At 64.4% G+C, this 48293-nt stretch carries 42 protein-coding genes; 18 read left to right on the plus strand and 24 right to left on the minus strand.

The features are described 5' to 3' along the window. Positions 1–70: 70 nt before the first annotated feature. On the minus strand, positions 71–2440 hold the full coding sequence (ppsA, locus tag C167_RS0103555) for a phosphoenolpyruvate synthase (protein WP_017516883.1): 2370 nt from the start codon (positions 2438–2440) through the stop codon (positions 71–73). Between the two features lie 165 nt (positions 2441–2605). Between ppsA and C167_RS0103560 the strand changes: the two genes are divergently transcribed. The 6 genes from C167_RS0103560 (at position 2606) to C167_RS0103585 (ending at position 9461) form a co-directional block, all read left to right on the plus strand. Further along, the gene (locus C167_RS0103560) at positions 2606–3424 is read left to right on the plus strand and encodes a pyruvate, water dikinase regulatory protein (RefSeq protein WP_017516884.1); all 819 of its coding nucleotides are present in this window, start codon (positions 2606–2608) and stop codon (positions 3422–3424) included. Positions 3425–3578: 154 nt separating this feature from the next. Then, entirely contained in the window at positions 3579–5204 is a 1626-nt protein-coding gene (locus C167_RS0103565) for a DUF3300 domain-containing protein (protein ID WP_026078778.1), read from the plus strand. 10 nt (positions 5205–5214) lie between these two features. Next, on the plus strand, positions 5215–6108 hold the full coding sequence (locus tag C167_RS0103570) for a DUF2950 domain-containing protein (protein ID WP_017516886.1): 894 nt from the start codon (positions 5215–5217) through the stop codon (positions 6106–6108). 283 nt (positions 6109–6391) lie between these two features. Continuing rightward, positions 6392–6934, plus strand: a complete 543-nt coding sequence (locus tag C167_RS0103575; protein WP_017516887.1) for an ATP-dependent zinc protease — start codon at positions 6392–6394, stop codon at positions 6932–6934. Between the two features lie 4 nt (positions 6935–6938). Continuing rightward, a complete protein-coding gene (locus tag C167_RS0103580; RefSeq protein WP_017516888.1) occupies positions 6939–8471 on the plus strand; it encodes an inactive transglutaminase family protein in 1533 nt (510 codons plus the stop codon). 3 nt (positions 8472–8474) lie between these two features. Further along, positions 8475–9461 (plus strand): alpha-L-glutamate ligase-like protein, encoded by a 987-nt coding sequence (locus C167_RS0103585; RefSeq protein WP_017516889.1) that lies wholly within the window; start codon positions 8475–8477, stop codon positions 9459–9461. 214 nt (positions 9462–9675) lie between these two features. On the opposite strand, the gene C167_RS0103590 is transcribed toward C167_RS0103585, so the two are convergent. The 7 genes from C167_RS0103590 to C167_RS0103620 form a co-directional block, all read right to left on the minus strand. Next, on the minus strand, positions 9676–10857 hold the full coding sequence (locus C167_RS0103590; protein WP_017516890.1) for a MalM family protein: 1182 nt from the start codon (positions 10855–10857) through the stop codon (positions 9676–9678). 10 nt (positions 10858–10867) lie between these two features. Then, positions 10868–12466: an outer membrane protein transport protein gene (locus C167_RS0103595; RefSeq protein ID WP_026078779.1), complete on the minus strand. Its 1599-nt coding sequence runs from the start codon at positions 12464–12466 to the stop codon at positions 10868–10870. Positions 12467–12484: 18 nt separating this feature from the next. Next, positions 12485–13489 carry a transporter gene (locus C167_RS0103600; RefSeq protein ID WP_017516892.1) on the minus strand — a complete coding sequence of 335 codons (1005 nt, stop codon included), beginning with the start codon at positions 13487–13489 and terminating at the stop codon, positions 12485–12487. A 48-nt stretch (positions 13490–13537) separates the two neighbouring features. Further along, positions 13538–14299 (minus strand): C39 family peptidase, encoded by a 762-nt coding sequence (locus C167_RS0103605; RefSeq protein ID WP_017516893.1) that lies wholly within the window; start codon positions 14297–14299, stop codon positions 13538–13540. Between the two features lie 90 nt (positions 14300–14389). Continuing rightward, positions 14390–14845, minus strand: a complete 456-nt coding sequence (locus C167_RS0103610) for a DUF6160 family protein (protein ID WP_017516894.1) — start codon at positions 14843–14845, stop codon at positions 14390–14392. A 231-nt stretch (positions 14846–15076) separates the two neighbouring features. Then, positions 15077–17800: a helix-turn-helix transcriptional regulator gene (locus tag C167_RS0103615; protein ID WP_017516895.1), complete on the minus strand. Its 2724-nt coding sequence runs from the start codon at positions 17798–17800 to the stop codon at positions 15077–15079. A gap of 1 nt (position 17801) precedes the next feature. Next, positions 17802–20510 carry a helix-turn-helix transcriptional regulator gene (locus C167_RS0103620; RefSeq protein ID WP_026078780.1) on the minus strand — a complete coding sequence of 903 codons (2709 nt, stop codon included), beginning with the start codon at positions 20508–20510 and terminating at the stop codon, positions 17802–17804. A gap of 162 nt (positions 20511–20672) precedes the next feature. Here C167_RS0103620 and pabB point away from each other — a divergent pair, with 162 nt between their 5' ends. Beyond that, on the plus strand, positions 20673–22016 hold the full coding sequence (gene pabB / locus C167_RS0103625; RefSeq protein WP_026078781.1) for an aminodeoxychorismate synthase component I: 1344 nt from the start codon (positions 20673–20675) through the stop codon (positions 22014–22016). Between the two features lie 108 nt (positions 22017–22124). On the opposite strand, the gene thrH is transcribed toward pabB, so the two are convergent. Beyond that, positions 22125–22742 carry a bifunctional phosphoserine phosphatase/homoserine phosphotransferase ThrH gene (gene thrH, locus C167_RS35370; RefSeq protein ID WP_017516898.1) on the minus strand — a complete coding sequence of 206 codons (618 nt, stop codon included), beginning with the start codon at positions 22740–22742 and terminating at the stop codon, positions 22125–22127. Between the two features lie 189 nt (positions 22743–22931). Between thrH and C167_RS35375 the strand changes: the two genes are divergently transcribed. From C167_RS35375 to C167_RS0103645, 3 genes are all read left to right on the plus strand, one after another. After that, on the plus strand, positions 22932–23666 hold the full coding sequence (locus tag C167_RS35375) for a phosphoadenylyl-sulfate reductase (RefSeq protein WP_017516899.1): 735 nt from the start codon (positions 22932–22934) through the stop codon (positions 23664–23666). 86 nt (positions 23667–23752) lie between these two features. Further along, positions 23753–24097, plus strand: a complete 345-nt coding sequence (locus C167_RS0103640; RefSeq protein ID WP_017516900.1) for a hypothetical protein — start codon at positions 23753–23755, stop codon at positions 24095–24097. A gap of 78 nt (positions 24098–24175) precedes the next feature. Continuing rightward, complete coding sequence (locus C167_RS0103645; protein ID WP_017516901.1) at positions 24176–25360, plus strand: MFS transporter; 1185 nt, start codon at positions 24176–24178, stop codon at positions 25358–25360. A gap of 208 nt (positions 25361–25568) precedes the next feature. On the opposite strand, the gene cysB is transcribed toward C167_RS0103645, so the two are convergent. The 5 genes from cysB to C167_RS0103670 all read right to left on the minus strand — a co-directional run bounded on the left by cysB (position 25569) and on the right by C167_RS0103670 (position 29555). Beyond that, on the minus strand, positions 25569–26543 hold the full coding sequence (gene cysB, locus C167_RS0103650) for an HTH-type transcriptional regulator CysB (protein WP_017516902.1): 975 nt from the start codon (positions 26541–26543) through the stop codon (positions 25569–25571). Between the two features lie 167 nt (positions 26544–26710). Next, positions 26711–27196, minus strand: coding sequence for a universal stress protein (locus tag C167_RS0103655; RefSeq protein WP_017516903.1), 486 nt, complete (start codon positions 27194–27196; stop codon positions 26711–26713). Between the two features lie 96 nt (positions 27197–27292). Continuing rightward, entirely contained in the window at positions 27293–28204 is a 912-nt protein-coding gene (locus tag C167_RS0103660) for a 5'-nucleotidase (RefSeq protein WP_017516904.1), read from the minus strand. A gap of 17 nt (positions 28205–28221) precedes the next feature. After that, the gene (locus C167_RS0103665) at positions 28222–29169 is read right to left on the minus strand and encodes a putative 2-dehydropantoate 2-reductase (protein ID WP_017516905.1); all 948 of its coding nucleotides are present in this window, start codon (positions 29167–29169) and stop codon (positions 28222–28224) included. After that, a complete protein-coding gene (locus C167_RS0103670; RefSeq protein WP_017516906.1) occupies positions 29169–29555 on the minus strand; it encodes a thioredoxin family protein in 387 nt (128 codons plus the stop codon). Before C167_RS0103670 ends, C167_RS0103665 begins: the two co-directional genes overlap by 1 nt. Between C167_RS0103670 and C167_RS0103675 the strand changes: the two genes are divergently transcribed. Further along, positions 29554–29973, plus strand: coding sequence for a PilZ domain-containing protein (locus C167_RS0103675; RefSeq protein WP_017516907.1), 420 nt, complete (start codon positions 29554–29556; stop codon positions 29971–29973). The two genes, C167_RS0103670 and C167_RS0103675, sit on opposite strands and share 2 nt — an antisense overlap. Before the next feature lie 180 nt (positions 29974–30153). Beyond that, complete coding sequence (locus C167_RS0103680) at positions 30154–31230, plus strand: 3-deoxy-7-phosphoheptulonate synthase (protein ID WP_017516908.1); 1077 nt, start codon at positions 30154–30156, stop codon at positions 31228–31230. A gap of 223 nt (positions 31231–31453) precedes the next feature. On the opposite strand, the gene C167_RS0103685 is transcribed toward C167_RS0103680, so the two are convergent. Together C167_RS0103685 and C167_RS0103690 are read right to left on the minus strand one after the other, a co-directional pair. Beyond that, positions 31454–31738, minus strand: a complete 285-nt coding sequence (locus C167_RS0103685) for a GNAT family N-acetyltransferase (protein WP_017516909.1) — start codon at positions 31736–31738, stop codon at positions 31454–31456. 22 nt (positions 31739–31760) lie between these two features. Then, a complete protein-coding gene (locus C167_RS0103690; protein ID WP_017516910.1) occupies positions 31761–33035 on the minus strand; it encodes a hypothetical protein in 1275 nt (424 codons plus the stop codon). A gap of 237 nt (positions 33036–33272) precedes the next feature. Between C167_RS0103690 and C167_RS0103695 the strand changes: the two genes are divergently transcribed. From C167_RS0103695 to C167_RS0103710, 4 genes are all read left to right on the plus strand, one after another. Continuing rightward, positions 33273–33962, plus strand: a complete 690-nt coding sequence (locus C167_RS0103695; RefSeq protein ID WP_017516911.1) for a crotonase/enoyl-CoA hydratase family protein — start codon at positions 33273–33275, stop codon at positions 33960–33962. Positions 33963–34118: 156 nt separating this feature from the next. Next, entirely contained in the window at positions 34119–34310 is a 192-nt protein-coding gene (locus C167_RS0103700) for a hypothetical protein (RefSeq protein WP_017516912.1), read from the plus strand. A gap of 312 nt (positions 34311–34622) precedes the next feature. Beyond that, the gene (locus C167_RS0103705; protein WP_017516913.1) at positions 34623–34844 is read left to right on the plus strand and encodes a hypothetical protein; all 222 of its coding nucleotides are present in this window, start codon (positions 34623–34625) and stop codon (positions 34842–34844) included. An 84-nt stretch (positions 34845–34928) separates the two neighbouring features. Beyond that, complete coding sequence (locus C167_RS0103710; protein ID WP_017516914.1) at positions 34929–35900, plus strand: magnesium and cobalt transport protein CorA; 972 nt, start codon at positions 34929–34931, stop codon at positions 35898–35900. Positions 35901–35982: 82 nt separating this feature from the next. Here C167_RS0103710 and C167_RS0103715 read toward each other — a convergent pair whose 3' ends face one another. The 4 genes from C167_RS0103715 to C167_RS0103730 form a co-directional block, all read right to left on the minus strand. Continuing rightward, positions 35983–36735: an amidotransferase gene (locus C167_RS0103715; RefSeq protein WP_017516915.1), complete on the minus strand. Its 753-nt coding sequence runs from the start codon at positions 36733–36735 to the stop codon at positions 35983–35985. A gap of 204 nt (positions 36736–36939) precedes the next feature. Then, on the minus strand, positions 36940–37494 hold the full coding sequence (locus C167_RS0103720; RefSeq protein WP_017516916.1) for a cysteine hydrolase family protein: 555 nt from the start codon (positions 37492–37494) through the stop codon (positions 36940–36942). Between the two features lie 168 nt (positions 37495–37662). After that, a complete protein-coding gene (locus C167_RS0103725; RefSeq protein ID WP_017516917.1) occupies positions 37663–39807 on the minus strand; it encodes a 3-hydroxyacyl-CoA dehydrogenase NAD-binding domain-containing protein in 2145 nt (714 codons plus the stop codon). A 17-nt stretch (positions 39808–39824) separates the two neighbouring features. Then, a complete protein-coding gene (locus tag C167_RS0103730; protein WP_017516918.1) occupies positions 39825–41030 on the minus strand; it encodes an acetyl-CoA C-acetyltransferase in 1206 nt (401 codons plus the stop codon). A 670-nt stretch (positions 41031–41700) separates the two neighbouring features. On the opposite strand from C167_RS0103730, the gene C167_RS0103735 reads away from it, so the two are divergent. Next, the gene (locus tag C167_RS0103735; protein ID WP_017516919.1) at positions 41701–42504 is read left to right on the plus strand and encodes a cytochrome c; all 804 of its coding nucleotides are present in this window, start codon (positions 41701–41703) and stop codon (positions 42502–42504) included. A 224-nt stretch (positions 42505–42728) separates the two neighbouring features. On the opposite strand, the gene C167_RS0103740 is transcribed toward C167_RS0103735, so the two are convergent. From C167_RS0103740 to C167_RS0103755, 4 genes are all read right to left on the minus strand, one after another. Next, on the minus strand, positions 42729–43463 hold the full coding sequence (locus tag C167_RS0103740; protein WP_017516920.1) for a proteasome-type protease: 735 nt from the start codon (positions 43461–43463) through the stop codon (positions 42729–42731). Between the two features lie 79 nt (positions 43464–43542). Continuing rightward, complete coding sequence (locus C167_RS0103745; RefSeq protein ID WP_017516921.1) at positions 43543–44352, minus strand: transglutaminase family protein; 810 nt, start codon at positions 44350–44352, stop codon at positions 43543–43545. Further along, positions 44349–45296, minus strand: a complete 948-nt coding sequence (locus C167_RS0103750) for an alpha-E domain-containing protein (protein ID WP_017516922.1) — start codon at positions 45294–45296, stop codon at positions 44349–44351. The genes C167_RS0103745 and C167_RS0103750 overlap by 4 nt, the downstream gene beginning before the upstream one ends. Before the next feature lie 4 nt (positions 45297–45300). Further along, a complete protein-coding gene (locus C167_RS0103755; RefSeq protein ID WP_017516923.1) occupies positions 45301–46713 on the minus strand; it encodes a circularly permuted type 2 ATP-grasp protein in 1413 nt (470 codons plus the stop codon). Between the two features lie 364 nt (positions 46714–47077). Between C167_RS0103755 and ydcS the strand changes: the two genes are divergently transcribed. After that, entirely contained in the window at positions 47078–48250 is a 1173-nt protein-coding gene (ydcS, locus tag C167_RS0103760) for a putative ABC transporter substrate-binding protein YdcS (RefSeq protein WP_037005972.1), read from the plus strand. Positions 48251–48293 lie beyond the last annotated feature (43 nt).

The following is a 48293-nucleotide window of genomic DNA, read 5'->3' on the forward strand; positions in this document are numbered from 1 at the left end:
GCCATGCCTGGCGCACCATAAAAAAGGGCGGGTGAAATCACCCGCCCTCTTCAGGATGGTAAAGGAGAGGTCAGGATTGGCCTTCGGCGAGGAAGAACCAGGTGTCGAGGACCGAGTCGGGGTTCAGCGACACACTCTCGATGCCCTGCTCCATCAGCCACTTGGCGAGGTCCGGGTGGTCCGACGGACCCTGGCCGCAGATGCCGATGTACTTGCCGGCGCGGTTGCATGCCTGGATGGCATTGGACAGCAGCTTCTTCACCGCCGGGTTACGCTCGTCGAACAGGTGCGCAACGATGCCCGAGTCACGGTCCAGACCGAGGGTCAGCTGGGTCAGGTCGTTGGAACCGATGGAGAAGCCATCGAAGAACTCGAGGAACTCATCGGCCAGCAGGGCGTTGGACGGCAGTTCGCACATCATGATGACGCGCAGGCCGTTCTCGCCACGCTTGAGACCATTGGTGGCCAGCAGGTCGACGACCTGGGAGGCTTCGCCCAGGGTACGGACGAATGGCACCATCAGCTCGACGTTGGTCAGGCCCATCTCGTTGCGGACCTTCTTCATCGCACGGCATTCGAGTTCGAAGCAGTCGCGGAAGGATTCGCTGATGTAGCGCGAGGCGCCACGGAAGCCGAGCATCGGGTTCTCTTCTTCCGGTTCGTAGAGCTTGCCGCCGATCAGGTTGGCGTATTCGTTGGACTTGAAGTCCGACAGACGCACGATGACCTTCTTCGGCCAGAACGCCGCGGCCAGGGTGCTGACGCCCTCGACCAGCTTCTCGACGTAGAAGCCCACCGGATCGTCGTAGCCGGCGATGCGCTTCTCGACGCTTTCCTTGATGTCCGCCGGCAGGCCGGCGAAATTCAGCAGCGCCTTGGGGTGCACGCCGATCATGCGGTTGATGATGAACTCCAGGCGGGCCAGGCCCACCCCTTCGTTCGGCAGTTGCGCGAAGTCGAAGGCGCGGTCGGGGTTGCCGACGTTCATCATGATCTTGAACGGCAGCTCGGGCATGGCGTCGACCGAGTTCTGGCGCACGTCGAAGCCCAGCTCGCCTTCGTAGATCAGGCCGGTGTCGCCCTCGGCGCAGGACACGGTCACGCGCTGGCCATCCTTGAGCGCCGCGGTGGCATTGCCACAGCCGACGACGGCCGGGATGCCCAGTTCACGGGCGATGATCGCGGCGTGGCAGGTACGGCCGCCGCGGTTGGTGACGATGGCGCTGGCGCGCTTCATCACCGGCTCCCAGTCCGGGTCGGTCATGTCGGAGACCAGCACGTCGCCCGGCTGGACCTTGTCCATCTCGGAAACGTCGTGGATCACCTTCACCGGGCCGGCACCGATGCGCTGGCCGATGGCGCGGCCTTCGACCAGTACCTTGCCTTTTTCCTTGAGCAGGTAGCGTTCCATCACGTTGGCGCTGGAACGGCTCTTCACGGTTTCCGGACGGGCCTGCACGATGTACAGCTTGCCGTCGTCACCGTCCTTGGCCCACTCGATGTCCATCGGACGCTCGTAGTGCTTCTCGATGATCAGGGCCTGCTTGGCCAGCTCGGTCACTTCAGCGTCGGTCAGGGCGAAGCGGGCGCGGTCGGCCTTGTCCACGTCGACCACCTTGACCGATTTGCCGGCCTTGGCTTCGTCGCCGTAGATCATCTTGATGGCCTTGCTGCCCAGGTTGCGACGCAGGATCGCCGGGCGGCCGGCTTCCAGGGTCGGCTTGTGGACGTAGAACTCGTCGGGGTTCACCGCGCCCTGCACCACGGTCTCGCCGAGGCCGTAGGCGCCGGTAATGAACACCACGTCACGGAAACCGGACTCGGTGTCCAGGGTGAACATCACACCGGCGGTGCCGGTTTCCGAGCGGACCATGCGCTGCACGCCGGCGGACAGGGCGACCAGCTTGTGGTCGAAGCCCTGGTGTACACGGTAGGCGATGGCACGGTCATTGAAGAGGGAAGCGAAGACTTCCTTGGCCGCGCGGATCACGTTGTCCACGCCGCGGATGTTCAGGAAGGTTTCCTGCTGGCCGGCGAAGGAGGCGTCCGGCAGGTCTTCGGCGGTGGCGGAGGAACGCACCGCCACGGCCATGTTGTCGTTGCCGCCGGCCATGTCGGCGAAGGCCTTGCGAATCTCGGCATCCAGACGCTCGGGGAACTCGGCGTCCATCACCCATTGGCGAATCTGCGCGCCGGTCTTGGCCAGGGCGTTGACGTCGTCAACGTCCAGGGCGTCGAGGGCCGCGTGGATGCGATCGTTCAGGCCGCTCTGCTCGAGGAAGTCACGGTAGGCCTGGGCGGTAGTGGCGAAGCCACCCGGTACGGAAACGCCGGCACCGGCGAGGTTGCTGATCATTTCGCCCAGGGATGCGTTCTTGCCCCCCACATGTTCGACATCGTGGACGCCGAGCTTATCGAGGGAAACTACGTACTCTACCAAGGTGATCTCTCCACTAAGTGTTGGAAAAGCTCATACAAGTCGGAGCGGCCCCACCCTTCTGGCCGGAGCCGGAAAAATGGGTGAGAATGCCCCGGCAAAGGGCCTTGCAAACGCGGGGCCTATCATAACCAGGATTCGCTCCTACCTATAAGGCCCGCAGCGCACATGAAACGAACTGCATTCTTCATTTCCGACGGCACCGGCATCACTGCCGAAACCCTCGGCCAGAGCCTTCTGGCGCAGTTCGAGAACATCAACTTTACCAAACTGACGCGACCTTACATCGATACCGAGGAAAAGGCGCGCGTCATGGTACAGCAAATCAACCGGGCTGCGGAGGCGGACGGGGCGAGACCGATCATCTTCGACACCATCGTCAATCGCGAGATCCGCTCCGTCCTGGCGCAATCCAACGGTTTCATGATTGACATCTTCTCGACGTTTTTGTCCCCACTGGAACAAGAATTATCCTCAGACTCGTCGTATTCCGTCGGAAAATCCCACAGCATCGGCCATAACCCGCACTACATGGAGCGGATCGATGCGGTGAACTTCGCCCTCGACAACGACGACGGCGCCCGCACCCACTACTACGACAAGGCCGACCTGATCCTGGTCGGCGTCTCGCGCTGCGGCAAAACGCCCACCTGCCTTTATATGGCCCTGCAATACGGCATCCGCGCGGCGAACTACCCGCTGACCGAAGAGGACATGGAGCGCCTGCAGTTGCCCAACGCGCTCAAGCCCTACAAGCACAAGCTGTTCGGCCTGACCATCGACCCGGACCGGCTCACCGCCATCCGCCACGAGCGCAAGCCCAACAGCCGCTACGCCAGCTTCGCCCAGTGCGAATTCGAAGTTCGCGAGGTCGAGAATCTGTTCCGACGCGAGAACATTGCCTACATCAACTCGACGCATTTCTCGGTGGAAGAAATCTCCGCCAAGATCCTCGTCGAGAAGGGCGTCGAACGCCGGCTGAAGTAACCGGCAGTCGCGGAAAGATTCCACAACCAACGGCCGGCATCACCGGCCGTTCGACTTTCTGCAACCTTTCATTCTGGCGCCTATCATTCCCTGAACCCGCGTCTTACCCGTGGCAGTTTTGACGGATCGGGCATTCCCGGCACAGGAGAGCGCCATGCGAGAATGTCAGTACCTGATTCTGGTTGCCTTGTTGGCCTTGACGGGTTGCGATTCGGGCGACAAGCCCGTCGCCAAGACCGCCACCGCCGCCACGCCACCCGCCAGCCCGCCCGCCGCGACAGCACCTCCTCCGCCTGCACCACCTGCGCCACCTGCCGCCCCTGCGCCAGCCGCGCCTGCTGCCGCGCCCTCGCAAGCCGTGTTCAGCGTCGAGGAGTTGGACCAGATGCTCGCGCCGCTGGCTTTGTACCCGGACTCCCTGCTCGCCCAGGTGCTGATGGCAACCACCTACCCCGGCAACGTAGCCGATGCGGTGGCCTGGTCGAAGGCCCACCCCAAGGCCGTGGGTGATGACGCGGTGAAACAGGTCGCCGACCAGCCATGGGATCCGAGCGTGCAATCGCTGGTCGCCTTCCCGCTGGTGCTGGCGACTCTGGGGCAGGACCCGGTCTGGGTGCAGCGCGTCGGCGACGCCTTCCTCGCCCAGCCCGAGGCGGTGATGGACTCCATCCAGCGCCTGCGTCGACAGGCCCAGGCCGCCGGCAACCTGCAGTCCAACGAGCAGCAGACGGTGACCATCAAGCCGGCCGCGCAGCCAGCCCCGGCGCAGTCTTCATCCGGCGCAGACACCGTGGTGGTGCAACAACCGGCACCGGCACAGACGATCATCATCGAGCCCGCCGATCCGCAGGTGGTCTACGTACCCAGCTACAACCCCACGCAGGTCTACGGCTCCTGGCCGTATCCCGCCAGCCCGCCGGTCTATTACCCGCCGCCGCCCGAATACCCCGTCGCCACGGCGCTGGCCACCGGCCTGGCGTTCGGCGCAGGCGTGGCCATCGTCGGTGAACTCTGGGGTGACTGCGACTGGGACGACCACGATATCGATGTCGATGTGGAGCATTACAACAACTTCAACAGCAACCGGAACGTGAACCGGAATGTGAATCGAGACTTCACCAGCAACGTCAACGGCAACCGGGCGAAGTGGCAGCATAACCCGACCTACCGCAACGGCGTGCCCTACCGCGACTCCGCCAGCCGCCAGCAGTACAACCGCCGGCTGGCCGGCAGCGAACAGCGCGAAGCCATGCGCGGGTTCGACTCGGCGCGCACCCAGGAGCGGGCGCGGGCGAGGGAAAGCCTGACCCAGCGCGGCATCGCTCCGCCGCCAGCGAACAACGCACAGGCACGGGAGCGCGCCCAGGCGGCGACCCGTGACCTGCGGGACAATCCGCAAGCCCAGCAGCGCCTGCAACAAGGCAACCGCGACAACGCCCAGGCCAGGGAACGGGCGCAGGGCGCCACCCGCGAGCTGAACCGCACGCAGGAAAACCGCCCGCGTGCCCAGACCCAGATGCAGAACCGCAGCAACCCGGTGCAGCAACGGCCGCGGACGCAGAACAACCAGCAGATCCGCGAACAGGCGCGCCTGCAGCATGCCCGCACCCAGGCGCCGCGCAACAACGCCTTCGCCGGCGCCAACAACCCGCGGCAATCCCGCGAGCTTGCCAACCGCGGCCAGGTCAGTCGCGCTGCTGCCAGCCGGCCGCAGGCGGCACGCGCCGGCCACACCGTGCAACGCCCCGCCCGCGTCCCGCGTGGCGGCGGACGCCGATAGGAGACGAGTCATGCCCATCGCCTCGCGCCTGCTGGCGCTCGCCCTCCTCGCCGCACTGCCAGCCAGCCTGCTGGCTCAGGACAGCTTCCCCACCCCCGACGCGGCCGCCGACGCCTTCATCGCCGCCCTGGGCACCGAAAAAGCCGACCCCGAACGCCTGGCCGCCCTGCTGGGCAAGGACTGGCAGAGCTATATACCCACCGCCGGCATCGACCGGAGTGAGGTCGACGCCTTCCTCGCCCACTACAAGGACAAGCACCAGATCGAGAAGGACAACGCCCACCTCGCCCATCTGGTCGTTGGCAATGACCCCTGGACCCTGCCTCTGCCGATCGTCCATGAGAAGAACGGCTGGGCTTTCAACGCCAAGGCCGGCGGCGAGGAAATCCGCATCCGCCGCATCGGCCGCAACGAGGAATCGACCCTGGAAGCCGTGCAGGCCTACCACGATGCGCAAATGGACTACGCCGAGGTGGACCGCAACGGCGACGGCGTACTCGAATACGCGCAGCAGTTCGTCAGCAGCGACGGCCACCATGACGGGCTGTACTGGCCGGAGGAAGACGGCGGCGAGGAAAGCCCGCTCGGCCCGCTGTTCGGCGACGATCTGCCGGGCGACGGCTGGCACGGCTACCACTACCGCATCCTCACCGCCCAGGGCCCCTCGGCGCCTGGTGGCGCCTACGACTACCTGATCGGTGGGCGGATGACGCGCGGCTTCGCCCTCGTCGCCTGGCCGGTGAAGTACGGCGACAGCGGCGTGATGAGCTTCATGATCAGCCACGATGGCGAGATCTTCTCCAAGAACCTCGGCCCGGAGAGCGACAGGATCGCCAAGAAGATGACTCGGTTCGACCCGGACAGCAGCTGGACCGAGGTCACTGCGGAAGAAGAAAAGCCCTGAGCGGCTGAACCTGTCCGGCCGCCCTGCGGTCGGACGGGGTCGGGGAAGCCCTCCGCTCTAACGGCTTCCGGCGGGCCGGAACGGGCTGTCATGAGCCTGAAACAAATACCCTGCCAACGAGCCAACCGACTGTCGCCAGCGAAAAACCACATGGTAGAATTCGCCGCGCTATTGCCTGGCGTCACCAGGCCACGCCGGCCGGCATGCCGGTCACGGCTGCACGGGGTGACGACCGGGGCGTTTCTTTATTCAAGGCTTTGCGGCCACTCACTCATCAAGGCCCATGAGACTCACGCCCACTGCCCTGCTCCTCTTCCTGAGCATCTTCCTGCTTCCCGGCATCAGCGCCGCTGCCGGCAAGACCGTCTATGGCCTGAACGAATACGCCCGGATCAACGACCTGGACATCGAGCTGGCCGCCAAGCTCGACACCGGCGCCAAGACCGCCTCGCTCAGCGCCCGCGACATCAAGCGCTTCAAGCGCGATGGCGAGACCTGGGTGCGCTTCTACCTGGCCACCGACACCGCCGACAGCCAGCCGATCGAGAAACCCCTGGCGCGCATCAGCAAGATCAAGCGTCGCCACGGCGACTACGACCCCGACGAAGGCAAGGCCTACACTGCGCGCCCGGTGATCGAGCTTCAGCTGTGCATGGGCAAGGCCCTGCGTACCATCGAAGTGAACCTTACCGACCGCAGCGCCTTCCAATACCCGCTTCTGATCGGCTCCGACGCGCTCAAGCGCTTCGGAGCCCTGGTCGACCCGAGCCTGAAATACGCTGCCGGCAAGCCCGGCTGCCAACCCGTAGCGAAACCTGCCGAGTAATCCCATGCGCTCTCTTACCCTGCATCTGAAGGTCCTGATCGCCATCCTGCTGACGCTGGGCGTCGCGATCACCGCCTACCAGATCTTCGTCCTCGGCATACCCATGACCGAGGCCGAGACCGACGACCTGTGGAACATCGACGCCAAGGTCGAGTTCGTCGCCACGCCGAAGACTCCGGTGAAGGTGCAGATGTTCGTACCGCCGCTGACCCAGGATTACGTCAGCCTCAACGAGAGCTTTGTCTCCAACAACTACGGCGTGGGCATCAACCGCTCCGACGGCAACCGCAAGGTCACCTGGTCCTCGCGCCGCGCCAACGGCCAGCAGACCCTCTACTACCGTCTGGTGCTGACCAAGCGCTATGCCGGCGCCACCGAGAAGGCCAAGGAGAAAGGCCCGATCTTCCGCGACAGCCTGCCGCTGGAAGGCCCGGACAAGATCGCCGCCGAAGCCCTGATCGCGCCCATCCGCCAGCACTCGGCGGACGTCGAGACCTTCGTCAGCGAAGCGATCAAGCGCGCCAACAACCTCAATGACGACAACGTGAAACTGCTGCTGGCCGGCGACACCAGCCTGGACAAGCGTTCCCACGTGGTCGAAACCCTGCTCGCGGTGGCCCACGTGCCGCTGGAGCGCGTGCACACCATCCGCCTGGTCGCCAACCAGCCGCAGCAACCCGAGCTTTGGCTGCGCAGCTACAACGGCAAGGAGTGGCTGTACTTCAACCCGGAAACCGGCGAGCGCGGCCTGCCCGCCGACCGCCTGATCTGGTGGCTGGGTGACGAAAGCCTGCTGTCGATCGAAGGTGGCAAGAAGGCCCAGGTCAGCTTCAGCCTCAACAGCAGCGAGATGAACGCCATCCGCCTGGCCAAGCTGTCGGACGAGAACACCGACGCAGCCTTCCTCGAGTACTCCCTGTACGGCCTGCCGCTGTCCACCCAGCAGACCTTCCAGATCATGATCATGATCCCCTTCGGCGTGCTGGTGATCCTGGTGCTGCGCAACCTGATCGGCCTGCAGACCCTGGGTACCTTCACCCCGGTGCTGATCGCCCTCGCCTTCCGCGAGACCGGCCTGCAGTGGGGCATCGGCCTGTTTACCGTGATTACCGCGCTGGGCCTGTCGCTACGTTCGTACCTGGAACACCTGAAGTTGCAGATGCTGCCGCGCCTGTCGGTGGTGCTGACCTTCGTGGTAGTGATGATCGCCGCCATCAGCCTGCTCAGCCACAAGCTCGGCTTCGAGAGCGGCCTGTCGGTGGCCCTGTTCCCGATGGTGATCCTGACCATGAGCATCGAGCGCCTGTCGATCACCTGGGAAGAGCGCGGCGCCGCCCACGCGATGAAGGCCGCCATCGGCACCCTGTTCGCCGCTGCGCTGGCGCATATCCTCATGCGCGTACCGGAGCTGGTGTACTTCGTGTTCACCTTCCCGGCCGTGCTGCTGATCCTGGTGTCGTTCATGCTGGCGATGGGTCGCTACCGCGGTTACCGCCTGACCGAACTGTTCCGCTTCAAAGCCTTCCTCAAGGACTAAGCCATGTTCGGCCTGATCAAGCGATGGAAAGCCCTGGAAGCCAAAGGCATCATGGGCATCAACCGACGCAACGCGGACTACGTGCTCAAGTACAACCAGCGGCACCTGTACCCGATCGTCGACGACAAGATCATCACCAAGCAGCGTGCCATCGAGGCGGGCATCCACGTACCGGAAATGTACGGGATCATCTCCACCGAGAAGGAAATCGAACGCCTGCCGGAAATCATCGGCGAACGCAGCGACTTCGTGATCAAGCCGGCGCAGGGCGCCGGCGGCGACGGCATCCTGGTGATCGCCGACCGCTTCGAGGAGCGCTACAAGACGGTTTCCGGGCGGATCATCAGCCATGAGGAAATCGAGCACCAGCTCTCGAGCATCCTCACCGGCCTGTACTCCCTGGGCGGCCACCGCGACCGCGCATTGATCGAGTACCGGGTGACCCCGGACCAGATCTTCAAGAGCATCAGCTACGAAGGCGTGCCGGACATCCGCATCATCGTGCTGATGGGCTACCCGGTGATGGCGATGCTGCGCCTGCCCACCCGCCAGTCCAACGGCAAGGCCAACCTGCACCAGGGCGCCATCGGCGTGGGTGTGGACCTGGCCACCGGCCTGACCCTGCGCGGCACCTGGCTGAACAACAAGATCAGCAAGCACCCGGACACCACCAACGCGGTGGACGGCGTGCAGTTGCCCAACTGGGACGGCTTCATGAAGCTGGCCGCCGGCTGCTACGAGCTGTGCGGCCTGGGTTACATCGGCGTGGACATGGTGCTGGACCAGGACAAGGGCCCGCTGATCCTCGAGCTCAATGCCCGCCCCGGCCTGAACATCCAGATCGCCAACGACTGCGGCCTGACCCTGCGCACCCATGCCGTGGAGGCGCACCTCGCCGAGCTGGAGGCCAAGGGCGTGAAGGAGACCGTGGAAGAGCGCGTGCGCTTCTCCCAGCAGCTCTTCGGCCACGTGCATCCGAAGGAAATCTGAGGCGCCCTGCCCCATGAAAAAGCCCCGCAAATGCCGGGCTTTTTTATTGCCGTCCGGTGCCCGCGATCACGACCATGGGGCGCTCCGACAATGAACGGTGGCGCAGGACTGTAGGAGCGAGCTTGCTCGCGAACGGATTCCCCGGCGGCTCCGCAGTTGGGCGGTTCGCGAGCAAGAACCAGGCGTCCCCCTCGGTCCTGCAAAGAGCGTCAGCTCAGCGCACCACCGCCAGCTCGAACCCGCCCTGGTCGCCGTGCTCACGCACCTTCATCCCCGCCTCGTTCACCGCCAGGTCTTCCAGCGGGCGTTTGTAGGGCTTGTTGTCGAGGGTCTGCAGGCTGCGGTCCTCATCGGTGGTGAGTAGCAGCACGTAGCGCTCGCCCTGGTTGGCCCGCACCGGGATGGTTCCCTCGATGAAGGCGTAGCGGTACCAGGTTTCCGGATTGAGCTTGTACACGGCGTCACTCACCAGCCGAGTCGGACGCTTCTGCTCGTCGAGGAACAGCAGCGACGGATACACCACCTGGTGGTTGGCGAAGCTGCGCACGCGCAGGCCGTATACGCGCTGGGAACTGGGCAGTTTCATCGCCACGAAGTAGCTCTTGCCCATGGGGAAATCGAAACTCGGGGAGAATTTGTTCAACTCCTCGTAGCGCGGCTCGTCCGAGGACAGCTCGGTGAAGTCGCCATCGCCCATCTGCTCGCAACAGCGCCGTTGCAGGTCGACATAGAGGTCGTCCAGGGTCTTGCCGCTGCCCTTGAGCAGTGCCTTCATGGCATCGCTCTGCTCGCCCATGCCGTCGAGCCCAGGCAGGTTGTTCGAGCGGCCCTTCAGATCGATCTGACGGCCCTCGGTGAAGGCGATATTGCTGCCGCCCTGCTCGCCGCGACGGAACATCGCCCCGCGCTGTTCCGCCGTGATCGGCGAGTTGCGCACTTGGCCCTTGTCATCGACCCAGGTGAAGTACGGGTTGCCGTTCTCGCTGCGGACGAAGCCACGGTCTTCATAGGACTCCGCGTCGATGTACTCGGAGGAGTGGTCACCGTTGGGCAGCACGTAATCGGCGCGGCCGGGCGCTACCTGGCCGGCTGCATAGAAGCTGTTCTGCAGGTTGCCCTGGGCGTCCACCCAGGTGAAGTAGCGGCGCTTGCTCTCCCCCGCCGGTCGGCTGCCCGGCCACTGTGTGGCGCTGAGGTCGATCAGCCGCGCGCGGTCGCTCTGGTCGATGCGCTTGTCCGCCTGGCGCTGCTGTTGGGTGTAGTTGGCGTCGACGAAGGTGTTGTGCACCTGGCCGCTGTCGTCGATCCACGACAGGTAGCGGCCGCTGGCGGCCTGGGCCGATGCACTCACGCCGGCGGCGGCGAGGCAGGAAATCAGGAGGGTCAGCCTGTTCATGTCGTTGCCCTCAGAAGGTAGTTCGGTAGGTCATGGCGAAGACGTAGGCCTTCACCGTGGTGCTGACGTCGAGGCCGGCATAGGGGTTGTAGACCAGGTTGTCGATGCCGGTGCAGTTGAGGTTGCAGCTGGTGCCCGCCTTGATGCTCTGCTTGGAGACGAAGTAGTTGAAGCCCAGGTCGATGACCGTGTCCTTGTCCCACTGGTAGCCCAAGCCCAACCCGTAGAGGTTGGCATCGCCGATGGGCACCAGGGCGTCGGCCTTGTCCTTGGGAATCGCCGAGGGACGGTACTCGTAGCCGGCCCTTAATTGCAGGCGGTCGTTGACGTCGTACTGCATCCCCATGGCGTAGCTCCAGGTGTCCTGGTAGCCGCGGTCGAGAATGATGCTGTGGTCGGTGGCGCCGTTGGGGGCGAAGTTCTTGGCGATGCGCAGCAGATCGAGTTCCTTGTCGAATTCGATTTCCAGCTTGTTCCAGTCGCTGTAGTCAGTCCATTTCAGGTCGAAGTTGAACTGCCATTTGTCGAACGGACGCACCTTGATGCCGGTGGAGAAGCTGTCCGGGTTGACCATGTTCAGCGTCGCCACGCCGTGTTCTTCCTCGGCATTGCCGTAGGGAAACAGCGGGCTGAGGAAGGCGCCGAACACCGAACTCTGCATGCCGGACCAGAAGCCCTGCCAGTCCTTGGTGTAGTCGACGCGGTACTTGCCCTTGAGGTGCATGCGCGATTCGCTCTGGTAGGTCGCCCCCCAGGCCAGCCAGTCGTAGGGCTCCCAGAGCACGCCCAGGTTGAAGCTGGGCGACAGGGTCTGCTGCATGTCCAGCTTGAGGTTGGCCAGCGAGTCGTAGGGGCCGATGCGCCCGCCACAGACGTTGAACACCAGTTCGACGATTTCCTGTGCGCCCGGCACGCAGGTAGTGTCGTGCAGGGTCTGCAGCAGGCCGGTGAGCAGGCCCGGGTTGCGGAAGTCGGTATCCAGCGCCATGGCCTGGTGGGAGAAGCCGACGCTCAAACCCACCGACAGGTCGTCGTTGACCTCGTAGCCCACCGAGGGTGAGAAGTAGGTGATGCGCTGCAGCGAGACGCGGCGCCCTTCGTAGCGCGCCGGGTCGCTGTCCGAATCGCGCGAATAGCCCAGGGCCTGGGGTGCGTAGACGTTGGTGGCGAAGGTGAACTTGGAGCCCGGCGGGTTGATCGACAAGCCAGCCAGCGGCGCCACCAGCAGTGGCATATCGGTCATGCCGCCGAGGCCGGGCAGGTACATGGTCGGGGTCAGGGTGCGGCTGTTTTCGCCCGCCACCGGGTCGTTGTCCAGACCGAAGGAAGAAGAACCGTAGTCAGGCGGCGCCTTGAAGCCGGCGCGGATATCCATGACCCCGGTGATCAGCTTGATCTGGGTCTGACGGCCCTTGAGCTTGGTCAGGGCGGCGGGGTTGTAGTGCACCGCGTCGATGCCGGTGGAATCGGCCGTGACCGCGTTGGCCATGGCCATGGCCTTGGGGTTGCCGATGGTCAGGTCGTTGGCCAGTTGGGCGTTGGCCAGCGTCGCCCAGCCAAGCCCTACCCCTGCCATCGCCACCGCGAGGGGCGAAATGCGCATAGTCATGTGGTGGTCGCTCGTCGGTTACTGGGCTTTGAGGCCTTGGATATCCAGGGGAAGGGAAACCCCCAGCAGTACATCCGGCGAGTCTTCGGTCAGACCGAAACCGGCGTTCACGTTGACGATGTAGTCCGGCGATGTTCGCAGACCAAGCGAGAAGTTCATGATCGCGCTGGTCTGCTCGGGCGCCTCGACCGTGCGGTCGTTGAAGTAGTACTTGTTCTTGAACGAGTAGGCCATCTGGTAGGAGGTGGCCAGGGAAACGTCATACGACAAGGCGTACGCCATGCCCATGGCGAAGTTGAGGGTATCGCCCGGTACCACCTTCTCCAGTTCTTCGCCGAACTGGTTCTGGTGGATGTCATCGACCTTCATGTTGTAGGTGTAACCGAGCGAGCCGTAGAGCACGACCGGGTCGATCACGTAGGACATGTTGGCGCCGGCGCCCAGGCTGTAGAAACCGTTGCCGGTGGAAACGTCGTCCTGCACGTTGCCCTTGTACGGGCTGTCGCCGGTGGGCAGGCCCAGGGTTGCGTAGAGCGTGGTGACCGGTCGGCCGCGGCGCGCGGCCCAGGGTTGCCAGCGCAGGGTCGCGGAGATGTCGCCCAGACTGTAGGCATGGATGTCGCGTTCGGTGTCGTACTTGGCCACGAACGGCAGGCGCATGCTGAAGGTCAGGTTGTCCCAGATGCCGTAGTCGAAGGTGAAGGAGTTGGTGAAGGTGTGCTGCGCCTCGCTCTGGGCCAGCACGCTGTAGACGTTTTCGCCGCTGCGCACGGCCTGCAGGCGCGTATCGCGCATCAGGGTGTAGTCGAATCCGTAGGTCAGCTGGCGCTCACCCTTCTTGAGCAGGGTGTAGCTCTTCTCGGCGGCCTGGAATACCTGCTCGAGCGCCTTGGCGCTGTCGGCGTCGGTGTCCTTCTTGGCCAGCGCATCTCGCGCGTCTTCGGTTGTCGCTTCCTCGGCGATGGTGCTGGTACTTGCCAGCAAGGCCAGAGCGGCAACGCACGCAAACCCCTTGAAATCCATGTTGCTATCCCCTGGTCTTGTTCTTATTCGTACGGGCCGATCGGGCGGTCACTTGCGCCGGATGTACTGCACATCTCCATTCGTGGCGGCTTCGCCAATCTGGTTCTGGGTGATCTTGCTCATCTGCGGGAACTCGCGGAAAGCCAGCAGGCTGACGGTCCGGTCGTCCACCAGGCGCAGGTCGGCCTCGCGCAGCTCCAGGGCGTTTTTCGGCTCCTGGCCACTGGGGTAGATGACGAAGAGAACGTTCTGGTCCCAGATTTCCTCGAAACGGGCGCGGGTGAAACTGATGTTGCCCAAGGCAGGATCGGCAACGAAAACGTGGTCGTTGTAGACATCGCGGACCACGACGAAATGCTTGAAGCCGGCATAGTGGATCGGCACCAGCGCCGGGTGTTCGAGCGAGTCCAGGTCGGAGAACTCGGCACGGAAGCCGCCACTCTTGTAGCCGAGTGCGGCGGCGTAGCGCTTCATGTCCAGAAGCGAGAATCCACGGCGCTGGACGATCTTGTCGGCCTCGCCGTACTTGATCAGGCCTTCCATGACCTGACGCTCTTCCAGGTTGCGGCCCAGGTAGTAGTCCAGCAGCGTGGTCAGCGCCGCCGAGCCGCAGCTGTAGTCGTAGGCCTGGCGGATGACATTGCGGAACTGCACCTGGCTCATCGGCTCGAGCTGGACCGACTCGCGGAAGGGACCGTTGGGCGTGAGCGGCTGCGAGATGTTCACTGTGCCCTGCTGTTGCGGCTTGGTATCCACGGCCTGGGTAAAACCGAACAGGCCCAGCAGGCTTCCCAGCAGAATCTCGAACATCCCACCCCTCGCTTCAAATTCTGGAAGTCATTCCTGGAAGACCCTCGCCGGCAAACGCCGGCAAGGGGTACCGCGCCGCAACCTTCGGGATCAGTGACCCCAGACCTTCACGGTCGAACCGGCCAGGTTCAGGTTGGAAACGGTCAGCGAGCCGATGCTGGCGCCGCCGGTGCCGACCTTGACGGCGTCGATGGTCACGTCGCCGGTCACGGTGGGCAGGCCGATGGCCAGTTGCTCGGTGGCGACAGCGGTGCCGCCGCCAACCGGAGTGATGTTGGTTTTCACCACGTCGACGGTCATCGGGGCGTTGTCGGCGATGGTCACGCTGGGCAGGTGGATACCCTGCAGGACCAGGGAACCGCCGTTGGTGTCGGCGTCCTTGTAGGTGACAGCGCCGATGGAGGCGTTGAAGGTACCGGAAATGCTGATGCCATCCTGGCCGGTGATACCGGACAGCGCAGCGTCATCCATGGATTTCATGTCGGCATGTGCCAGGAACGGAGCGGCCAGAACTGCGCTTGCAAGAACCAGTTGCTTGATTTTCATTGTTATAACTCTCCAGTGTTCAGGTGGGGTTGCCCCAGGCACTGCAAGGGGCGTCCTACCCCGCTGCAGGTTGACCGGCTGCTGCCGATCTTCCAGACCCCCGACTTCTTCCTTAGGCGCCGCGGGCATGGATTCGTGAAGCACGTAGCTTCGCGTCCTGATCTCCAAGCTACTGACCCGCCGTGAACCTGCCAGCCCATCCAAGGGATGGCGCAAAACCAACCTTCCTACTCAAGCTTCGCTCAGCAATCCCAGACTCTTCCCCTTGAGCACTGCCTGGGTCCGACTGCGCACGCCGAGCTTGGCAAACAGGTTGTGCAGATGCCATTTGATGGTGGCCTCCGACAGATGCACCGCCTGGGCGATGTCCCGGTTCGACAAGCCCGCCGCCACGAGCCGTAGGATCTCCCGCTCTCGATGACTAACATCTTGATTTTCATCGAAACTTTCAGGGTCGACGGAGAGCCTGCGGCACTGCTCGCGAAGCATCTCCGCCACCCCCTGCCAGGCCGACGCGCGCTTGGGCTCGGCACCTTTCCAGGCCTCCCAGAGCGGCAGCAGCCACAGGGCGTCGTCCTGGAACAGGCGCCGATAGCCCAGGTTCCAGGTTTCCTCAAGGGTGGGGGCAAACAAGGCGAAGGCTTTTTCGCTGTTACCTTTCTGCCAATACGCCACAGAAAGTAACAGCGAAAGACGCAACCGCCGGTCGCGCTGATAAGGCGAGGTAAAGCCCGCCAGGCACGATTCCAGACGCTGCTGCGCGCGCTCGGCATGGCGCTCGGAAAGCGCCAGGCGCGCCTCCGCCATCACCAGCGCCGCATGGGCATCGGCATAGCGTTCGGCGTTGAGCCCCGAGAGATGCCGCGCCAGTTGCAGGCACACGCGCTCGGCCTCGTTGGGCCGTCGCATCCACAGCAACAGCTGCACCTTGCAACTCATGGCCAGTGCATGCACCCGCTCGTAGCCCGGCGACTGCAGGCCAACCAGCCATTCGTCGAGCTGGGCCAGACCTTGCTCAGCCTCACCGGCAAAGAATCGCGCCTTGGCCATTACCAACTGGCCGCGGCTGATCAGCTCCACCGGCGTGGCGACGTCGCGCCAGGTGGTCGCCAAAGGCAGTTCGGCGAGGATCGCTGCGTGGCGATCCTGCTCGTACAGCAGGTCCGCATAGGCCAGGGACAGCGGCCCGCCGACCCGGCTGCGCCGGCCGAAGACCCGTTCCACGCGGCTGCGCGCGCTCTCGGCGATGGTCCGGCCGCGCTCCAGTTCACCGCGCTCCTTGCAGATCAGCGCCTCGATCATGCTGACGACGACCTGAAGGTATTCGCTGTCGGCCATGCGCAGGCAATCGCGGGCGACCCCGATGGCATTGGCCGCCTCGGCGTAATCGCCCAGCAGCGCATAGGCCGCCGCCTGGATGCACGACAGGCTGGCGCGGAACACCGGCTGATTGCCCGGCACCAGCGCCAGCCACTGGCGCGCCACCTTCAGGCAGGCCTCCAGCTTGTCCTGGTAGAGCAGCACCAGCGCCTTGAGCACCTGGGCCACGGCGAGCAGCTCGGCCATGCCGAAGTGGCGCACCTTGCCCTGGCCCTGCAGCAGCCGGACGCTCAGCTCCTCGATCAGCGCCTCGGCCTCGGCAAACTTCTGCTCGAAGGCCAGTTGCCAGGCATAGAAGATCTGGAACACCGGGTGCTCGCGGATCACCTCGGCGGGGATGCTGCTGAGCATGCCGAGGATGCCGTAGACGCGGTTGCCGGCGATCAGCTTGGCGCCCTGGCGCTCCAGCAGGTCGGCGGCGAAGGCATAGTCACGGGCACGCAGGGCGTACTTGATCGCCCGGTCCGCCATGTCCCGCCCCTCGCACCAGCGGGCGGCGGCGTGCAGTAGCGGCGTCGGGTCGGAGTTGCGCGCCAGGCGGCCCTGGAGGAACTCGGCGAACAGGTGGTGATAGCGGAACCACTCGCGCTGGTCGTCCAGCGGGATGATGAACAATTGCTCGTTCTGCAGCCGCATCAGCATGTCCAGGCCATCACGGCGCCCGGTCAGGGCATTGCACAGCTCGGCGCAGAATTCGTCGAGCACCGAAGTCTGGTCGAGGAACTGCTGCAGCGGCTCGGGCAGGCTGCGCAGCACATCCTCGGCGAGGTAGTCGGCGAGGTCGCGCTCGGTGCCGGAAAGCCCCTTGAGCAAGGCCACGCGGTCCGGGTTACGCGCCAGCGCCAGGGCGGCGAGATGCAACGCGGTAATCCAACCCTCGGTGCGCTTGTGCAGCAGCTTGAGCTCGCTGTCGCTCAGGGCCAGGCCTTTCAGCCCGGTGAGGAAGGTGTCGGTTTCCTCGCGGGTCAGGCGCAGGTCGTCGCCGCTCAGGCAGAAGGCCCAGGGCGCCAGGCCCGGTTCGTCCACCAAAAAGCGCGGGCGATAACGCGTGCTGGTGACCAGGCGGATGTTGTCCGGCAGGTGCTCGATCAGGTAGCGCGCACCGTGGGCCAATGCCGGGTGACGGATCTGGTGGAAATCATCGAGCAGCAGGTAGAGCGGCCCGTCGAGACGGCGCAGGTCGGAAAGGAAGGCGTCGATGATGCCTTCCAGCGGCAGGGTCATGTCCGATTGCAGCAGGTTCGAGGTATTGGCACCGAACTCCGCTTCGACGCTGCGGATGCTTGCCACCAGATACTGCACCAGGCGCTGCGGCTCGCTGTCGCCTTCATCGCAGGACATCCACGCGACCCGCGCACCGCTCTCCACCAGGCGCTGGCGGAACAGGCTGAGGATGGTGCTCTTGCCGAAGCCGGCTGGCGCGCTGAGGATCAGCACGCGCTGCTGGCGGTTGGCGTACAGGCGGTCGATAAGGGCGCGACGCGGCAGCAACGAATCGCTGTCGGCGCGTGGCGGAAACAGCTTGGTGCGCAGCAGCGGCATGGGCTGCTGTGGCAGTGTGGTCAGGGTCGTCATGTCAGAGCAGACTCAGCTCGCGGGCACGGCGTATCGCTTGGGTCCGATTGCGTACCTTGAGCTTCTCGTAGATGTTGTGCAGGTGCCATTTGACGGTGCCCAGGGCCAGCGACAGCTGCTGGCCGATCTCCTCATTGGAGAGGCCCTGGGCCGCCAGGCATACCACCTCGCGCTCACGGTCGGTCAGACCTTCTTCGAGCACTTCGGGCGACCTGCGTGCTTCCTGCCCCGGCCAGACGGTCAACATTCCGCGAATGAAGACCTGCAGCGCGGGTTGCCGCTCGGTGGATTCCAGTTGCTGCAGCAACTGCCGAATCCCCTCGCCTTCCTCGATGAAGATGCTCCGCACCCCTTCCCGCTCAGCGCCGACCAGGCATTGGCCGAGCAGGCTGTGGGAACGCTCCTGATAACCCAGGCGCTGGTAGCTCAGGGCCGCCAGCAGGTCCAGGCGCAGCCGTTGCAGGCCGTGCCAGCCCGGCTGCAGCATGCCGCGCAGCTGGGTGATTTCGTGCAGCGCCTCACTGAAGTGCCCGCGTGCCTGGAGCAGGCGCACGCGGCTGATGCCCTGCACCCAGAGCACCGGGTTGAACGGCATCTGCTTGTAGTGGCTGGCCAGCTTCGCCCAGTCGATCGCCTTGAGCCGCTGCTCGGCGCGCTTGCAGCGGTCGGTGGCGGTTTCCTGGAGAATCAGGTTGACCTCCTCGCCCACCGCCATGGCGAAGAAGCGCCAGGACTGGTTGCGCGAGGCCAGGGTCTGCATCAGCCCGAGTGTGGCCAGCGCCTCCTTGCCGCGCCCCTGCAGGCGCTGGATACGCGCCAGGCACTGCATGCCCTGGGCATAGAGGTCGATCGGGTTGACCACGTCGACCCGGCCCAGCGCCCAGCGCAGACGCTCTTCCAGGCCGTCCAGCTCGGTGCGGTAGTAGGCGGTCAGCGCTTCAGCGATGGCCGGAAGCGCCAGGGCCTGGGAGCGCTTGTCGAACAGCGGCATGGCCTGATCGCGCACCCGCTCGATGAGCATCTGCGCCTGCTTGACCTGACCCTGCTCCAGCGCCAGTACCACTTCGATGGTGCACTGCTGCATGTGCAGGTAGCGACCATCGAGGAAGTGGTTGCGCTGTTGCGCCAGGCCCATCAGGCGACGCGCCTGTTCCGCCTGGCCACGCACGACCTGGGCGAACGCCCCGATCAGCAGGATGGCGCCTTCCAGGAACGCCGAGTTCTGGCCCAGCTGGCTCTCCACCTTGCGCGCCAGGGTGATGCACTGCTCGAGATCATCCTTCTGTAACGCCAGCACGGCCTTCACCGCCAGCGCGGAGAGGTACTGATTGCCCATCGGGCCGCTACCGCGCGAGTCGCCCCAGCGCGCCAGCAGCTCGTCGATCATGCGGTTGGCTTCGGGCAGGCTGAGCTCGGTGGCGCGGGTCCAGACATCGCTGAGCACGAGGATCGGGTAGCGCTCGGCAATCTCGTTCGGCACGTGCTTGCGCCAGCGCGAGATCAGGTAGAGCTGGCCCCGGTTGATCAAATCCAGGCCGCAGCCATCCACCAGTGCGGCGAGCATCTCCGGGTCCTCGGCAAGGCAGGCATGCTCGATCGCCAAGGTCGGCATATGGTGGTTGGTGAACCACAGGCTGGCGTTGAAGTGGAGTTGCTTGAAGCGCTCCGGGTCGCGCTCGCGCAGGCGGGCGCGGAGGAAGTCGGCGAACAGCTGGTGGAAGCGGTACCACTGGCGGTCGCGGTCCAGCGGCAGGAGGAACAGCTGCATGCTGTCCAGGTGCTCGAGCAGCGCCTGGCCATCCTGGCGACCAGTCAGGGTGTTGGCCAGGTCGCCATTCAGGCGATTGGCGATCCCCAGGGACAGCAGCGCGCCCTGCACATCGGCAGGCAGACGCTCGAACACGGCGCGCAGCAGGTAATCCCCCACCGCCGCCTTGTCGCTGCTGAGCACCTTGAGGTCTTCCGATGCGCCCGGCTGCTGGCGCAGCCACAGACTGACCAGGTGAACCCCTGCCATCCAACCTTCGGTCTGGTTGTGCAGCGACTGCAGGCAGCTATCTTCGAGTTGCAGGCCGTCGCGGGCCAGGTATTCACGGGTTTCGTCGCGGGACAGGCGCAGCTCGTCCTGGCCGATTTCCAGCAGCAGGCCCTTGGCGCGCCAGGTGGCGAGGTTCAGTGGCGGCTGGGAACGGCTGCCGATGGCCAGGGTGAGGCCGGGCGGTGCGTATTGCACCAGGCGATTGAGACCGGCGTAGACGTCGGAATGGGTGATCTCATGCAGGTCGTCGAGTACCAGCAGGACCTTGTGCTCGTCGCGGGAAAGGTCCATCAGCAGGCTTTCCATGACCGCGACCACGGGCACGCGCATGGTGTTGTGCACGTACCCCAGCGCATCCTCGCCAATGCCCGGCACGGCGGTGGCCAGGGCCTGGATGAGTTTCAGGCAGAAACGGCCGGGATCGTCGTCGTCGCTCTCCAGGGAAAGCCAGGCGACAGGGTGGCCTTCGCCGGCACGCTTGCCGGCCAGCGCCGCCAGTGCGGTGGTCTTGCCGAACCCGGCGGGCGCCGTGAAGGACAGCACCGAGGCATAAGGATGTCGGTCCAGGGCATTCTGGACCTCAGGACGAATCAAATAATCAGCAGGCACCCGAGGGGGTGTTAATCTGGAGCGCAGAAGGCTGCCGGCTGCGGGTTCGAGCACTACATCCACGGCCTGTATCCCTATGTCATTATCGTTGTTGGTACGGAGCACTGTCCGCGTGGGATTCGTCACTTCTTATCAGAATGCTTTTGCTACGTAAACCGAAGAAATAGCTCTAGGATCGACCCTTCAGCCGACCTGATCACCTCATTTGCCTGCACGCCGTTACCCATGCCTGACTGTTTCCTGCACCCGCTTCCTTATCGGGAAGACCCGGGTGAACGCTTCGCCCTGATCCATCGGGCGCCCGGCGCCGTACTCCTGGACGCCGGTCGACCCATTGCCACACGTGGACGCTATGACCTTCTGAGCGCCTGGCCATTGGCAGAACTGGCACCGACCGCCGACGAATCGGCCAAGAGTTTTTTTGCCCGCGCGCGAACCGCCCTGCAGCGCCTGGGCGAGGCCAAGGTGCCGGACAATCGCGAACTGCCATTCGTCGGCGGAATGATTGGCTATCTCGGTTATGACTTCGGCCGACGCGTCGAGCGGCTGCCCGAGCCGAACCTCGACGACCTCGCCCTGCCCGACGCACGCCTTGGCCTGTATGGCTGGGCGTTGGTCACCGACCACGAGGCATGCAGCAGCGAGCTGGTGTTCCACCCGTCACTGGCGACCAGCGAGCGGGAGCGTCTGATCGCCCTGTTCGAAGGCGCCCGCGGCGATGAAGCGCTGCCGCCCTTCCGGCTCTCGGCGCCATTCCTGCCAGACATCAACCGCGAGCAATACCGCGAGGCGCTGGAGCGAGTGCACGGTTACATCCTCGCCGGCGACTGTTATCAGGTGAACTACACGCAGCGTTTCCGTGCGCCTTGCAGCGGATCGCCCTGGCTGGCCTACCGTGCGCTGCGCGAGGCGTGTCCTACCCCTTTTGCCGGCTATCTGGCATTGCCTGAAGGTGCCGTCCTCAGCCTGTCGCCGGAGCGCTTCATCCAGCTCCACGGCAACCAGGTGGAAACCCGTCCGATCAAGGGCACCCGTCCGCGCGGCGACACGCCCGAGGCCGACCTGGCCAACGCCGATGCGCTGCTCGCCAGCGAAAAGGACCGCGCCGAGAACCTGATGATCGTCGACCTGCTGCGCAATGATCTGGGCCGCAGCTGTCGCCCCGGTAGCGTGCGCGTACCCGAACTCTTCGCGGTAGAGACCTACCCCAACGTCCACCACCTGGTCAGCAGCGTGCGTGGCGAACTGGCGGACGGAAAGGATGCACTGGACCTGCTCGAAGGCAGCTTCCCCGGCGGTTCCATCACCGGTGCGCCGAAGGTTCGCGCCATGCAGATCATCGACGAACTGGAGCCGACCCGGCGCAGCATCTACTGCGGCAGCCTGCTCTACCTCGACGTGCGCGGCGAGATGGACAGCTCCATCGCCATCCGCACCGTGCTGGTGAAAGACGGCCAGGCGAGCTGCTGGGCCGGCGGCGGCATCGTGGCCGACTCCGACTGGGAAGAGGAGTACCAGGAGTCGCTGACCAAGGTAGGCGTGCTGCTGCGAACCCTGGAAAGTCTGTAGGTGCGGATCCTATCCGCGAACCGGCCGACAGCCCGGCCTGAAGGCATCGCGGACAAGCGCCAAAAGAAAAAGCCCCGCATCAGCGGGGCTTTTTCGTCACAGCCGGTGTTACAGGCTGAGCGGGCGGTTGGACGCCTTGAGGAACTCCTTCTTCAGGTCCTCATAGGTGTGCACCGCCGGGAACTGCGGAAACTCGCGAATCACGTTGTCCGGCGCGTGGAACAGGATGCCGGCATGGGCTTCGGAGAGCATGGTGGTGTCGTTGTAGGAATCGCCAGCGGCGATGACACGGTAGTACAGGCTCTTGAAGGCGATGACCGACTGACGCTTCGGATCCTTCTGGCGCAGCTGGTAGCTGACGACGCGATCGGTCTCGTCAGTGATCAGCTTGTGGCACAGCAGGGTCGGGAAACCGAGCTGGCGCATCAGCGGCTGGGAGAACTCGTAGAAGGTGTCGGAAAGGATCACCACCTGGAAGCGCTCGCGCAGCCAGTCGACGAATTCCACCGCGCCCTCCAGCGGCTTCAGGGTAGCGATCACTTCCTGGATGTCGGACAGCTTCAGGCCGTGCTCGTCGAGAATGCGCAGACGCTGCTTCATCAGCACGTCGTAGTCCGGGATATCACGGGTCGTCGCCTTCAGCGCATCGATACCGGTTTTTTCAGCGAAGGCGATCCAGATTTCCGGAACCAGGACCCCTTCCAGGTCGAGACAGGCGATTTCCACGAACGATTTCCCCGCAGGATTGGCTTGAGAGGCGGGCACTCTAGCGGCTCGCTGGAAGCGGCGCAACGCGCCACTTATACCCAAACACCACAGTCTACCAACCCGATGGTTATTTAGGGGCATATCCCGCTCTTTGCTACCATCGCGCCACGCACCGCCCTGCGCCATTAAAACTAGGAATACCGCCTGATGAGCCTCCCGTTCGATATCGCGGAAACTGCCGCGAGCTATGCCAGCAAATCCCCGCAGGACATCCTGAAGCTCGCCTTCGAGCATTTTGGCGATGAGCTGTGGATTTCCTTCAGCGGTGCCGAGGACGTGGTGCTGGTGGACATGGCCTGGAAGCTCAACAAGAACGTCAAGGTGTTCAGCCTGGACACCGGCCGCCTGCATGCGGAGACCTACCGCTTCATCGAGCAGGTGCGCGAGCACTACGGCATCGCCATCGAAGTGATGACCCCCGACCCGCGCCTGCTGGAACCCTTCGTCAAGGAAAAGGGTCTGTTCAGCTTCTTCAAGGACGGCCATGGCGAGTGCTGCGGCATTCGCAAGATCGAGCCGCTCAAGCGCAAGCTGTCCACCGTGACCGCCTGGGCCACCGGCCAGCGCAAGGACCAGAGCCCCGGCACGCGCAGCCAGGTAGCGGTGGTCGAACTCGACGGCGCCTTCTCCACCCCGGAGAAACCGCTGATCAAGTTCAACCCGCTGGCCAACATGAGCAGCGACGAAGTCTGGGCCTACATCCGCATGCTGGAAATCCCCTACAACAGCCTGCACGAGCGCGGCTTCATCAGCATCGGCTGCGAACCCTGCACCCGCGCGGTACTGCCGAACCAGCACGAGCGCGAAGGCCGCTGGTGGTGGGAAGAAGCCACGCAGAAAGAGTGCGGCCTGCACGCCGGTAATTTGATCACCAAGGCCTGAGGCCTTACCCTCGGCTGACGGAAATTTCCTTGTCAGCCCGCAGCCCAGGATCGGACGCCTGCACGCCTGCGGCGGAGCCGATCCCCATGCGCATCACCCTGGTGAAGAAGGTCCTGGCCGATGGCCAGGACTGCCGCAAGTGCCGCGAAGTCCACGAACGACTGGAGAAAGGCGGCTACCTCTCCCGCATCGACCGCACCCTGGTCGCCGACGAGCGCAACCCCGCCAGCACCGGTTGGCTGGTCGCGGCCCAGTATGGCGTGGATACCGCGCCCTTCTTCGTCGTCCGCCACGATGACGGCCGCGAGGTCGTGTACACGGTGTTCATGAGCTTCCTCCATGAAGTGCTCGAAGGCCGCGGCGAGCTCCCGCTGGACTCCCGCGAGGCCCTGGCCGAACTGGCCCAGCGCGACGATCTGGATCGCCTGTAACGCTCACCTTTGACGCTTTCTTGATGGCCGACAAGCCAGACTGTGCTCCCCTCTCCTGATGCATGAGGAAGCTTTCCCATGGCCGACGGCTCGGACCGCCCACGCCCCCGTATTCCCGGCACCGTCTGGGCGCTGGGTTTCGTCAGCCTGTTCATGGATGTGTCGTCCGAACTGCTGCACAGTCTCCTGCCGCTGTTCCTGGTCGGCAGTCTGGGGCTGAGCATGGTCGCGGTCGGACTGATCGAAGGCATCGCCGAAGCCACCGCGCTGATCGTCAAGGTGTTCTCGGGCGCTATCAGCGACTTCCTCGGCCGGCGCAAGGGCCTGGTGCTGTTCGGCTACGGCCTGGCGGCGCTCTCCAAGCCGCTGTTCCCGTTGGCCACCTCGGGCGAGACGATCTTCGCCGCGCGCCTGCTCGACCGCATCGGCAAGGGCATCCGCGGCGCGCCGCGCGATGCGCTGATCGCCGACGTCTCGCCACCTTCGATCCGTGGCGCCTGCTTCGGCCTGCGGCAGTCCATGGACACCGTCGGCGCCTTCGCAGGCCCCCTGCTGGCCATCGTGCTGATGCTCTGGCTGGGCAACGACCTGCCGCTGGTGTTCTGGTTCGCCTGCATTCCCGCCGGCGTCGCGGTGCTGGCCATCGTCTTCTTTGTCAAGGAACCGGAACAGGCGGAAGGCACCCATCGCTTCCGCTCGCCGATCCATCGCGACGCAATGCGCGGTTTCCCGGCGCGCTACTGGTGGGTGGTCGGTATCGGCGCGGTGTTCACCCTCGCCCGTTTCAGCGAAGCCTTCCTGGTGCTACGCGCCCAGGACATGGGCCTGCCGATGGCCTGGACGCCGGTGGTGATGGTGGTAATGGCCCTGCTGTTCATGCTCTCGGCCTACCCGGTGGGCTGGTGGTCGGACCGCACCGACCGCACCGGTCTGCTGGCCATCGGCATGCTGCTTCTGGTGACGGCCGACCTGCTGCTGGCCTGGGCCGACTCCACGCCGCTGATGCTCGTCGGCGTCGCGCTCTGGGGCCTGCACATGGGCTTTACCCAGGGATTGCTGGCGACGCTGATCGCCGACACCACACCCGCCGACCTCAAGGGCACCGCCTTCGGCGTGTTCAACCTTGCCAGCGGCATCGCCATGCTGCTGGCCAGCGTGCTGGCCGGCTGGCTGTGGCAAAGCTTCGGCGCCAGCTGGACCTTTGTCGTCGGCGCCGCGCTGGCCTTCGTCGCCCTGCTGTTGCTGCGCTGGCGTATCCGCTAACGAAGCTTTTCGCAGGAGCGAGCTTGCTCGCGAACCACCCAACACTGATGTAGCCGGTGAATCTGTTCGCGAGCAAGCTCGCTCCTACATAGGGGCACTTGATAGGGGCACTTGCGCCCCACCTTGGAAGCAAAACAAAAAGCCGCGCCCCCTTTGGGGATCGCGGCGTTTCTCGTGAGCCCAGCGCCGCAGTACCGGCGCCGTGCGATCAATAGATCGGCAGCTCGATACCCTCGAACAGCTCGTCCAGCTCGGTCTTGTTGTGGCACTGGACGGCCTTGGCCAGCAGGTCGCGGGTCAGGTGCGGGGCGAACTTCTCGATGAAGTCGCACATGAAGCCGCGCAGGAAGGTGCCGCGACGGAAGCCGATCTTGGTCACGCTGGATTCGAACAGGTGGCCGGCATCGAGCATCACCAGGTCGTTGTCCAGCTTCGGGTCGACCGCCATGTGAGCCACGATGCCCACGCCCAGGCCCAGGCGCACGTAGGTCTTGATCACGTCGGCGTCGGCGGCGGTGAACACCACTTTCGGCACCAGGCCACGCTGGTTGAAGGCTTCGTCGAGCTTGGAGCGGCCGGTGAAGCCGAATACGTAGGTGACGATGGGCTGCTCGGCGAGCAGTTCCAGGGTCAGCTTCGGCACCTTGGTCAGCGGGTGGCCCTGGGGCACGATCACGCAACGGTTCCAGCGGTAGCACGGCATCATGATCAGATCGCCGAAGAGCTCCAGCGCCTCGGTGGCGATGGCGAAGTCGACGGTGCCGTCGGCGGCCATCTCGGCGATCTGCATCGGCGTGCCCTGGTGCATGTGCAGGGAAACGTCCGGATACTGCTTGATGAAGCCGCTGATCACGCCGGGCAGCGCATAACGCGCCTGGGTGTGGGTGGTGGCGATGGACAGCGTACCCTTCTTCTCGTTGGAGAATTCCTGGGCGATCTGCTTGATGCTCTCGACCTTGCGCAGGATCTCGCCGGCGGTGGTGATGATGCGCTCGCCGGCCGGGGTGACGCGGGTCAGGTGCTTGCCGCTGCGGGCGAAGACTTCGACGCCCAGTTCGTCTTCCAGCAGGCGGATCTGCTTGCTGATGCCGGGCTGGGAGGTGTACAGGCTTTGGGCAGTGGCCGAGACGTTCAGATCGTGGTGCGCGACTTCCCAGATATAGCGCAGTTGCTGAAGCTTCATGGAATTTCCTCGAAATGAATGTCGCGACCCGCGATGAGGGGCTTGTCGTTTTATAACCATATTAATGGTTTAAGGAATAAAACTAGACGTTTTTTTTCGCTCTGCATGCCATTCGTCTAAAGCCCCACGGAAACTCCGGGCTTATCCGACGTATCGTCACAAAGCTTTCAGCGGTGTTGCAGCATCGGCACCAGGTAGACCGGCACCTCGGCCAGTTGCACCAGGCGCGCGGCGGTGCGCCCCAGCGGCGTGTTCAGCCCTTCCCCGTGGCTGTGACTGCCAGCGACGATGATATCGACATCCAGGCGCTTGGCCTCGTCGAGAATCACCATCGGCGCGTCCCCCTGCAGCACGCGCACCGAGCGGATCAGCGCGGCGTCCTGGTGCGCTTCCCCCAGTTCGTCGCGGAACCCTTCCATTACCCGCTGCTCGATGCTGCCCATGACATTGGTCAGGCCATTGGTGCGCATCTCCTTCAGCGTGCTCTCGTCCAGGTAGGTCTGCAGGACGGATTCTGCAAACAGCCCCAGCGGCTCCACGGCATGCACGACATACACTTCGGCTCCGTAGGCACGGGCCAGCGACAATGCGTGCTGGAGGACATAGGGTGCGTAAAGACCGAGGTCGGTGGCGTAAAGAATCGTTCGGATCATGCGGCCTCCTCGACTGCCTGCGCGGCGGGGCCTATCCAGCAGCGTAGCAGGAGAACGCGAATCGCTCCGATAAGGCCGGATGTCGCGGCCCGGCGGCTACTGGGCGACCTTCTTCTCGTTGCTTACGCCGTGCGGAACGTGGCCGGTTGCCACCACGTCGCGAGCCTTCTCGCAGTGCAGCGGCTGGTCGTCGAAGAACACGTCGGCGGCGAAGGCTTCAAGGAAGGCGGCCTTGTCCAGGCCACCGAGGAACAGCGACTCATCCAGACGGATGTCCCACTCGCGCAGGGTGCGGATCACCCGTTCGTGGGCCGGAGCCGAACGCGCGGTCACCAGCGCCGTGCGGATCGGGCAGGACTCCTGGGGGAAGGCCTGCTGCACGCGATTGAGCGCCGCGAGGAAGGGCTTGAACGGCCCGCCGCCCAGCGGCTCGCGGGCAGACTCGCGTTCGTGGGTCTGGAAGGCCTCCAGCCCGCCCTGCTGGTAGACGCGCTCGGAGTCGTCGGAGAACAGCACGGCGTCGCCGTCGAAGGCGAAGCGCAGTTCGCCGCTGGCCTCCCGCCGGGTACCGCCGGAAAGAATGGTCGCGGCGGCGAAGCCGGCGTCCAGGGCGTTGCGCACGTCTTCTATATGGGTCGAAAGGAACAGGTGGCAGTTGAACGCCTTGAGGTACGGATAAGGGCTGCGGCCGCCGACGAAGGCGGCACGGGAGATACCCAGGCCATAGTGCTGGATCGAATTGAACACGCGCAGGCCGGTGTCGGCGCTGTTGCGCGAGACCAGGATGACTTCCACCGGCGCGCTGTCGGTCCCGCCGTTGAGGGCAAGCAGCTTCTGCACCAGGGCGAAGGCGTCCCCCGGCGGCAGGACATCGTCCTCGCGGGCGATCTGGTACTGGCGATAGGCTTCGACGCCTTCGCTTTCATAGACCTGATGGCTTTCCCGCAGGTCGAACAGCGCCCGCGAGGAAATCGCCACCACCAGCTTGTCGCCCAGCCCTTTTGCCATGCTTCCCCCAGTGTCCGTCAGCGTGCCTGGTTGCGCGCATCGATGAAGCGCAGCGCGCGATACAGGGCTGCGATCTTCGGTAGTTCACGTCCTGCCTGGCGCGCGGCTTCCAGAGGCGCGGCGTAGATCGCCCCCAGTTCCAGCGGTCGGCGCTGGGCGAAATCGTGGTACATGCTGGGCAGGTAGTCCGGCATGGCGTCGGTGGAGCTGAGCATCGCGCCGACGATGCCCTGAGGCAGCGAGTACCCGCACGCAGCGGCGCCGGCGATGACTTCCTCCATCAGCTCGGCGACCAGGGCGCGGCTGTCGGGGTTGTCCATGATCGCTCGCGTGCCACTGTCGAGCAGCACGGAGAGGCCGTTGTAAGGGATATTCCAGACCAGCTTCTGCCAGCGCGCCTGCTCCAGGTTGGGCATGGCGTTGGAGTCCAGGCCGGCACTGCGCAACAGCGCGGCGCCCTCTTCCACTATCGCCAGGCGGGATTCGGCCTCCTGCGCGGAGCCCGAGTGATAACCGATATTCACCGCACCGAACGCCTGGTGTTCGATCACCCCCGGTTCGGCGCGATGCACGCAGATGAAGCACAGCCCACCCAGCAGGTGGATGTGCTCGGGCAGCAGCGTGCGCAGCTCGTCTTCCACGGCAAGGCCGTTCTGCAGCAGCAGGACCTTCGCCCCTTGCGTAGCGGCCTGAACGATCAGCGGTGCGAGGTCGGCGTTGCTGGTGGTCTTGGCGCCTACCAGAAGCCAGTCGCAAGGCGGCATCTTCGCCACGTCGTCGTAGGCGTTGACCGGCGACAGGCTCAGCGCGCCGTGTACCTGGCTGTTGAGGCGCAGGCCGTTCTGCGCGACGGCGGGATACTCGCTGCGCAGCAGGAAATGAACGTCATGGCCGGCCCGGGCCAGCATCAGGCCGTAGAAACCGCCAATGGCGCCGGTTCCGATGATGCCGATTCGCAGATTCATCAAGGCAATTCCTCAGCAGGGCGCGCCAGGGCAACGCGCAGGGCCTGGATCAGGGGTTCAGGGCGCAGCGGTGCGTGAACCGCGCCCAGGAATTGGCCGTCCCGCACCAGAAAAAGGGACGGCAGGTGGAAGACCTCGTAGCGCTCGACCAGTCCGCCGCTGTGCCCGGCATCGATCCAGCACAGACGATCCACGGGCAGGCCGAATTCCGGCAGCACCTGCCGCGCCCAGCGACAGCTCGAGCAGCCTTCGCCGGTAAAAACCAGTAGCGAGACACCGGCAAATTCCAGCAGCCGGCGGTCGGCATCCAGGTCGGTCAGCTCCAGGCCCGGCACTATACTCAAGGTGCCATCACTCTGAGGATTGCAGTCGGAGCGTTCCGTCATGCGTCAGTTCCTGCGTCACCCTTGCGACCTTTCGGTCGAGCTGGTCATCCGCAAGCAGACCTTCCTGCCGCGCCAGCGGTTGCACAATATCAGCCTGGGCGGCGTGGCGTGCAACTCACCGCGAGGCTTTCGTCGCGGCACCTCCATCGAACTGCACATTCCGCTGCTGGGCGACGCGGCGCGCTATGGCGGCGTGATCGCCTGGAGCCGCAAGCAGGCGAGCGATTACCGCGTGGGCATTGCCTTCATCGACGAAGACATGCTTTTTCGCGCGAGGATGATCGAGCAGGTCTGCCAGATCGAGCACTACCGCCGGCAACATGCCCAGGCTGACGGTGGCGAGTCGCCGAGCGAGGATCTTGCGCTGGAATGGATCGCGCAGAACGCAGCGGACTTCCCATTGTTTTGCGCGGTCTGATCGCCGCTGCGCAGAAAGTCGCGCCAATGCCCGTGATCCGGGCATTTTCCTGCATCGAGCCATTGTCGAGGCCACGCCTGACCGGTTAAGGTTCGGCTTCCCCTTAGCGACACACTTGCCTGCGCCCCATCGCACGGGGATTTCTGGCGGCCGGCACCCGTGACCTGATTGAGTACCACGATGGCTGATTTACAGATCGACGACCTTAACGTTGCCTCCAACGAGACACTGATCACGCCGGAGCAGCTCAAGCGCGAAATCCCCCTGACCGACGCCGCCCTGCGCACCGTCGCCAACGGCCGCCAGGTCGTCCGTGACATCCTCGATGGCAAGGACCACCGCCTGTTCGTGGTGATCGGCCCCTGTTCGATCCACGACATCAAGGCCGCCCACGAATACGCCGAGCGCCTGAAGGTGCTGGCCGCGGAAGTCTCCGACACCCTGTTCCTGGTGATGCGCGTGTACTTCGAGAAGCCGCGTACCACCGTCGGCTGGAAGGGCCTGATCAACGACCCTTACCTGGACGACTCCTTCAAGATCCAGGACGGCCTGCACATCGGTCGCCAGTTGCTGCGCGACCTCGCCGAGATGGGCCTGCCCACCGCCACCGAGGCACTCGACCCGATCTCCCCGCAGTACCTGCAGGACCTGATCAGTTGGTCGGCCATCGGCGCGCGCACTACCGAATCCCAGACCCACCGCGAGATGGCCTCGGGCCTGTCCTCGGCGGTCGGCTTCAAGAACGGCACCGACGGCAGCCTGACCGTGGCAATCAACGCCCTGCAGTCGGTTTCCAGCCCGCACCGTTTCCTGGGCATCAACCAGGAAGGTGGCGTTTCCATCGTCACCACCAAGGGCAACGCCTACGGTCACGTGGTGCTGCGTGGCGGCAACGGCAAGCCGAACTATGACTCGGTCAGCGTCGCCCTGTGCGAACAGGAACTGACCAAGGCGAAGATCCCGCTGAACGTGATGGTCGACTGCAGCCACGCCAACTCCAACAAGGATCCGGCCCTGCAGCCGCTGGTGATGGACAACGTTGCCAACCAGATCGCCGAAGGCAACAACTCTATCGTCGGCCTGATGGTGGAAAGCCACCTGGGTTGGGGCGCGCAGCCGATTCCGAAGGACCTGTGCGAGCTCAAGTATGGGGTGTCGATCACCGACGCCTGTATCGACTGGGACACCACCGAGAAGGCCGTGCGCAGCATGCACGCCAAGCTCAAGGATGTCCTGCCCAAGCGTCAGCGCGGCTGAGGTTTGCGGGCATGAAAAAGCCGGGTCAATGCCCGGCTTTTTCATGCCCAGGCATCCGTGCCTGCCGCGAGGTGTTTTTGTAGGATGGCGTGGAGCGAAGCGATACCCATGATGGCGGATAACGCTTGAGGCGTTATCCGCCTACAAGTTGATGGGGCGAACATATGGCAAAGAAAAAGCCGGGCAATGAGCCCGGCTTTTTTTCATGTCTGCGATCAGCGGATCAGAGCGCGGTATCGGTGTGGCGCTGGCGGCGTTCCAGGTAGCGCTCGACATAGGAGCACGACGGAATGACGCTGTAGCCCTTGCGCTCGGCGTATTGCAGGGCGTGTTCGGTGAGGGCGGCGGCGATGCCGCGGCCGCGCAGGCTGTCCGGGACGAAAGTGCGGTAGATGTCGAGCGTCTGCTTGCCCAGATCCATGTAGGCCAGATAGGCGCGATGACCATCAACAGTCGTTACGAACTGGTGGCTGGTTTCATCATGCTGGATGGACAACGACTCACTCACTTGCTCTCTCCTTCGCAGGGCCTCACAACATGACCCGCACCTGATTGATCTTGTTCAGGCGGAGGAACATTTCTGCCGAACCCGTCCCGAGCAGGACAGTGATATAGACTCGGCCGTTCTCCACCTTGTGCAGCACACCCTGGTAATAGGCACCATCGAAGGTGATGAACTGCAGGCGCTTGCCGGTGTACTGGGCAAGGCTTTCAACGCTAACGAACTCATATTGCTGCGTTCTGGCCTGCGACTCAACCGTTTCTTGGGCCGAAACCATTTCATATTGGCTTTCCGGCGTGATTTTTTTCTTCAGCGGATCGACCCAGGCGAACCCCAGCGGTGCCACAGATTGCTGGTTCACTAGGACGACCGGATGCAGCATCTGGATCACATCCTTGGGCTCGAAAAATTGCAGGCCATCCCAGGTCATGCCTTCGGTAGGCGTCAGTTCGACGCGCAGCGAACGCGGGTCAGCCAGATAGCGGCCGTAGGCTTCAAGCACTGGCTTGTCGAGCGCGATGCGTTGCTGGCGCAGCGCCTTGTCGAACTGCTCCAGTGACAGTGCGGTGTAGGCAGCCTGGTCCAGACCGAGCTTGCCCCGGCAGAATTCGCTGACCCGGCGCTGATACTGGTTGTCGTTCATCTCGACGACCACCTGGGATACTCGCGGCGGATTCACACGCATGTCGCCCGGGCGCTCGGAGACATTCATCAGCGTCATGCTGGTGTGCATGTCGAGCATGTCGCGGGTATCGCTGCGCAGATCGAAGGTCAGGGTCTGCGCGCCCGGCTGCATGCGGTAGGCAAACTCGATGTCCGACTCGAGGGTGCGGTAACCCATCTGCAGCAACTCATCGACACCGATATTGCGCACGTTGCCGCAAGCCACTTCGCTCATCGCGGTGAAGGCGCTCTTCTCCGCCGGCTGGGCGTACAGCGACTGCATGAACGGGCCATGGATCTGCAACTCCACGCCCTTGAGGTCCACCGCCATCTGCTCGGGCAACTTGCCCTCATCCAGGCGCTCCTTGAAACTCAGCAGTTCGCGCAGACCATTGAACTTCAACTGCGCGTGCGCAACCTTCAGGCTGTCCCCCGCCATCGGCACCCTGATCACCAGGTTCTGCAACCCAACCCGTCCATCGAAGGACGACGAGATGCCGCCGTAGGAAATGTCCATGAACGGCGAAACACGGGCGATGGCGTCGTTCACTACACTGCGCACGGACAGCCACAGCGACGCCTTGATGATCAGGGCGATCGCCACGACGGCGAACAGGGACCACTTGAGAATCTTCGACATGAGATGCACATCCTGGATTGTGCGAGGGCGGGACGCAGGGATACTGGCAGCTTAACAGTACACCTGGGACCTCTCCACGAGAGCCGTAGGAATTTGCGTGCATAGCGCACAGAAATCGCGCGGATTTCATGGCAAGCGGCTGACTCACCAGTCAGCCAAAACGCTTTACGCCCCAGGTCTGCGTCAGTATGTTCTGGCCACTTCCAACCCAAGGACTGCAACCCAGGACCCTCTGCCATGAGTGAGCTGATCAGCTACCAATTCGAAGACGGCATCGCCACCCTGACCCTGAACAACGGCAAGGTGAATGCCATCTCTCCGGCGGTCATCGAAGCCTTCAACCAGGCCCTGGACCAGGCGGAGAAGGACCGTGCCATCGTCATCGTCACCGGCCAGCCGGGCATCCTCTCCGGCGGCTACGACCTCAAGGTCATGACCTCCGGTCCGGAGAACGCCGTGAACCTGGTAGCCGCAGGTTCCACCCTGGCCCGCCGCATGCTGTCGCATCCCTTCCCCGTCATCGTCGCCTGCACAGGCCACGCGGTGGCCAAGGGCGCCTTCATCCTGCTCTCGGCGGACTACCGCATCGGCGTCGACGGCCCGTTCCAGATCGGCCTCAACGAAGTGGCCATCGGCATGACCATGCACCACGTGGGCATCGAACTGGCCCGTGACCGTCTGCGCCGCTCCGCCTTCACCCGTTCCGTGGTGAACGCCGAGATGTTCAATCCGCGCGACGCAGTCGACGCCGGCTTCCTCGACAAGGTGGTGCCGGCCGACCAACTCCAGGCCGCCGCGCTGGAGGCTGCCCAGCACCTGAAGAAGCTGAACATGACGGCCCACCGCAACACCAAGCTGAAAGTGCGCAAGCAGTTGCTGGAAACCCTGGACAAGTCCATCGAACTGGATCGCAGCCATCTGGCCTGATCGACGCTGACAAAAGCCCGGCCAGGTGCCGGGCTTTTTCGTGCCATAACTATTACCTAAAGAGCAATACTGATTAAGCCTGTTTGCTATTTTTCAAAAATTATTACGCATTAACCTATAGATGAACCCAGAGAAAACCAACCGGAGGTGTTCATCATGAAACTCAACATCATCGCCGCCAGCGTACTGGCCGCCGCTACCGCTTTCGCCGCCCAGGCCAGCTTCGCCGAAGAATCCCCGCTGATGCAGGACCGTATGGTTCACATGACCCAGGCTGCCATCCAGCAACAGCAATCCGAACAGTCCGCCAGCCATGTGAATGTCGAAGCTGCTGCCAAGCAGGGCTGAAACCTTCGCGCACAGCCAGCCGCCGCATGCAGAAGGTGACGTCATGCCGTCCTGCCCGAAGCGAAAAGCCCGGCGTGATGCCGGGTTTTGCAGAGACGATGTCACAGCCATTCTGACGAGGGTAACGCAGCCATGAAGCCCGCCAGAGTCCCGGAAACATTCGATAGCGTCCCACCCTCCACCTGCTTGCATCTGGTCGTAGCGCCGTTATCCATCAATTTGCCTGATACCGGAAACCAACCGGCATCGTTTTTCAATCGAAATGACCAAAGCGACACTGGGCCATCTCTTCCCCGAGCCCGAGTCGCCGCCATGAATCGTCAAGCCCACCGCTACGCCCGCAACGGCGCCCTCGCCGCCCTGGGCCTGTATACCATCGTGATCCTGGTGGTCACCGCTCTCAGCGCCGGCTTCGACGGTGCGCGCCGCGCCCCAGTGGACACCATCGACCGCACCGGCTTGTTCGAACGCTTCAATCAGGCGGTTCCGGTCGCCCTTCAGGGTTTGCAGGACGCCCTCGCACCTCACTCCTGATCCACTTCGCTGGCGCGTCGCGCCAGGCTGGCCAACACTCAAACCCTGCAGAACGACCTATCCAGCAACAGGGTGGGCTTGAGCATGGGCCGAGTCATCGCTTCCGCCGTCTACAGCAAGGGCCGCAAGGTGTCCGACATACCGCTGGAGGACGGCTACCGCTGGGCCTGCCAGCCCGACCACTTCGTCTGGACCGGACTGCAGGAACCCACACCCGAGGAAATGTTCAACCTGCAGCGACAGTTCAACCTTCACGAACTGGCCGTGTCCGACGCCCTGGAAAAGCACAGCCGGCCGAAGCTTGAAACCTTCGGGGATGCGCTGTTCATCGTCATCTACTCACCGATCCGCGCCGATAGCCGATTGATGTTCGTCGAAACCCATCTATTCGCCGGCATCGGCTACATCATCAGCGCACGCCACGGCTTCTCCCAGTCCTACGCCCAGGTCCGACAGCGCTGCGAGGCGCGACCGCTCCTGCTGGCGCACGGCACCGACTTCGTGCTCTACGCCCTGCTCGACTTCGTGATGAGCAACTACGAGCCGGTGGTCGAGGCGATCCGCGAGGAAATCGAGGAAGTGGAGCAGCAGGTTCTGCGCAAATCGCTGACCCAGGAGCAGATCGAGAAGATCTACGGTCTGCGTCGCGAGGTACTCAAGCTCAAGCACTACGCCGCGCCCATGGTGGAGATCTGCCAGGAGCTGCAGCGCCTGGACTTCCCCTTCATCGACAAGCAGATGCGGCCCTACTTCCGCGACGTGGCGATCCACGTGAACCGCTTGCTCGAAGACCTCACCACGCTGCGCGACGTGGCCAGCCAGACCATCGAGGTCGGGCTGGCACTGGAGTCCTCACGGCAGAGCGTGGTGCAGCGCAAGTTCGCCGCCTGGGCGGCCATCCTCGCCTTCCCCACCGCCGTGGCCGGCATCTACGGGATGAACTTCGAGTACATTCCGGAACTGCACTGGCACTACGGCTACTTCCTGATCATGGGGCTGCTGGCGCTGGGTTGCGTCGGGTTGTACATCAGCTTCAAGCAGGCGGATTGGTTGTAGGAACAGGCCATGTCCGCGAGAAGCGCCCCGCAAACGAAAACGCCGCTCGGTTGAGCGGCGTTTTCAGTCAGCACGGCAGGAGTCAGGCCGCGCTCTGCTTCTCGGTTTTCTTCTCCCGGTCACGACCTTGCTGGACGAAGCGCATCATCCATTCGCCGACCGCCGTGCCCTGGTGCGGGCGCGCGAGGCTGTCGATGCCGGACTGGAACACCGGTTCGCTGAAGATGTGCTTGCGCAGCTCGAGGATCGCCTGGGAATAGTCGCTCTGGAACTCCGGGTGGCCCTGGAAGCACAGTACCTGGTCGCCGATGGCGTAGGCGGCATTCGGGCAGAAGTCGCTGGAGGCGATGCGACGCGCGCCGTGGGGCAGCTCGGTGACCTGGTCCTGGTGGCTGACCAGCAGGGTCAGGCCATCCCCCGGTGCCGGGTTCATCCACTCCGGCTGCTCCTCGATCCGGTAATCGTGAATGCCCACGCCCCAGCCCTGGCTCGCGCGCTCGGTCTTGCCGCCCAGCACCAGCGCCAGCAATTGGTGGCCGAAGCACACGCCCAGCAGTTTGTCGCCACGCTGGTAGAGCTTGAGCACGTAGTCCTTGAGGGTCTGGATCCAGGGATCAGTGCCGAAGGAGTCCGCCTTGCTGCCGGTCACCAGGTACGCGTCGAACTTCTCATCTTCGGGCGGGTAATGCCCTTCCACCACGTTGTAGACCGTGAACTCGGCCGGAACGGGTTGCTTGGCGAACAGTTGCTGGAACATCCAGCCATAGCCCTTGTACTGATCGATGAGTTCGGGGCGGAGGATGTCGGTTTCCAGAATGCAGATGTGCAACGACATGCAGGGGTGATTCCTGGGGGGTTGGCGGCTGATAAGAATGGTTTTCCTGACACTGATGAAACGCGCGTGAAAATTACGCCCTATTTTTTCACCACACAAGATGCCGGAGCCGATTCTTGTGTAGGAATTTCAGGGGAAATACCGGAAAAACCGACTTCCTTCAATTGCACGGATGCACAGGGGTGACGGCCGGTTGGCAAGGATTCAGCCGATGGACAGCCTTTGCAGCACCGAGTTCGAGTCCAGCACCTGCGCATACTCGCCCTCCAGGTTCGCCAGTGACATGGCGTGGACCTCTTCCGCGCTGCGCAGCACGCCGTTGAAATCGCGCTTCTCGAAGGCAAAGCAGGCATCTGCGACGACCTGTGTGACGAAGCCCAGGTTGCCCGCCGAACGCGCCGTGGCTTCCACCGAGTTGTTGGTGCTGACGCCACAGATCACCACCGAGTCGATGCCGCGCACCCGCAGCCAACGCTCCAGGCCGCTGTTGATGAAAGCGTCCGGGACGTTTTTCTCCACTACGTGTTCATGGTCCAGCGGCACCAGCGCCTCCTGGAACGCGGCGCCCGGCAGCCCCGGCCAGAACGGCGAGCCCGGCGTACGTGAAATATGACGGACATGCACCAGCGGCCAACCTTTCTGACGCCATGCAGCCAGCAGCTCTCCGATGCGCTGCTCGGCCTGCGGGTTGTTGCGCGGCTCAGGGCTGGTGCGCATGCCTTGCTGCTGGTCGATGATCAACAGAGCGGAAACGGTCATCGGTGCGGTCCTTGCGAGTCGGAAGACGCCATCCTACGGCTTGCACCGGCAAGAAAAAACCGGCCACCAGGGCCGGTTTTGTGAAGTGACGACTTGTATGAGCGAGCTTGCTCGCGAACGGCCCCCCGAGGGGGTGGCTCGCGAGCAAGCTCGCTCCTACACGTACGCTCAGAACGGCTCGTTACGTGCGGCTTTCTCCAGCAGCAGCGCCGGCGGCAGGAAGCGCTCGCCGTACTGCTCGGCCAGGTACTGGGCACGGGCGACGAAGTCCTTCAGGCCGTACTGGTTGATGAATTGCAGCGCGCCGCCGCTCCAGGCCGCGAAGCCGATACCGAAGATCGAGCCGATGTTGGCGTCGGCGGTGGAGGTCAGCACGCCCTCCTCCACGCAGCGCACCGTCTCGATGGCCTGCACGAAGAGGATACGGTCACGCACGTCTTCGGCGGATATCTGCGCGTCAGCCTTCTCGAAGCGCTGCTTGAGCTCCGGCCACAGGTGCTTCCTGCCATTGGCGGGATAGTCGTAGAAACCGGCGCCGGCAGCTTTGCCCGGGCGCTTGTACTCGTTGACCATCAGGTCCACCACGGCGAAGGCCGGGTGCTTCGGCAATGGCTTGCCCTCCGCTTCCAGGTCCTTGCGCGTCTGCTCGCGGATGTGGGTCATCAGGCTCATCGACACTTCGTCGCTGATCGCCAATGGCCCCACCGGCATGCCGGCCTGGCGCGCCTGGTTCTCGATCATCGCCGCCGACACGCCCTCACCGAGCATCGCCAGGCCTTCGTTGGTGAAGGTGCCGAACACGCGGGAGGTGAAGAAACCACGGCTGTCGTGGACCACGATCGGGGTTTTCCTGATCTGCAGTACGTAGTCGAAGGCGCGCGCCAGGGTAGCGTCGTCGGTTTTTTCGCCGCGGATGATTTCCACCAGCGGCATCTTGTCTACCGGGCTGAAGAAGTGCAGGCCGATGAACTTCTGCGGCTGCGCCACGGCGTCAGCCAGGCCGGTGATCGGCAGGGTCGAAGTGTTGGAAGCGATCACCGCATCCGGCAGCGCGGCGGATTCGGCGGCGGCGCTGACCTTGGCCTTCAGGCCACGGTCCTCGAACACCGCTTCGATGATCAGGTCGCAGCCTTCGAAGTCAGCGTCGCTGGCAGTCGGCTTGATCCGCGCGAGGAAGGCGTCGCGCTTGTCGCTGCTCATCTGGCCCTTGCTCACTTTCTTGTCCAGCAGGCCGGAGGAATAGGCCTTGCCCTTCTCGGCGGCCTCGAGAGTGACGTCCTTGAGCACCACCTCGATGCCCGCAGCGGCGGAGACGTAGGCGATACCCGCTCCCATCATGCCGGCACCGATGACGCCGACCTTCTTCGTCTGCTGCGGCGGGACGCCCTGCGGACGGGACTTGCCGGCGTTGATCTCGTTGAGCTGGAACCAGAAGGTGCCGATCATGTTCTTCGCCACCTGGCCGGTGGTGAGCTCGGTGAAGTAGCGCGCCTCGATCAGTTGGGCGGTATCGAAGTCCACCTGCGCGCCCTCGACGGCGGCGCACATGATCTTCTCCGGCGCCGGGAAACAGCCCTTGGTCTTGTCGCGCAACACGCTCGGGGCAATGGCCAGCATCTGTGCCACGGCCGGGCTGGAGGGCGTACCGCCGGGGATCTTGTAGCCGGCAGTGTCCCACGGCTGCTTCGCGGCCGGGTTGGCGGCGATCCACTCGCGGGCCTTGGCCAGCATCTCCTCGCGGCTGGACGCCAACTGGTGGACCAGGCCGGCCTTGAGCGCCTGGTCCGGGCGCACTTTCTTGCCTTCGGCCAGGTACGGCAGGGCCTTCTCCAGGCCGAGCAGGCGCACCATACGCACCACGCCGCCACCGCCGGGCAGCAGGCCCAGGGTGACTTCCGGCAGGCCAAGCTGGACGTGGCTTTCATCCAGGGCGATGCGGTGGTGGCAGGCCAGGCAGATTTCCCAGCCGCCGCCCAGCGCCGCGCCATTGATGGCGGCGACCACGGGCTTGCCGAAGGTTTCCAGGCGGCGCAGCTGGCCCTTGAGCACCAGGATGCCTTCGTAGAAAGCCTGGGCGTCGGCCTTGGTCACCTTGATCAGTTCATTGAGGTCGCCGCCGGCGAAGAAGGTCTTCTTCGCGGAGGTGATCACCACGCCGGCGATCGAGTCCTTCTCGGCTTCCAGGCGCGCCACGGTGGCGGCCATGGCCTCGCGGTACACCGCGTTCATGGTGTTGGCGCTCTGGCCGGGCATGTCCATGGTCAGGACGACGATGTTGTCCTGGCCTTTCTCATAGCGGATGGCGTCGGTCATTTTCTTGTTCTCCGGCCTCAAACCCTTTCGATAATCGTCGCGATGCCCATGCCGCCGCCCACGCAGAGGGTGGCCAGGCCGTAGCGCAGGTTGCGCCGCTCCAGCTCGTCCAGCAGGGTGCCGAGGATCATGCAGCCGGTGGCGCCCAGCGGGTGGCCCATGGCAATGGAGCCGCCGTTGACGTTGACCTTGCTCTCCGGCACGCCCATATCCTTCATGAACTTCATCACCACCGAGGCAAAGGCCTCGTTCACCTCATAGAGGTCGATGTCCTCGGCCTTGAGGCCCGCCTTGGCCAGCGCCTTGCGGGTGGCCGGCGCAGGGCCGGTGAGCATGATGGTCGGGTCGGTGCTGGTCACCGCCGTAGCGACGATGCGCCCGCGGGCCTTCAGGCCCAGCTCGCGGCCCTTGGCCTCGGAGCCGATGAGCATGGCGGCGGCGCCGTCGACGATGCCGGAGCTGTTGCCCGGCGTGTGCACGTGCTCGATGCGTTCGACAAAGCTGTACTTGCGCAGCGCGCTGGCGTCGAAGCCCATCTGCCCCATCATCTCGAAGCTGGGCTTGAGCGCGCCGAGGCCTTCGAGGGTGGAGTCGGCGCGGATGAATTCGTCATGGTCGAGCAGGACGATGCCGTTCTGGTCGGTCACCGGCACCAGCGACTTGGCGAACAGCCCATCGGCGCGGGCCTTGGCGGCCTTCTGCTGGGAGCGCAGGGCGAAGGCGTCGACGTCGGCGCGGCTGAAGCCCTCCAGGGTGGCGATCAGGTCGGCGCCGATGCCCTGGGGCACGAAGCTGGTGTGCAGGTTGGTTTCCGGGTCCAGCGCCCAGGCGCCGCCGTCGGAGCCCATGGGCACGCGGGACATGGATTCCACGCCACCGACCACCACCAGGTCCTCGAAGCCCGAGCGCACCTTCATGGCGCCCAGGTTGACCGCTTCCAGGCCCGAGGCGCAGAAGCGGTTGATCTGTACGCCGGCGACCTGCTCGTCCCAGTCGGCCACCAGCGCGGCGGTCTTGGCGATGTCCGAGCCCTGGTCGCCTACCGGGGTCACGCAGCCCAGGACAATGTCGTCGACCTGGGCGGTATCGAGCTGGTTGCGCTGCTGCAGCGCGCGCAGGACACCGGCCATCAGGTTGACCGGCTTGACGCTGTGCAGCGCGCCGTCCTTCTTGCCTTTGCCGCGGGGAGTACGCACCGCGTCGTAAATGAATGCTTCGGTCATGGCGTTCTCTCTTAGAGTTGTCGTCACGCAGGCGTGGCGTGTCGGCCTACCTTAGCGGCGTATCGGCCGGGGGCAATGACCGCAGCGCTCAGCGCAATTGACCGCCACGCTCAGCCACCGACCGGCGGCCAATGGTTCGAAGGCTCTGGAAAGGGGCTGCCGGCGAAGGCGGACGAGCGGTAAGCAAACACCCCTGAGCTGTCACCGCACGGTCATATAGATGGAATATGCCTGGATCTGCAGCACTTGTTGCCAGATGGTCTAAGACCGCGCGGCACTAGGCTTAGACTCAACCAGGCAGATGATGCGAAGAGTGCCGTTGCCGGGTTTGCCGGCTCGGCTCGAATAACCAGAAGCCAAGGTACGAGGCTCGCTACTACAGGCCGTGAGCGAGGCGTGCCAAGAACAAGAAAGGCGGAAGGACATCATGGACAAACAATCCAGAAAATGGCGTCAGGCTAGCCTGATCGTCTTCGCAACCACCGTTGTTCTGATCATCCCCAATCTGAGTCGTCTGGTCGGCTAGGGCCAACACCCGGCATCCCCGTTGCTGCGTACCGCACGCCGCCATCCGCGAGCCACGGTCAACGCAGCGCGGGAGCCACCACCTCCTGCAGCGCCTTTACCTCTGCTAATGTTCCGCGGCCCCCTCCCCGCCACGGATGCGACCATGCGCCCACTGCTGCTGACGCTGCTTTTGCTCTGCCCCGCCTCTTTTGCCGCCACGCTCACCCTCGAGTTGCCCGACGGCAAACACGACTTCACCACCGAGCAACTGCTGGCCAACCCCAAGGCGCAGGACATCGAGATTCCTGCTGACGTTTCCTACAACCGCACCATGCATTACCGCGCGGTGCCACTGGCAACACTGCTGCAAGGCGTGAAGCCCGCCGACCACCTGCAGGCCGTGGCGCTGGACGGCTTCGCCGCCGAGCTGCCCGCCGCGCCACTGCTGGCGGAGAAGGGTTCCCGCGCCTGGCTGGCCATCGAGGAAGCGGACAAACCCTGGCCGAAGCTGGGCGACGGCAAGCCCTCCGCCGGCCCCTTCTACCTGGTGTGGACCGATCCCCAAGCCGCCGGCATCGGCCCGGAACAATGGCCGTTCCAGGTTGCCGGCATCCGTTATCTGAAGCCGCTGGCCGAGCGCTTCCCGGCGCTGCTACCGGCGAAGAGCGCTGCTGAACCGGTGCAGAAGGGTTTCGCCCAGTTCCAGAAGAATTGCCTGGCCTGCCACCGCCTGAACGGCGCCGGAGACTCGCAGTTCGGCCCGGACCTGAACATTCCGCACAACCCCACCGAATACTTCGCCCCGGGCTATCTGAAACAGTACATCCGCGACCCGCAAAGCCTGCGGCACTGGCCCGAGGCGCGGATGAAAGGCTTCACGCCGGAAGTGATCAGCGACCAGGAGCTGGATCAGATCGTGGCTTACCTCAAGCACATGGCAGGGCGGAAGGCGAAGGCCGGGAGCTGATCGGCAAGGTCGGTGCGGCGATGGTTCGCGAGCAAGCTCGCTCCTACGAAGAGCAAGGCGGAGCGGGCCTGTAGGAGCGGAGCTTCTCCGCGAAATACCGGCGCAACCGGGACCCTGAGCACCGTGCGGCGGTTGGATCAGATCCGCTCCTACGAAAAGCAGGTCAGGTGCAGCCCGTCCTTGTAGGAGCGAGCTTGCTCGCGAACCCGCCCGAACACCGAGCGTCAGTGCCAATAATCTCCCGGCGGCGCAGGCAGTTCGCCCAGCAACTGCCGCAACCCTGCGCCCCATTGCCCGCGGATGCCCTCGAAGTACGGGTCGCCCTCCTGGATGCGGTACCCCGCCGGCACCTCCAGGCTACCCTCGCGGTACACCAGCAGGTCCAGCGGCATGCCCACCGAGAGGTTGCTGCGGATGGTCGAGTCGAAGCTGATCAGTGCGCAGCGCAGGGCCTGTTCCAGTGGCGTGGAATAGCTCATGGCACGGTCGATGATCGGCTTGCCGTACTTGCTCTCGCCGATCTGGAAGTACGGCGTGTCGCGGGTGGATTCGATGAAGTTGCCCTGCGGGTAGACGTTGAACAGGCGCGGTACTTCCGTACCGATCTGCCCGCCGACGAGGAAGGAGCTGCCCAGGTCGACGCCCTGGTTGTGGCCGATGTTCTCGTCGTGGTCGACCACCTCGCGCAGCGTCGATCCCACCAGGCGCGCGGCCTCGAAGAGATTCTCCACCGTGCCGAGGTTCGGTCCGTCGGCGCTCATGCGCTGGCGCAGCACGCTGATCACCGCTTGCGAGGTGGCCAGGTTGCCGGCGCTCTGAACCACGATCAGGCGCTCACCGGGCGTACCGAAGACATGCAGTTTGCGGAACACAGCGATGTTGTCGACGCCGGCATTGGTGCGCGAATCGGAAACGAAGACCAGGCCCTGGGCGAGGTTCATGGCGACGCAGTAGGTCATAGCGCTCTCATGACTGTTTTTTGGCGGGGTGAACTGGCACCGATCTTACTGCCGGTGCCGGCCCGCGCGCCATGCACCCTCACTGCTGCGCCTGCTGCATCTGCTGCAGATGCCCCGGCGCCACGGTCACGCGGGCGTGCATCTGTTCACCGCCACCGCCCCGGCGCATGCCGCGCACCGGGCAGGCGTCGAGATAGTCCAGGCCCACCGCCAGCTTCAGGTGGCGCTCCGGGCGGTCCAGCACGTTGGTCACGTCGAAGCTGTACCAGGCGTCGTCCAGCCAGGCTTCGGTCCAGGCGTGGCTGGCCAGGTGCTCCTCGGCGTCGGTGTAGAGGTAGCCGGAGACATAGCGCGCCGGCACGCCCAGGTGGCGCAGGCAGGCGAGGAAGGCGTGGGCGTGGTCCTGGCAGACGCCCTGCCCGGCGGCAAAGGCTTCGGCGGCGGTGCTGTCGACTTGGGTCGAGCCGGGCACGTAGGCAATGCGCTCATTCAACGCCTGCATCAGGTGGATCATGGCCTTGCGGTCGCGGCGCTCGGCGCACTGGGTGCGGGCGAACTCCTGCAACGCACCATCAGCCTGGGTCAGCCGGGTGCTGCGCAGGAACGGCAGCGGCGACAGGTGATCGTGCTCGCGCTCGTTCTCCACGTCGATTTCCACGTGGCCATGGGCGGCGATGGCGATGGCCTCGTGGGGCTCGTCGAGGGTCAATACGTGGAGGATGTTGCCGTAGGCGTCGCGCTGCGGATGCGCCGGACGCGGCAGATGCAGCTGCCAGTCGAGCACGTGCTGGCGCTCGCTTTCCTGCGGGGTCAGGCGCAGGTACTGGATGCTCGCGCGCACCTGGTCTTCGTAGCGGTAGGTGGTGTCGTGGCGGATGGAGAGTTTCATGCGGCCTCCAGGTACGAGCTGTGAATGGCGTTGGCGAGTTGGCGCACCAGCCCGATATGGTCGGTGATCCAGGGATGCAGGCCGTTGCCCAGCACTTCATCGATGCCGGTGTAGCGCACCCGCGCTTCCAGTTCGGCGGCCAGGCGCTGGGCCGGGCGGCCGTTGATGCCGGGAAGGCTGGCGAGGATCTGGCGCAGCTCCTCGGCGCAGGCCAGCAGCGAGCGCGGCACGTCCTCGCGCAGCAGCAGGAGTTCGGCGATGTTCCGCGCATTAAGGGCGTCGCGGTACAGCTCGGTGTACCCCTCGAACGCCGACAGCGCGCGCAGCAGCGCGGTCCACTGGTAGTAACCGCGCGCCGTGCCTTCGGCCGGCCCCTGGTCATCACCGAGCACCTGGTTGCGCGCATCCAGCAGCCGCAGCGTGTTGTCGGCGCGCTCGATGTAGGTGCCCAGGCGGATGAAATGGAAGGCGTCATTGCGCATGCTGGTGCCGAAGGTGGCGCCCCGGAACAAGTGGGAGCGATCCTTCACCCATTCGCAGAAATGGCTGATGCCATAGCGCAGCAGGCCTTGGTGGGCGATGTCGCGCATCTCCAGCCAGGTGGCGTTGATGTTCTCCCACATGTCGGTGGTGATACGCCCGCGTACCGCGTGTGCAGCGGCACGGGCGGCACCCAGGCAGCAGTAGATGCTGGTGGGATTCTGCGCATCGAGGGCGAAGAAGTTGAGCAGGCGCTCGGCATGCAATTCGCCATGCCGCGCCAGGTAGGCATCGAGGTTTCCGGTAATGCGCAGCGGCATCGCCAGTTCCTCCAGGCCATCGCCACGGCCATCCTGGGGCATCAGCGACAGCGAGTAGGACACGTCGAGCATACGCGCGAGGTTCTCGGCGCGCTCCAGGTAGCGCGACATCCAGTACAGGTCGGAAGCGGTACGGCTCAGCATGATTTCAGTCCTCGACTACCCAGGTGTCCTTGGTACCGCCACCTTGTGACGAGTTGACGACCAGCGAGCCTTCGCGCAGCGCTACGCGGGTCAGGCCACCGGGCACTAGGCGGACATTGTCCGGCGCGGACAGCACGAAGGGCCGCAGGTCGATGTGGCGGGGGGCGATGCCGTTCTCGACGAAGGTCGGGCAGGTCGACAGGCTCAGGGTCGGCTGCGCGATGTACGCCTCCGGACGGGCCATCAGGCGGGCACGGAAGGCCTCGATTTCCGCCGTGCTCGCGGCGGGGCCGACCAGCATGCCGTAGCCGCCGGAGCCCTGGGCCTCTTTCACCACCAACTCGGGCAGGTGCGCCAGCACGTGGGAAAGGTCCTGCGGCCGGCGGCATTGCCAGGTCGGCACATTGTGCAGGATGGGTTCCTGGTCGAGGTAGAAGCGGATCATTTCCGGCACGTAGGGATACACTGACTTGTCGTCAGCGACCCCGGTGCCGATGGCGTTGGCCAGCACCACGTTGCCCGCACGATAGGCGGCCAGCAGGCCGGGCACGCCGAGCATGGAATCGGGATTGAAGGCCAGCGGATCGAGGAAGTCGTCGTCCACCCGGCGGTAGATCACATCCACCGGCATCGGGCCGGCGGTGGTGCGCATGTAGACGCGCTCGTCGCGGACGAACAGGTCGGCGCCCTCCACCAACTCCACGCCCATCTCGCGGGCGAGGAAGGCGTGTTCGAAGTAGGCGCTGTTGAAGCGCCCGGGCGTCAGCACCACCACGCAGGGCTGGTCCACGGCGCTGGCCTGGCGCAGGGTGTCGAGCAGCAGGTTCGGGTAGTGATCGATGGGCGCGATGCGCTGAGCGCCGAACAGCTCGGGGAACAGGCGCATCATCATCTTGCGGTTCTCCAGCATGTAGGAAACGCCGCTGGGGGTGCGCAGGTTGTCCTCGAGGACGTAGTAGGCGCCGTTGCCATCGCGCACCAGGTCGATGCCGGCGATGTGCGCATAGACGTTGCCGGGCACATCCAGGCCCTGCATGGCCAGCTGGTACTGATCGTTGGCCAGGACCTGCTCGGGTGGAATCAGGCCCTCCTTGAGGATGCGCTGGTCGTGGTAGAGATCGGCGAGGAACAGGTTGAGTGCCTGCACGCGCTGGATGCAGCCGGCCTCGATGGTCTTCCACTCGCTGGCGGGAATGCTGCGCGGGATGGTGTCGAAGGGGATCAGGCGCTCGGTGCCCTGGTCGTCGCCGTAAAGGGTGAAGGTGATCCCGGCGCGATAGAACAGCAGGTCGGCCTCGCGGCGGCGCTGTTGCAGCTGCTCGCCGGGCATGTCCGCCAGCCAGCGGGCGAACTCCGTGTAGTGCGGTCGGCAGGCGCCAGCGGCGTCGTGCATTTCGTCATAGAACACCCGAGCCATCTTCTACTCCTTGTTGCCGTGCTTCCCCGGCATGCTCTGCATTGGCAGGAGAGCCGTCGCAAGGCCCGTGCCAGAGGTCGATTTCCTATCCATTCAATGACTTGCAAAGGTTGCCCGAGCGATTCGCACCAGCGCGGTGCGCTTTTCGCCAGCAGCCCCCTCGGCTCGCCCCGTTTGGGGCCGCAAGCGCCAGCGGGCGGGGCTTTGCGGGGCATGGGGGCGTTCTTGTCAGCCTCCGGGGCCGGAACTACGCTGCAAGAACGTGCCCATTCGCTATGGACACGCAGCGGTCGACCGTGGTGCCAATTTTCTGCGCGCAGGGTCCGCAGTGGCTCCCACAACGAAGAACAACAGGAGTCCGTCCATGTCATCAGTGCAATTGTCTTGCGTGAAAGTCGCGGCGCTGGCCTTCGCCGGCATCAGCCTGCTTTCCAGCGCCTCGTTGCAGGCCGCCGAAGCGCTCAAGCAGCTCGGCAACCCTGAAGGGGCGCTGGATATCATTGCCTGGCCCGGCTACATCGAGCGCGGCGAGAGCGACAAGAACTACGACTGGGTCAGCCAGTTCGAAAAGGACACCGGCTGCAAGGTCAACGTGAAGACTGCCGCCACCTCCGACGAGATGGTCAGCCTGATGGCCAAGGGCGGCTACGATCTGGTCACCGCCTCCGGCGACGCCTCGCTGCGGCTGGTCTACGGCAAGCGCGTACAGCCGATCAACATTGCCCTGGTGCCCAACTGGAAGAACGTCGACCCGCGCCTGCAGAACGCGCCGTGGCACACGGTGGACGGCAAGCACTACGGCACGCCCTACCAGTGGGGCCCGAACGTGCTGATGTACAACACCAAGGTCTTCCCCAAGGCTCCTGAAAGCTGGAGCGTGGTGTTCAGCGAGCAGAAGCTGCCCGACGGCAAGAGCAACAAGGGCCGCGTACAGGCCTATGACGGGCCGATCTACATCGCCGACGCGGCGCTGTACCTGAAGACCGCCAATCCCAAGCTGGGCATCCAGGACCCGTACGAACTGAACGAGGAGCAGTACGCCGCCGCGCTAAAACTGCTGCGTGAGCAGCAGAAGCTGATCCATCGCTACTGGCACGACGCGACGGTGCAGATGAGCGACTTCAAGAATGAGGGCGTGGCCGCTTCCGGCTCCTGGCCGTACCAGGTGAACGCGCTGCAGGGAGAGAAGCAGCCGATCGCCTCGACCATTCCCGGCGAAGGCGTCACCGGGTGGGCCGATACCACCATGCTGCACGCCGATGCCAAGCACCCGGTATGCGCCTACAAATGGCTTAACTGGTCGCTGGAACCCAAGGTGCAGGGCGACGTCGCCGCCTGGTTCGGCTCGGTGCCGTCCGTACCCGACGGTTGCAGCGGCAGCCAACTGCTGGGCGAGAAAGGTTGCGCCGCCAACGGCTACGACCAGTTCGACCGCATCGCCTTCTGGAAGACCCCTCAGGCCAAGTGCGACCAGGGGCAGTGCGTGCCTTACAGCCGGTGGACGCAGGATTACATTGCGATCATGGGTGGGAGGTGACGAAGCCCCGCTTCACTGCTGACCTGTAGGAGCGAGCTTGCTC

It is taken from the genome of Pseudomonas nitroreducens TX1, from assembly GCF_000313755.1.
GTDB classification, from domain to species: domain Bacteria; phylum Pseudomonadota; class Gammaproteobacteria; order Pseudomonadales; family Pseudomonadaceae; genus Pseudomonas; species Pseudomonas nitroreducens_A.

Coding starts and splice junctions, on each gene's coding strand:
- C167_RS0103595 (WP_026078779.1), bottom strand. CDS start 12,466: ATGACTATGCGCATTTCGCCCCTCGCGGTGGCGATGGCAGGGGTAGGG.
- C167_RS0103720 (WP_017516916.1), bottom strand. CDS start 37,494: ATGACCGTTTCCGCTCTGTTGATCATCGACCAGCAGCAAGGCATGCGC.
- C167_RS0103735 (WP_017516919.1), top strand. CDS start 41,701: ATGCGCCCACTGCTGCTGACGCTGCTTTTGCTCTGCCCCGCCTCTTTT.
- C167_RS0103715 (WP_017516915.1), bottom strand. CDS start 36,735: ATGTCGTTGCACATCTGCATTCTGGAAACCGACATCCTCCGCCCCGAA.
- C167_RS0103585 (WP_017516889.1), top strand. CDS start 8,475: ATGTTCGGCCTGATCAAGCGATGGAAAGCCCTGGAAGCCAAAGGCATC.
- C167_RS0103615 (WP_017516895.1), bottom strand. CDS start 17,800: ATGACGACCCTGACCACACTGCCACAGCAGCCCATGCCGCTGCTGCGC.
- C167_RS0103605 (WP_017516893.1), bottom strand. CDS start 14,299: ATGTTCGAGATTCTGCTGGGAAGCCTGCTGGGCCTGTTCGGTTTTACC.
- pabB (WP_026078781.1), top strand. CDS start 20,673: ATGCCTGACTGTTTCCTGCACCCGCTTCCTTATCGGGAAGACCCGGGT.
- C167_RS0103655 (WP_017516903.1), bottom strand. CDS start 27,196: ATGATCCGAACGATTCTTTACGCCACCGACCTCGGTCTTTACGCACCC.
- C167_RS0103705 (WP_017516913.1), top strand. CDS start 34,623: ATGAATCGTCAAGCCCACCGCTACGCCCGCAACGGCGCCCTCGCCGCC.
- C167_RS0103725 (WP_017516917.1), bottom strand. CDS start 39,807: ATGACCGACGCCATCCGCTATGAGAAAGGCCAGGACAACATCGTCGTC.
- C167_RS0103665 (WP_017516905.1), bottom strand. CDS start 29,169: ATGAATCTGCGAATCGGCATCATCGGAACCGGCGCCATTGGCGGTTTC.
- C167_RS0103600 (WP_017516892.1), bottom strand. CDS start 13,489: ATGGATTTCAAGGGGTTTGCGTGCGTTGCCGCTCTGGCCTTGCTGGCA.
- C167_RS0103570 (WP_017516886.1), top strand. CDS start 5,215: ATGCCCATCGCCTCGCGCCTGCTGGCGCTCGCCCTCCTCGCCGCACTG.
- C167_RS0103580 (WP_017516888.1), top strand. CDS start 6,939: ATGCGCTCTCTTACCCTGCATCTGAAGGTCCTGATCGCCATCCTGCTG.
- cysB (WP_017516902.1), bottom strand. CDS start 26,543: ATGAAGCTTCAGCAACTGCGCTATATCTGGGAAGTCGCGCACCACGAT.
- C167_RS0103680 (WP_017516908.1), top strand. CDS start 30,154: ATGGCTGATTTACAGATCGACGACCTTAACGTTGCCTCCAACGAGACA.
- C167_RS0103670 (WP_017516906.1), bottom strand. CDS start 29,555: ATGACGGAACGCTCCGACTGCAATCCTCAGAGTGATGGCACCTTGAGT.
- C167_RS0103560 (WP_017516884.1), top strand. CDS start 2,606: ATGAAACGAACTGCATTCTTCATTTCCGACGGCACCGGCATCACTGCC.
- C167_RS0103740 (WP_017516920.1), bottom strand. CDS start 43,463: ATGACCTACTGCGTCGCCATGAACCTCGCCCAGGGCCTGGTCTTCGTT.
- C167_RS0103645 (WP_017516901.1), top strand. CDS start 24,176: ATGGCCGACGGCTCGGACCGCCCACGCCCCCGTATTCCCGGCACCGTC.
- C167_RS0103610 (WP_017516894.1), bottom strand. CDS start 14,845: ATGAAAATCAAGCAACTGGTTCTTGCAAGCGCAGTTCTGGCCGCTCCG.
- C167_RS0103675 (WP_017516907.1), top strand. CDS start 29,554: ATGCGTCAGTTCCTGCGTCACCCTTGCGACCTTTCGGTCGAGCTGGTC.
- C167_RS0103695 (WP_017516911.1), top strand. CDS start 33,273: ATGAGTGAGCTGATCAGCTACCAATTCGAAGACGGCATCGCCACCCTG.
- C167_RS0103590 (WP_017516890.1), bottom strand. CDS start 10,857: ATGAACAGGCTGACCCTCCTGATTTCCTGCCTCGCCGCCGCCGGCGTG.
- C167_RS0103710 (WP_017516914.1), top strand. CDS start 34,929: ATGGGCCGAGTCATCGCTTCCGCCGTCTACAGCAAGGGCCGCAAGGTG.
- C167_RS0103565 (WP_026078778.1), top strand. CDS start 3,579: ATGCGAGAATGTCAGTACCTGATTCTGGTTGCCTTGTTGGCCTTGACG.
- C167_RS0103745 (WP_017516921.1), bottom strand. CDS start 44,352: ATGAAACTCTCCATCCGCCACGACACCACCTACCGCTACGAAGACCAG.
- C167_RS35375 (WP_017516899.1), top strand. CDS start 22,932: ATGAGCCTCCCGTTCGATATCGCGGAAACTGCCGCGAGCTATGCCAGC.
- C167_RS0103690 (WP_017516910.1), bottom strand. CDS start 33,035: ATGTCGAAGATTCTCAAGTGGTCCCTGTTCGCCGTCGTGGCGATCGCC.
- C167_RS0103660 (WP_017516904.1), bottom strand. CDS start 28,204: ATGGCAAAAGGGCTGGGCGACAAGCTGGTGGTGGCGATTTCCTCGCGG.
- C167_RS0103755 (WP_017516923.1), bottom strand. CDS start 46,713: ATGGCTCGGGTGTTCTATGACGAAATGCACGACGCCGCTGGCGCCTGC.
- C167_RS0103730 (WP_017516918.1), bottom strand. CDS start 41,030: ATGACCGAAGCATTCATTTACGACGCGGTGCGTACTCCCCGCGGCAAA.
- C167_RS0103700 (WP_017516912.1), top strand. CDS start 34,119: ATGAAACTCAACATCATCGCCGCCAGCGTACTGGCCGCCGCTACCGCT.
- C167_RS0103575 (WP_017516887.1), top strand. CDS start 6,392: ATGAGACTCACGCCCACTGCCCTGCTCCTCTTCCTGAGCATCTTCCTG.
- C167_RS0103640 (WP_017516900.1), top strand. CDS start 23,753: ATGCGCATCACCCTGGTGAAGAAGGTCCTGGCCGATGGCCAGGACTGC.
- ydcS (WP_037005972.1), top strand. CDS start 47,078: ATGTCATCAGTGCAATTGTCTTGCGTGAAAGTCGCGGCGCTGGCCTTC.
- C167_RS0103750 (WP_017516922.1), bottom strand. CDS start 45,296: ATGCTGAGCCGTACCGCTTCCGACCTGTACTGGATGTCGCGCTACCTG.